This window comes from Desulfurispirillum alkaliphilum, assembly GCF_055378285.1.
Genome location: NZ_AP042405.1, coordinates 2,810,687 through 2,868,357 on the forward strand (window position 1 = coordinate 2,810,687; position 57,671 = coordinate 2,868,357).

At 56.7% G+C, this 57,671-nt stretch carries 51 protein-coding genes, 1 pseudogene and 1 CRISPR repeat array (2 of these 53 running past the window's edge); of the genes and pseudogenes, 15 read left to right on the forward strand and 37 right to left on the reverse strand.

What is annotated here, in order from left to right:
* The 7 genes and pseudogenes from ACZ46I_RS12605 to ACZ46I_RS12635 all read right to left on the reverse strand — a co-directional run.
* On the reverse strand, nt 1–1,481 hold the 5' portion of the coding sequence (locus tag ACZ46I_RS12605) for an NADH-quinone oxidoreductase subunit G (RefSeq protein ID WP_464280988.1). Its footprint begins 91 nt before the window's first position; 1,481 of the gene's 1,572 nt are visible here — the first part of the coding sequence; it begins with the start codon at nt 1,479–1,481; its stop codon lies off the left edge, out of view.
* Nucleotides 1,482–1,495: 14 nt separating this feature from the next.
* Complete coding sequence (gene nuoF, locus ACZ46I_RS12610) at nt 1,496–2,782, reverse strand: NADH-quinone oxidoreductase subunit NuoF (protein ID WP_013505512.1); 1,287 nt, start codon at nt 2,780–2,782, stop codon at nt 1,496–1,498.
* 13 nt (nt 2,783–2,795) lie between these two features.
* Nucleotides 2,796–3,281: an NADH-quinone oxidoreductase subunit NuoE gene (nuoE, locus tag ACZ46I_RS12615; RefSeq protein WP_013505513.1), complete on the reverse strand. Its 486-nt coding sequence runs from the start codon at nt 3,279–3,281 to the stop codon at nt 2,796–2,798.
* A 20-nt stretch (nt 3,282–3,301) separates the two neighbouring features.
* Nucleotides 3,302–5,043 (reverse strand): annotated as a pseudogene (locus tag ACZ46I_RS12620) (NADH-quinone oxidoreductase subunit D).
* Between the two features lie 8 nt (nt 5,044–5,051).
* Complete coding sequence (locus tag ACZ46I_RS12625) at nt 5,052–5,603, reverse strand: NADH-quinone oxidoreductase subunit B (RefSeq protein ID WP_013505516.1); 552 nt, start codon at nt 5,601–5,603, stop codon at nt 5,052–5,054.
* Complete coding sequence (locus ACZ46I_RS12630; protein WP_041725925.1) at nt 5,594–5,953, reverse strand: NADH-quinone oxidoreductase subunit A; 360 nt, start codon at nt 5,951–5,953, stop codon at nt 5,594–5,596. Before ACZ46I_RS12630 ends, ACZ46I_RS12625 begins: the two co-directional genes overlap by 10 nt.
* Before the next feature lie 162 nt (nt 5,954–6,115).
* Nucleotides 6,116–6,778, reverse strand: a complete 663-nt coding sequence (locus tag ACZ46I_RS12635; protein WP_013505518.1) for an HAD family hydrolase — start codon at nt 6,776–6,778, stop codon at nt 6,116–6,118.
* 151 nt (nt 6,779–6,929) lie between these two features.
* Between ACZ46I_RS12635 and leuS the strand changes: the two genes are divergently transcribed.
* From leuS to ACZ46I_RS12680, 9 genes are read left to right on the forward strand one after another with little or no spacing between them, the layout of a single operon-like run.
* Complete coding sequence (leuS, locus tag ACZ46I_RS12640) at nt 6,930–9,398, forward strand: leucine--tRNA ligase (protein WP_464280989.1); 2,469 nt, start codon at nt 6,930–6,932, stop codon at nt 9,396–9,398.
* Entirely contained in the window at nt 9,395–9,859 is a 465-nt protein-coding gene (locus ACZ46I_RS12645) for a hypothetical protein (protein WP_013505520.1), read from the forward strand. Before leuS ends, ACZ46I_RS12645 begins: the two co-directional genes overlap by 4 nt.
* Entirely contained in the window at nt 9,846–10,757 is a 912-nt protein-coding gene (locus ACZ46I_RS12650; protein ID WP_013505521.1) for a DNA polymerase III subunit delta, read from the forward strand. The genes ACZ46I_RS12645 and ACZ46I_RS12650 overlap by 14 nt, the downstream gene beginning before the upstream one ends.
* A gap of 47 nt (nt 10,758–10,804) precedes the next feature.
* Complete coding sequence (gene der / locus ACZ46I_RS12655) at nt 10,805–12,178, forward strand: ribosome biogenesis GTPase Der (RefSeq protein ID WP_464280990.1); 1,374 nt, start codon at nt 10,805–10,807, stop codon at nt 12,176–12,178.
* Nucleotides 12,153–14,312, forward strand: coding sequence for a LysM peptidoglycan-binding domain-containing protein (locus ACZ46I_RS12660; RefSeq protein ID WP_464280991.1), 2,160 nt, complete (start codon nt 12,153–12,155; stop codon nt 14,310–14,312). Before der ends, ACZ46I_RS12660 begins: the two co-directional genes overlap by 26 nt.
* 31 nt (nt 14,313–14,343) lie before the next feature.
* A complete protein-coding gene (locus ACZ46I_RS12665; protein ID WP_013505524.1) occupies nt 14,344–15,195 on the forward strand; it encodes a hypothetical protein in 852 nt (283 codons plus the stop codon).
* Between the two features lies 1 nt (nt 15,196).
* Nucleotides 15,197–15,862, forward strand: a complete 666-nt coding sequence (locus ACZ46I_RS12670) for a protein-L-isoaspartate(D-aspartate) O-methyltransferase (RefSeq protein ID WP_464280992.1) — start codon at nt 15,197–15,199, stop codon at nt 15,860–15,862.
* Nucleotides 15,859–16,365: a SixA phosphatase family protein gene (locus ACZ46I_RS12675; protein ID WP_464280993.1), complete on the forward strand. Its 507-nt coding sequence runs from the start codon at nt 15,859–15,861 to the stop codon at nt 16,363–16,365. The genes ACZ46I_RS12670 and ACZ46I_RS12675 overlap by 4 nt, the downstream gene beginning before the upstream one ends.
* Before the next feature lie 21 nt (nt 16,366–16,386).
* Nucleotides 16,387–17,028, forward strand: a complete 642-nt coding sequence (locus ACZ46I_RS12680; RefSeq protein ID WP_013505527.1) for a 3'-5' exonuclease — start codon at nt 16,387–16,389, stop codon at nt 17,026–17,028.
* Between the two features lie 68 nt (nt 17,029–17,096).
* On the opposite strand, the gene gltX is transcribed toward ACZ46I_RS12680, so the two are convergent.
* From gltX to rpsU, 9 genes are all read right to left on the reverse strand, one after another.
* Complete coding sequence (gltX, locus tag ACZ46I_RS12685; RefSeq protein ID WP_464280994.1) at nt 17,097–18,539, reverse strand: glutamate--tRNA ligase; 1,443 nt, start codon at nt 18,537–18,539, stop codon at nt 17,097–17,099.
* Between the two features lie 258 nt (nt 18,540–18,797).
* Nucleotides 18,798–19,412 carry an NAD(P)H:quinone oxidoreductase gene (wrbA, locus tag ACZ46I_RS12690; protein ID WP_013505529.1) on the reverse strand — a complete coding sequence of 205 codons (615 nt, stop codon included), beginning with the start codon at nt 19,410–19,412 and terminating at the stop codon, nt 18,798–18,800.
* Between the two features lie 101 nt (nt 19,413–19,513).
* On the reverse strand, nt 19,514–20,176 hold the full coding sequence (locus ACZ46I_RS12695) for an ABC transporter ATP-binding protein (RefSeq protein WP_013505530.1): 663 nt from the start codon (nt 20,174–20,176) through the stop codon (nt 19,514–19,516).
* Nucleotides 20,173–21,339 carry an ABC transporter permease gene (locus tag ACZ46I_RS12700; RefSeq protein ID WP_013505531.1) on the reverse strand — a complete coding sequence of 389 codons (1,167 nt, stop codon included), beginning with the start codon at nt 21,337–21,339 and terminating at the stop codon, nt 20,173–20,175. Before ACZ46I_RS12700 ends, ACZ46I_RS12695 begins: the two co-directional genes overlap by 4 nt.
* Complete coding sequence (locus tag ACZ46I_RS12705) at nt 21,336–21,704, reverse strand: DNA-binding protein (protein WP_013505532.1); 369 nt, start codon at nt 21,702–21,704, stop codon at nt 21,336–21,338. The genes ACZ46I_RS12700 and ACZ46I_RS12705 overlap by 4 nt, the downstream gene beginning before the upstream one ends.
* Nucleotides 21,705–22,650: 946 nt before the next feature.
* Nucleotides 22,651–23,940 carry a trypsin-like peptidase domain-containing protein gene (locus ACZ46I_RS12710; protein ID WP_464280995.1) on the reverse strand — a complete coding sequence of 430 codons (1,290 nt, stop codon included), beginning with the start codon at nt 23,938–23,940 and terminating at the stop codon, nt 22,651–22,653.
* A gap of 109 nt (nt 23,941–24,049) precedes the next feature.
* Nucleotides 24,050–24,541 carry a hypothetical protein gene (locus ACZ46I_RS12715; RefSeq protein ID WP_013505535.1) on the reverse strand — a complete coding sequence of 164 codons (492 nt, stop codon included), beginning with the start codon at nt 24,539–24,541 and terminating at the stop codon, nt 24,050–24,052.
* A 16-nt stretch (nt 24,542–24,557) separates the two neighbouring features.
* Nucleotides 24,558–25,172 (reverse strand): ribosome biogenesis GTP-binding protein YihA/YsxC, encoded by a 615-nt coding sequence (gene yihA, locus ACZ46I_RS12720; protein WP_464280996.1) that lies wholly within the window; start codon nt 25,170–25,172, stop codon nt 24,558–24,560.
* 262 nt (nt 25,173–25,434) lie between these two features.
* On the reverse strand, nt 25,435–25,647 hold the full coding sequence (gene rpsU, locus ACZ46I_RS12725) for a 30S ribosomal protein S21 (protein WP_013505537.1): 213 nt from the start codon (nt 25,645–25,647) through the stop codon (nt 25,435–25,437).
* 162 nt (nt 25,648–25,809) lie between these two features.
* Here rpsU and ACZ46I_RS12730 point away from each other — a divergent pair, with 162 nt between their 5' ends.
* The gene (locus tag ACZ46I_RS12730; RefSeq protein WP_464280997.1) at nt 25,810–28,302 is read left to right on the forward strand and encodes a heavy metal translocating P-type ATPase; all 2,493 of its coding nucleotides are present in this window, start codon (nt 25,810–25,812) and stop codon (nt 28,300–28,302) included.
* Nucleotides 28,303–28,309: 7 nt separating this feature from the next.
* On the opposite strand, the gene ACZ46I_RS12735 is transcribed toward ACZ46I_RS12730, so the two are convergent.
* Nucleotides 28,310–29,182 carry a ParA family protein gene (locus ACZ46I_RS12735; protein ID WP_013505539.1) on the reverse strand — a complete coding sequence of 291 codons (873 nt, stop codon included), beginning with the start codon at nt 29,180–29,182 and terminating at the stop codon, nt 28,310–28,312.
* A 305-nt stretch (nt 29,183–29,487) separates the two neighbouring features.
* Here ACZ46I_RS12735 and ACZ46I_RS12740 point away from each other — a divergent pair, with 305 nt between their 5' ends.
* A complete protein-coding gene (locus ACZ46I_RS12740) occupies nt 29,488–29,889 on the forward strand; it encodes a hypothetical protein (RefSeq protein ID WP_041725926.1) in 402 nt (133 codons plus the stop codon).
* A gap of 1 nt (nt 29,890) precedes the next feature.
* Nucleotides 29,891–30,151, forward strand: coding sequence for a GSU3529 family protein (locus ACZ46I_RS12745; protein ID WP_013505541.1), 261 nt, complete (start codon nt 29,891–29,893; stop codon nt 30,149–30,151).
* Nucleotides 30,152–30,335: 184 nt separating this feature from the next.
* Here the strand turns inward: ACZ46I_RS12745 and ACZ46I_RS12750 are convergent, their stop codons facing one another.
* Genes ACZ46I_RS12750 through ACZ46I_RS12760 form a run of 3 tightly spaced genes read right to left on the reverse strand, consistent with a single transcriptional unit; the run spans nt 30,336 to nt 34,098 of the window.
* Complete coding sequence (locus ACZ46I_RS12750; protein ID WP_013505542.1) at nt 30,336–31,199, reverse strand: UbiA-like polyprenyltransferase; 864 nt, start codon at nt 31,197–31,199, stop codon at nt 30,336–30,338.
* Nucleotides 31,184–33,166, reverse strand: a complete 1,983-nt coding sequence (gene ligA / locus ACZ46I_RS12755) for an NAD-dependent DNA ligase LigA (RefSeq protein WP_464280998.1) — start codon at nt 33,164–33,166, stop codon at nt 31,184–31,186. Before ligA ends, ACZ46I_RS12750 begins: the two co-directional genes overlap by 16 nt.
* Complete coding sequence (locus ACZ46I_RS12760) at nt 33,163–34,098, reverse strand: DUF2232 domain-containing protein (protein ID WP_013505544.1); 936 nt, start codon at nt 34,096–34,098, stop codon at nt 33,163–33,165. Before ACZ46I_RS12760 ends, ligA begins: the two co-directional genes overlap by 4 nt.
* 367 nt (nt 34,099–34,465) lie before the next feature.
* On the opposite strand from ACZ46I_RS12760, the gene ACZ46I_RS12765 reads away from it, so the two are divergent.
* Genes ACZ46I_RS12765 through ACZ46I_RS12775 form a run of 3 tightly spaced genes read left to right on the forward strand, consistent with a single transcriptional unit; the run spans nt 34,466 to nt 36,966 of the window.
* A complete protein-coding gene (locus ACZ46I_RS12765) occupies nt 34,466–35,800 on the forward strand; it encodes a phenylacetate--CoA ligase family protein (protein ID WP_013505545.1) in 1,335 nt (444 codons plus the stop codon).
* 3 nt (nt 35,801–35,803) lie between these two features.
* Entirely contained in the window at nt 35,804–36,208 is a 405-nt protein-coding gene (locus tag ACZ46I_RS12770; RefSeq protein ID WP_013505546.1) for an ATP-binding protein, read from the forward strand.
* Nucleotides 36,205–36,966, forward strand: a complete 762-nt coding sequence (locus ACZ46I_RS12775; protein ID WP_013505547.1) for a TlyA family RNA methyltransferase — start codon at nt 36,205–36,207, stop codon at nt 36,964–36,966. Before ACZ46I_RS12770 ends, ACZ46I_RS12775 begins: the two co-directional genes overlap by 4 nt.
* A 125-nt stretch (nt 36,967–37,091) precedes the next feature.
* On the opposite strand, the gene ACZ46I_RS12780 is transcribed toward ACZ46I_RS12775, so the two are convergent.
* The 17 genes from ACZ46I_RS12780 to casA form a co-directional block, all read right to left on the reverse strand.
* The gene (locus ACZ46I_RS12780; RefSeq protein WP_226508768.1) at nt 37,092–37,337 is read right to left on the reverse strand and encodes a hypothetical protein; all 246 of its coding nucleotides are present in this window, start codon (nt 37,335–37,337) and stop codon (nt 37,092–37,094) included.
* A gap of 269 nt (nt 37,338–37,606) precedes the next feature.
* Nucleotides 37,607–37,852: a hypothetical protein gene (locus ACZ46I_RS12785; RefSeq protein ID WP_226508767.1), complete on the reverse strand. Its 246-nt coding sequence runs from the start codon at nt 37,850–37,852 to the stop codon at nt 37,607–37,609.
* Nucleotides 37,853–38,017: 165 nt separating this feature from the next.
* Complete coding sequence (locus tag ACZ46I_RS12790) at nt 38,018–38,944, reverse strand: nucleotidyl transferase AbiEii/AbiGii toxin family protein (protein ID WP_226508766.1); 927 nt, start codon at nt 38,942–38,944, stop codon at nt 38,018–38,020.
* A complete protein-coding gene (locus ACZ46I_RS12795) occupies nt 38,941–39,537 on the reverse strand; it encodes a type IV toxin-antitoxin system AbiEi family antitoxin domain-containing protein (protein WP_226508765.1) in 597 nt (198 codons plus the stop codon). Before ACZ46I_RS12795 ends, ACZ46I_RS12790 begins: the two co-directional genes overlap by 4 nt.
* Nucleotides 39,538–39,663: 126 nt before the next feature.
* Nucleotides 39,664–39,909: a hypothetical protein gene (locus ACZ46I_RS12800; protein WP_226508764.1), complete on the reverse strand. Its 246-nt coding sequence runs from the start codon at nt 39,907–39,909 to the stop codon at nt 39,664–39,666.
* 1,010 nt (nt 39,910–40,919) lie between these two features.
* On the reverse strand, nt 40,920–41,198 hold the full coding sequence (locus tag ACZ46I_RS12805; RefSeq protein WP_226508763.1) for a hypothetical protein: 279 nt from the start codon (nt 41,196–41,198) through the stop codon (nt 40,920–40,922).
* A gap of 26 nt (nt 41,199–41,224) precedes the next feature.
* Nucleotides 41,225–41,530 (reverse strand): hypothetical protein, encoded by a 306-nt coding sequence (locus ACZ46I_RS12810; protein ID WP_226508762.1) that lies wholly within the window; start codon nt 41,528–41,530, stop codon nt 41,225–41,227.
* Between the two features lie 39 nt (nt 41,531–41,569).
* Entirely contained in the window at nt 41,570–41,851 is a 282-nt protein-coding gene (locus ACZ46I_RS12815; protein ID WP_226508761.1) for a hypothetical protein, read from the reverse strand.
* A 246-nt stretch (nt 41,852–42,097) separates the two neighbouring features.
* A CRISPR array of direct repeats spans nt 42,098–50,727; the repeat unit is 29 nt; unit sequence CGGTTCATCCCCGCGTGTGCGGGGAACAT.
* A 117-nt stretch (nt 50,728–50,844) separates the two neighbouring features.
* Nucleotides 50,845–51,231 carry a hypothetical protein gene (locus ACZ46I_RS12820; protein WP_464280999.1) on the reverse strand — a complete coding sequence of 129 codons (387 nt, stop codon included), beginning with the start codon at nt 51,229–51,231 and terminating at the stop codon, nt 50,845–50,847.
* Complete coding sequence (cas2e, locus tag ACZ46I_RS12825) at nt 51,201–51,512, reverse strand: type I-E CRISPR-associated endoribonuclease Cas2e (protein ID WP_464281000.1); 312 nt, start codon at nt 51,510–51,512, stop codon at nt 51,201–51,203. Before cas2e ends, ACZ46I_RS12820 begins: the two co-directional genes overlap by 31 nt.
* On the reverse strand, nt 51,493–52,413 hold the full coding sequence (gene cas1e, locus ACZ46I_RS12830) for a type I-E CRISPR-associated endonuclease Cas1e (RefSeq protein ID WP_464281001.1): 921 nt from the start codon (nt 52,411–52,413) through the stop codon (nt 51,493–51,495). Before cas1e ends, cas2e begins: the two co-directional genes overlap by 20 nt.
* Nucleotides 52,410–53,237, reverse strand: coding sequence for a BRO-N domain-containing protein (locus ACZ46I_RS12835; RefSeq protein ID WP_464281002.1), 828 nt, complete (start codon nt 53,235–53,237; stop codon nt 52,410–52,412). The genes cas1e and ACZ46I_RS12835 overlap by 4 nt, the downstream gene beginning before the upstream one ends.
* The gene (cas5e, locus tag ACZ46I_RS12840; protein WP_464281003.1) at nt 53,227–53,928 is read right to left on the reverse strand and encodes a type I-E CRISPR-associated protein Cas5/CasD; all 702 of its coding nucleotides are present in this window, start codon (nt 53,926–53,928) and stop codon (nt 53,227–53,229) included. The genes ACZ46I_RS12835 and cas5e overlap by 11 nt, the downstream gene beginning before the upstream one ends.
* On the reverse strand, nt 53,918–54,955 hold the full coding sequence (gene cas7e, locus ACZ46I_RS12845) for a type I-E CRISPR-associated protein Cas7/Cse4/CasC (RefSeq protein ID WP_464281004.1): 1,038 nt from the start codon (nt 54,953–54,955) through the stop codon (nt 53,918–53,920). Before cas7e ends, cas5e begins: the two co-directional genes overlap by 11 nt.
* Nucleotides 54,956–54,973: 18 nt before the next feature.
* Nucleotides 54,974–55,633, reverse strand: a complete 660-nt coding sequence (cas6e, locus tag ACZ46I_RS12850; RefSeq protein ID WP_464281005.1) for a type I-E CRISPR-associated protein Cas6/Cse3/CasE — start codon at nt 55,631–55,633, stop codon at nt 54,974–54,976.
* Nucleotides 55,630–56,127 carry a type I-E CRISPR-associated protein Cse2/CasB gene (gene casB, locus ACZ46I_RS12855; RefSeq protein ID WP_464281006.1) on the reverse strand — a complete coding sequence of 166 codons (498 nt, stop codon included), beginning with the start codon at nt 56,125–56,127 and terminating at the stop codon, nt 55,630–55,632. Before casB ends, cas6e begins: the two co-directional genes overlap by 4 nt.
* Nucleotides 56,120–57,671 carry the 3' portion of a type I-E CRISPR-associated protein Cse1/CasA gene (gene casA / locus ACZ46I_RS12860; RefSeq protein WP_464281007.1) on the reverse strand. It continues 23 nt past the right edge of the window, so the window shows 1,552 of its 1,575 coding nt (coding positions 24–1,575); its start codon lies beyond the right edge, outside the window; it ends in the stop codon at nt 56,120–56,122. Before casA ends, casB begins: the two co-directional genes overlap by 8 nt.

Consider the following 57,671-nt stretch of genomic DNA (forward strand, 5'->3'; position numbering starts at 1 on the left):
AGCTCTTCCCGTATGGCAGCCAGGTCACTGTTCCAGGCATTGCCGGAAAGCTCCCCCATCAGTACTTCAGCGGCCACGGGACCATTCTCGTTGCATACCGCCGCATCAATCTGCTGAAGGATACCGTCGCAGTTGATCAGCGTGCCGGCGTACTCCGTGAAAGAGGCGCAGGGCAGAAGCATATCGGCAATGCGGCTGCTCTCGGTAAGATGGGAGTCCACGAGAAGAACCTTTTTGCCTTCCAGCTCCTGGCGCAGCTCCTGAACCTGCTCATCGCTTCTGCCAGCCAGAATGTCGCTGCCCAGCAGGACGATGACTTCGCTTTCGCGCAGGTAGCGGGTAAAGTGCGCCTTGTCCTGGGAAATCCCCAGCAGCTCCAGGGAAGCGCGGTTGGCCGCCTTGTCGTCCTGAATCAGGATTCCATCGGCATCGCCTTCCACCACGGTCCCGGTGCTGTACCCGGAGATTTTGCCGTGATAATGGGCAGCCAGCTTTTTGGCACTGTACATCTGCTCAGTGGTCCAGCTCGGGCTGACCACAAAGAAGACGCTGCCGTCAGCTGCAGCCAGGGTACGGGCAGCAGCAGCCACAACGCTGGCAGTGCTTTCAGGGCTTCCGGCGATCTTGGCACTCTTCAGACGGTTTTCGTTTTCCCGCTGGTAGCTCAATCTCCCGGCATCACACATGAAGTGACCATTAATCTTATCGTTGGGGCGGGGACGGAAGCGGTAGACCTTGTCTTCCTTGTATTTTTCCTGATTGTGGTCAACAAAGATGCTGCATCCCTTGGAGCAGCCATGGCAGACGCTGTTGGCCGTCTGCATGAACCAGACCCGCTGCCTGAAGCGGAAGTCGGAACTGGTCATGGCGCCTACGGGGCAGATATCCACGATATTCATGGCATACCTGTTATTGATGGGCTTGTCGGGGAAAGTCGTCACCCGGGCCAGCTCGCCACGGTTGGTGATACCAAGCTCAGCGGTCTTGGTATACTGACGCAGGAAGCGTACGCAGCGGGCACACAGCACACAGCGCTCCTGGTCGTGCACCACGTTGCACCCGAAATCGAACTTCTTGCCCTTGGGAACCTTCTTGTCGTAGTCCATGCGGCTCTCGTAGGGGCCAAGCTCCATGTAGTAATCCTGCAGCTTGCACTCCCCGGCCTGATCACAGATGGGACAGTCCAGAGGGTGGTTGATCAGGGTGAACTCCAGGGTACGGCGACGCAGGTTCTTGGAGGACTCCCGCTCGAGATATACCTCCATATCTTCCTGTACCACCGTGTTACATGCTATCTGTGGCCCCCGGGCACCTTCTATCTCCACCAGGCACAGGCGGCAGTTGCCGTCAAATCCCAATGCCGGGTGATAGCAGAAGTGGGGGATATTGATTCCCACAGTTGCCAGTGCATCGATGAGGTTCTTACCCTTCTCAACCTCAACGGTCTGGCCATCCACTTTTATTTTTACCAGATTCGCCATCGAATACACCTCGCTCATTTGGGAAAGGGGCATTTGCCCAATTTGATGTGTTCTTCAAATTCCTGGCGGAACTTCAGAATGTGACTTCTGCACGGCATGGCCGCAGCACCAGAGAGAACACAGACCGTCTTGCCTTCCATGTTGTCACAGATTTCGAGGAGCAGATCCAGGTCTTCCATCTTCCCTTTGCCATCCTCAATATCGCTGACAATCTTGTAGATCCAGCCCGTTCCCTCACGGCAGGGCGTACACTGGCCGCAGGATTCGTGCTGGTAGAAGTACAGGAGGTTTTTCAGGTTGCGCACCATGCAGGTCTGATCATCGGAGACGATCATGCCACCGGAACCAAGCATGCTGCCATTTTCCACCAGTGACTCGTAGTCAAGGGTGCACTTCTCCACGTCCTCGGCATTGAGCACGGGGCAGGAGGAACCGCCGGGAATAACCGCCTTGAGCTTACGCCCTTTCCAGATACCACCGGCCATCTTGTCGATGAACTCTTTCATGGAGACACCCAGCTCCGTCTCATAGACGCCGGGTTTTTCCACATGGCCACTGATGCCGAAGAGGAAGGTTCCGGGGCTCTTCTCGGTACCGAACTGACGGTAACCGGCAGCGCCATGCTCAATGATATAGGGCACGGACGCGATGGTCTGAACGTTGTTGATGATGGTGGGAGCACCATACAGGCCCACCAGGGCAGGGAAGGGAGGCTTGACGCGGGGTTGACCCTTTTTCCCTTCGATGGACTCCAGCAGAGCCATCTCTTCGCCACAGATGTAGGCGCCGGCACCACGGTGTACGGTGACATCCACCCGGTAGCCCTTGCCACAGGCGTTTTCGCCCAGCAGGCCAGCCGCGTAGGCTTCATCGATGGCGCGCTGCAGGCCTTCAGCCTGGCGCACGTACTCACCGCGGATGTAGATGTACGCATCGTGGGACTTGATGGCGTAGCAGGTGATGATAATGCCCTCGATGAGCATATGGGGATCTTTTTCGAGAATCTGGCGGTCCTTGAAGGTTCCCGGCTCGGATTCATCGGAGTTCACCGCCAGGTAGATGGGCTTGTCCGTCTCCTTGGGCAGGAAGCTCCACTTCATGCCCGCCGGAAAGCCTGCGCCACCACGGCCGCGCAGGCCGCTCTGCTTGACCTCTTCCACAATCTGATCAGGGCTCATGGAAAAGGCTTTGTCGATCTGGGCGTAGCCGCCGTGCTGACGGGCCACATCCAGAGTGAAGGAATTGGCTATGCCGTACTTGGCACTGAGGACTTTTACTTCTTTGAGTTCTTTTGCTGTCATCTGCTCCACCTCCTCACGGCAACTGGTCGAGAATCTGATCGACCCGCTGGGGAGTCAGGTTCTCATGGTAGTCGTCATTGAGCTGCATCATGGGTCCGGAGCCGCAGGAACCAAGGCATTCCACCTGCACCAGGCTGAAACGTCCATCAGCCGTCGTATGACCAGGTGTAATTCCAATCTTGCCGACAATGTGACGCAGAATTTCCTCCTTGCCACGCAGATCACAAGAGAGGGTGCGACACAGCTGAATATGGTATTTGCCAACCGGGTGAAGATTATACATGGTGTAAAACGTCGCCACCTCATACACATCGGTGACCGGTATTTCCAGGCGCTGGGCTATGTACTCCATAGCCTCTTGTGAAACCCATCCCTCCTGGCGTTGAGCCATCCACAGGCAGGGAAGGTTGAGGGACTTTTTGATGGGGTAGCGCTTCAGGAGTTCCTGAAACTGCCGCTCCGTCTCCTCATTAAAGGCAAAGGGCTTGTCAGCCCGCATGGCTTTTCTTTCTGCTGCACTCATCGGTCCAACTCACCTGCTATGATGTTTAGGCTTCCAAGGTTGATAACTGCATCGGCCACCATGCCCCCTTCAATCATGTGGGGATAGGCCTGCATCATATAGAAGCATGGTGGACGAACTTTGATCTTGTAAGGGCGACCGCCGCCATCGGAAACAATGTAAAAGCCCAGTTCTCCGTTGGCCGCTTCCGTGGAGTCGTACATCTCGCCAACGGGAGACTTGATGCCTTCGAAAATCAGCTTGAAGTGATTCATCAGGGACTCGATGTTGTCATAGACTTCGCTTTTCTTCGGCAGGAAGAACCGCCCGTCTTCAACATTCACCGGGCCTCCCGGAATGCGTTTAACCGCCTGGCGGATGATCTTCATGCTCTCGAAGCACTCCTCGTAGCGAACCATGATGCGGTCGTAGATATCGCCATGGCTGCCCACGGGAATATCGAAGTCGAACTCGTCGTAGCCGTAGTAGGGAGCGTCCTTGCGCAGGTCATAGGCCACGCCGGTGGAGCGCAGGCACGGGCCGGTAAATCCGTAGGAGAGGGCGTCCTCAGCGGAAATGGCGCAGACACCCATGGTGCGGTCGTGCACAATGCGGTTGGTCTTCACCAGACCCATGGAGTCCAGGATACCCTGCTCGCACTTGCTCACCACATCTTCCAGGTCAGCTTCCCAGCCTTCATAGAAGTCGTGATACATGCCGCCAACCCGGGTGAAGGAGTTGGTCAGACGTGCGCCGGTCAGTTTGGCCAGAAAATCGTAGACAAATTCGCGCTGGTTGTAGAGGTACCAGTAGTTGGTCAGAGCGCCCATATCAACGAAGTTGGCCGCGTTACAGACCAGGTGGTCGATGATGCGCGAGAGCTCACTGAGGATGATGCGCATGTAACGGCAACGCTCAGTGATCTCGATGCCCATGAACCCTTCGATGGCCTTGGCCAGGCCAACGTTGTTCATGATGGCAGAGCAGTAGTTCAGACGGTCGGTATAGGGAATACCCTGGTTCCAGGTTCCCGCCTCAACGCTTTTCTCAAAGCCACGATGCAGATATCCGATCTCCGAAACACCAGCCACGATGCTCTCGCCATCCATAGCCACCAAGGTACGCAGGGTACCGTGGGAAGCTGGGTGCGATGGTCCCAGGTTCAGGTACATCAGGTCGGTTTTCAAAAACGAGTGCATATCGGCTTGTTCTATTGTTTGGCTCATCAGTGAACCCCCTTGATTTGCAGACGCTGATTCATTTCATCCATCAGGTCGTCAGGTTCCGTGCACAGATGACGGCGGGTGATGGGATAGTCTTTGCGCAGCGGATGCCCAATGAATTCCTTGTGATTGAGCAGACGCTTGAGCATGGGGTGACCGCTGAAATGCACGCCATACTGGTCGTAGGCTTCGCGCTCGGCCCAGTTGGCAGATTTCCAAAGACCGGTAACCGAGGGAACACCCTTCTGGGGGTCGGCCACATAGGTCTTCACCACCAGCAGCTTGTTGGTCTCCCAGCTGCGCAGCATATAGACAACGGCAAACCGTGCCTCTTTGCGCTGCGGGTAGAGCAGATAGTCAACCACTGTGATATCCAGCAGAAACTGAAAATTGAGTTCCGGGTCATTTTTCAAAAGGGCAAGCACATCGACAATAGCGTCAGAGTCGACCACAACGGTCTTCTGGCCGCGATATTCCGTGACCTCTTTGATATGCGAGGAAAAGCTTGACTGGAGTCTGGAAATTACCTCTTGCATGCTTCCTCCTAGTCCCTGGCCTTCACCTGGTCGTCCAGGTGATCCAGTATTCCCGTAAAGCCGTTTGGCTTCCGGTTGATGAGAACAGTCTCTTCCTTCAGCTTCTTCTGGATCAGGAAAAGAGCATCCAGGATGGCTTCAGGGCGTGGAGGGCAGCCAGAGATATACGCATCGACCGGGATAACCTGGTCAATACCCTGCAGGGTGCAGTAATTGTCATAAAATCCGCCGGAGCACGCGCAGGCGCCCATGCTGATCACCCATTTGGGGTCAGGCATCTGCTCGTAAATTCTTTTCAGGACCGGAGCCTGTTTCATACTGATGGTTCCTGCCACCAGCAGTAAATCGGCCTGGCGGGGGGAGAACCGGATAACCTCTGCTCCAAAACGGGAAAGATCGTGCTGACTGGCTGCGGCACTCATGAACTCAATGGCACAGCAGGCTGTGCCGAATGTCATCGGCCACAGGGAATACTGTCTTGCCCAGTTGACTACAGCATCCATCGTCGTGGTGATAACGCTGTCGCCAAATGTGGCTTCTACGCCTACGCCTACTCCCACTTCAACGCTCCTTTCCTGATGACATAGATCAACCCTTCAAAGAGGGTCAGCATGAAAATAAGCATGACAATAAAGCCGTACCATCCCAGTTCACGCAGGTTGACTGCCCACGGGTACATGAATACCGCCTCAATGTCGAAGATGATGAAGAGAATGGCAACCAGGTAATACTTGACGCTGAACCGCTGGGTCGCCGTCCCCACCATGGTGGAAACCCCAGCCTCATAAACGTCGTTTTTGATGTTGCCACCGCTTCTTGGCCCGATAAATTTCGTCAATAGAAATATGACGGGGAACAGAAGCGCAATGCCAATGAAAAGCACCGCTGCAAGTACCAGTTCTGCAGACATAGGCCTCCCCTTGAGGAAAGAATTGTCGGAATGCATGGCGCTACGATTGTGATCGTATACGGTATACAATTCCATAAAACAGTGTATCAAAAAAAAGAACGAAAGAAAAGCCACATGTTATTTTTTTAACAACCGATGGCAGGAACACGTCTTGCGGCTTTATCAGCCCCCTGACAGGACTTTGCGCCGGGCAAACCTACAGGCGTCAAGGGCATGGTCGAAGATGTGGGCAGCATGACAGCGCAGCTGCTCCTCCGCTTCATAACCGCTGGTAACCGCCAATGGCGTCACACAGGCTCCCAGGGCACTCTGGACGTCCATGGACGTATCACCCACCATGAAAACCCGTTCTGAAGCAACGCAACCTATGCGCTGCAGTGCCGTCAGCACCGGTTCAGGATGAGGTTTCACATTGACAACGTCCTCGTACCCCACCAGCACTTCAAAATAATCCATAATCCCCAGGTGCTCAAGGATCACCCGCGAATAGCTACCGGTCTTGGTCGTCACCACCCCAAGGCGCGCAAAACCCGCCGCCTCTTCAACGGCCTCCCGGGCAAAGGGCAGCAGACTGGTTTTCGCGGTGGCAACCGTGCGGTAGTGGGTTTTGTAAGCGGCGACATGCTCTTCCAGACGCCCCTGATGGACACCAAGCCGAGCAAACATCACCAGCAGCGGGTGGCCGATAAGGGCAGTGACTTCATCCGCCGGAGGACAAAGCGAACCACAGCAATGGAACGCTGTTTCAAACGACTCCACGATAGCTGGAGTGGAGTCAATCAGAGTGCCGTCGAGATCAAAGAGAACAATCGGGAAATCGTGCATGGGATTCTCACATCAGAAGGTCTTCAGCTTGTGTTCAGAGCAAAAATACGATAAAAGTTTCAGGTTATGGCGAAACCTGATCCGGGGAAAACATCAGGCACCTGCCCGCGGTTCGCCCAGCAGTTGAATTTCTTACGGGAGTATATGTTGTATGTCAGCACAGAAGCAATATCAATTCGGCGACATTGAACCAAAGTGGCAGGACTCATGGAACAGCGTCGGGGCCTTTCGCGCCCTTGTTGATACCTCCCGGCCCAAGTTCTACTGCCTGGAGATGCTTCCGTATCCCTCCGGCCGCATTCACATGGGCCATGTGCGCAACTACGCCATCGGCGATGCCATCGCCCGCTATAAAAAGATGCGCGGCTACAACGTCCTGCACCCCATGGGCTGGGACGCCTTCGGCCTGCCCGCTGAAAATGCCGCCATCGCCCACAACATGGACCCAGGCGAGTGGACCTGGAGCAATATCGCCTACATGAAGCAGCAACTGCAGAAGCTCGGTTTCAGTTATGACTGGGAGCGCGAGCTGGCCACCTGCTCCGAAGAGTACGCTGCCTTTGAACAGCAACTCTTCATCGAATTGTACAAAAAAGGTCTGATTTACCGGAAAAAGGCCGAAGTCAACTGGTGCGACCACTGCAAGACTGTGCTGGCCAACGAGCAGGTGGAAGAGGGGCGCTGCTGGCGCGATGGTTCAGAAGTACTGAAGAAAGAGCTGGAGCAGTGGTTCTTCCGTATTACCGCCTACGCCGATGAACTGCTTGAGGGTCTGGACACCCTCACGGATGGCTGGCCCGAGCGCGTCCTGACCATGCAGCGCAACTGGATCGGCAAGTCCATCGGAGCCGAAATCGTCTTTGAGATACCGGAAATATCCGAAAGCATAACTGTCTTCACCACCCGCCCCGACACCCTGTTCGGCGCTACCTTCATGACGCTGGCCCCAGAGCATCCCCTGGCACTGCGCCTGTGCGCCGGCAAGGAAACGGAAGCCGGCGTGAAGGCCTTTATCGAAAAAGTCCGCAGACAGGACACCATCACCCGCACCAGCGACAAGGAAAAAGAAGGTGTCTTCACTGGCGCCTCTGCCATCAACCCCGTCAACGGGCAGTCCATCCCCGTCTACCTGGGCAACTTTGTTCTCATGGGCTATGGCACGGGCGCTGTCATGGCCGTACCCGCCCACGATCAGCGCGACTTCGCCTTTGCCCGCAAGTACCAGCTCCCCATCACCGAAGTCATCCAGTCGGAACAGGGCGTTGCCGGGGAAGCCTGGACCGGCCCCGGCACCCTGATCAACTCCGGCCGGTTCAACGGCATGGACAACGAGACCGCCAAAAAGGCCATTATTGACCATCTGCAGCAGCAGGGCAAAGGCACCGCATCCATCAACTTCCGACTGCGCGACTGGGGCATCTCCCGCCAGCGCTACTGGGGCAACCCCATCCCCATGATTCACTGCAGCCAGTGCGGCGTGGTTCCCGTCCCCGCTGACCAGCTGCCAGTCAAACTTCCCAAGGGCGTTACCCTGCAGGGAAGCGAAGAGTCGCCCCTTGCCACCGTTCCGGAATTTGTCAACGTCAGCTGCCCCACCTGCGCCGGCCCGGCCAGAAGAGAGACGGACACCATGGATACCTTCGTGGAGTCCAGCTGGTACTTCCACCGCTACGCCTGCCAGGAGGACAAAACCCAGCCCATCAACCGTCAGGCCATGGACTACTGGATGGACGTGGACCAGTATATCGGTGGTGTCGAGCACGCGGTCATGCACCTGCTGTACGCCCGCTTCTTCCACAAGGCTCTGCGCGACCTCGGCTATGTCGGCAGCGACGAACCCTTCACCCGTCTGCTCACCCAGGGCATGGTGCTGCTGGGCGGCAAGAAAATGAGTAAATCCCTGGGCAACATCGTCGACCCCGACGAGATGATTCAACGCTACGGCGCTGACACCGTGCGCCTTTTCACCCTTTTTGCCTCGCCACCGGAAAAGGATCTGGAGTGGAACGAATCGGGCGTCGAAGGCGCCTTCCGTTTCCTGGGCCGCCTGTGGAGGCTGGTCCATGAAGACACAACCCGCTACGGGCGCTCCGCTGAAAGCCCGGGCGAACTCAGCGATGATGCGCGCAAACTCCAGCAGAAGCTCCACCAGACCATCAAGCGGGTTACCCAGAACATGGAAGGCCACTACCACTTCAACACCGCCATTGCCGCGACCATGGAACTGGTCAACGAAATGACCCCCTTCAGCGACACTTCCCCCAGCGGCAAATCCCTGTTTCAGGAAGCGCTGGAAGCCCTGTGCAGACTCCTCGCCCCCTTTGTACCTCACATCTGTGAAGAGCTGTGGCAGGATCTGGGACACCGCAGTCTGCTGATCAACGAGCCCTGGCCGGCATTCGACCCTGAGCTGGCCAGCGCCGACGAAATCACCCTGGTCGTGCAGGTCAACGGCAAGGTGCGCGCCAAAATCGAAGTGGACGCGGGTATCGACAAAGCGCAGATGCAGCAGCTGGCTCTGGAGCATGAGCGCATTCTGCCATACCTGGAAAACGTAGAGATAAAACAGGTTATCGTAGTTCCCGGCAAACTGGTCAACATCGTGGTTAAACCAAAATGAAAACCCTCCTGCTGCTCATGATTCTGCTCGCTTTCCTGTCAGGATCGTGCAGCCACTACTCGGTGACACCGCCATCGGCCGTCATGCAACGCTGCGCCGAAGGCATCGGTGTCCCACCAGTGCGTAACGACAGCCAGTACCACGAACAGAGCCCCCGCCTGCGCGACGCCCTGATCGGTCAGCTGAACCGCCAGCCGGGCATGCGCTACTCCAGCAATGCCCGTTGTCAGCTCCAGTGCGTCCTGCTGGGAACATCCCAGCACGTCAGTCGCCGTGACGCCTACGGCACCGCCCTTTCCGAGGATGCCCAGTTCTCCATTGAGTGCGAACTGGTTGAAGATGGCCTGGTATCGCTGTCCAGACACCAGGTCGCCTTTACCGATGACACCTTCATCCAGACCGATGCCCGCAGCCGCTACGAAAACATGGCTGAAAGCGTGATCAACCGTGTCCTCCGCTAACGGCATCCTGCTGATCAGCCCGTCACTGGAAGATGTGCAGGCGCACCTGGAAGGACGCTCCTGCGAAGTACTCGACTCCCGGGGCCACGGCATCCTCAGCGAACTGGAGTCCCTGCTGGAACCAACCTTCTTCGGCCCTGGAGCCGAAGCAGTTCTTATCCACAGCATGGAACAGATCGGCGCCCGCCAGGCACTGCAGATCGTGGAGATGGCTCCGAACTATCCGGAAACCTTCTGGGCCTTTCACATCAGCGAACTGAACCCGCCCAAACGCCAGAAAAAATTTGAAAAAGTCCTCCAGGAAAGATATCCGAAGAAAGCCCTGCGACCGCCATCCATCAGCCAGTTGCGCGACGAATGCCTGCAGAATGCCGCCCGCCTGGGCGTCACCATCAACCACACCTGCGTGGAACTGCTCATCCAGTGGCTGGGGGCAGATCGCAAGCTGCTGCAGCTGGAGCTGGAGAAGTTCGCCCATCTGGACAGGCCGGTGGAAATGGATGATATCCTGCAGTCCTACGCCCCCCAGGGCAAGCGCGATCTGTTCTCCCTGCCGCGCAGACTGCTGAATGGTGAAAAAGAAGCCGTGCTCAGGGACATCCGTTCCATGGAGCCCTTTGAAGACGTTTTCAGCGTCGCCAACGCCTTTGTACATGAACTGAGCAAGATTTACCTGGTCAAGCTCCTGGGCAGCAAGGCCCGCTTTACCAATACCGGCATCAGCGATTATTTTATCGGCCAGTACCGCAGCGCCTGCCAGCAGCTCAGCGCCGAGCATGCCGATGAACTCATGGAACTGGCTGCCACGGTCGATTACGAACTCAAGACAACATCGCTGGGCTATGAGCAGGTCTACGCCCTGATAGAACGCATAGACCTGCTGCGCAAAACCCCATAACATTTTCACCATTTGTCCTGAGGGACACAGACAAGGAAACGCCCACCATGAAGAAGAAGCCCATTGTATGTATAATCGGACGACCAAATGTCGGGAAGTCCACCCTGTTCAACCGCATCGCCAAAAAGCGCATCGCCATCGTGGAGGACATTCCCGGAGTCACCCGCGACCGCAACTACCACGATGTGGAATGGGAGGACAAGGAATTCACCATCGTCGATACCGGTGGCTTTGAATCGGAAACCGGCAAAGGCAGCCTGGAAGCTTCCATGGTGGAGCAGACAGGCATAGCGGCAGCCGAAGCTGACCGGGTCATTTTCCTGCTCGATGGACAGACTGGCCCCATCGCCGACGACTTTGTCATCATGGACATGCTGCGCCGCCATGAAAAGCCCGTCTATATCGCCGTCAACAAAATCGATGCCCCGTCCCACGAAAAGATACTGCTCGATTTCTACCAGCTGGGCGTGGACGAAGTCTTCCCCGTCTCGGCCGCCCATGGACGTGGCGTCGACGACCTGCTGGACACCGTCACCGAGGGCTTCGCCAGCACTGCCCACCAGGACTCTCCGGAAGAGATCGATGAAGACAGCATCCCCATAAAAGTCGCCATCGTCGGACGACCCAACGTCGGGAAATCCAGCCTGGTCAACAAGATCTGTGGCGAAAACCGCGTGGTGGCCTCAGAAGTGCCCGGCACCACCCGCGACACCATTCACACCCCCGTGCGCCGCGAAGGGCGGGATTTCATCCTGCTGGATACCGCCGGCATTCGCCGCAAATCCAAAGCGTACAGCGAAAACCTGGAGCGCTACAGTGTCTTTCGCAGCATCACCGCCATCGAAGAGGCCCATGTGGTCATCCTGATGCTGGACGCCACCGAAGGTATCACCGACCAGGATCTCAAGGTCGCCTCCTACGCCTGGGAAGCCGGAAAGCCCATCATTATCGCGGTCAACAAGTGGGATCTCGTCGCCAAGGAAACCATGACCTACCGTGAGTTTGAAAAGGACATTGAGCATCGCTTCAAATTTTCCACCAAGCCGATTATCCTCTTTATCTCAGCGCTCAGCGGTCAAAGAGTGGTCAAGCTCTTCGACCTGGCCCGCAGCCTCTATGAGAAAACCCGTTTCCGGGTTAACACCAACGAACTCAACGAGCTCATCCAGAGCGCCACGGCCAAACACGCACCACCCGCTGCTCATACCGGGGGCAAACGCCTGAAATTCTACTACGTGACCCAGATATCGCGGCACCCGTTTATTATTGTAATTTTCTGTAATTACCCTGACTCCGTGCACTTTAGTTACAAACGCTATTTGACAAATGTTGTCAGAGAGGCATATTCTCTTTATAATGTGCCTGTTATACTAAAATTCCGAAAGAGGGCCTCCAGTGACCGAGAACAAACTGAAAAGTAGGCTGCTGGCAGCAGGCATGCTCTCCGCTCTGTACCTGAGCGGCTGCGCCATGTCTGCCCGCAATACCGTCACCCCAGAATCTCTGCCCGCCAGCGATACCCTTTACCGGGCGTGGACAGCGGACAAGCAGCCACCAGACCTCTTCGCCAGGAACCTGCTGGGCTCATACCGCAAAGAATACAACGGTCTCTTCCGTGAGGAAGATATGGCCTCAGCCCCCATCCTTCCCGACCCGCTGCCGCTGCAGACAGACTCATTCGCCATACCGGTCACCGTGGACTACAGCCACGATGAACTGCAGTTTGGCTACACCATCCCCGTCGTCATCAACGATCGTGTCAACCAGTACATCAACTTCTACTCCGTACGATACAAGCAGGGCTTCCAGAATCAGCTGCAGCGGGCGAACTACTATCTGCCCATGATTCGCGAAATCTTCCGCGAAGAAGGCGTCCCCGAGGACCTGGCCTATGTGGCACTGGTGGAAAGCGGCTTCCGCCCCACCGCCCGCTCCCACGCAGGCGCCGTGGGTATCTGGCAGTTTATCCGCCCGACGGGGCAGCGCTACGGCCTCGAAGTGAACTGGTGGCTTGATGAGCGGCGCGATCCCATCAAAAGTACCCGTGCCGCCGCCCGCTACCTCAATGACCTGTATGGAATATTCGGCGACTGGCATCTGGCACTGGCCGGATACAACTGCGGAGAAAACCGCGTCCTTCGGGAAATGCGCAACTCTGGAGCCGACAGCTTCTGGGAGCTCAGCCGACTGCCCCGCGAAACCCGCGAGTACGTCCCCGCTATCCTGGCGGCCATTGTCCTGGCCAATAACACCGAAAAATACAGCATTGTGGTCCCCCCCAACGAGGAAATCTACAATCCCGACCTCGTCCCCATCAGCCACCCAACCAGCCTCAATGTCATCGCCAATATCACCGGCATATCCATTGACCGCATCAAAGCGCTGAATCCGGAGCTCAACGGCTACGTGACTCCCCCCAGCAGCTCCTATCGCCTCAAGCTCTTCCCCGGCTACGGAGCGCCCGTGGAAACAGCGCTGCGCGAAATTCCCAAGGGGCAGCGCGTCTCCTGGATCAAGCACCAGGTGCGCTCCGGTGAAAGCCTCTATGTCCTGAGCCGACGCTACAACATCTCCATTGAAGAGATTCGCCGCGCCAACCAGCTCTCCGGCAATCTGCTGCGCGTGAACCAGGTTCTGCTGATACCCTCCCTGCAGCACCCGCCCAGCAGCTCATCGGAGAGAATGATCGCCGGCGTTATCCAGCACCGGGTTTCCCCCGGCGAAAGTCTGTCGGTCATCAGTGAACGCTACCGCGTCTCCATGAACGAAATCCGCCGCAACAACAACATCAGCGGCGATACCATCCGGGCCGGTCAGACCCTGCTCATCCCCGTGGGCGAACCGCTGACCAGTGCCACGACCGCCAGCGCGTCATCACCGGGCGGCATGCTGCGGCACGTGGTCCGTAATGGCGAAAGCCTCTCCACCATCAGCAGCCGCTACAACGTCACCATTGCGCAACTGCGGCAAGCCAACAATATCCGAGGCGATATCATCCAGGCTGGTCAGACCCTCAATATTCCTGCCGCTCAGCGCACCATCACCCAGAGTCAGAATACCCGCATGGTACGTCACGAAGTGCGCGCCGGTGAAAGCCTCTCCGTACTCAGCGACCGCTACAATACCCCCATCGTGGAAATCCGGCGCGCCAACAACCTGCGCGGCGACCTGCTGCGGGTAGGACAGGTGCTGCAGGTACCGGTACGCCAGCAGGCCAGCACACCCGCCGGTGGGCAGCAGATCGCCGGCGGCATTCAGCATCGCGTCCGCGAAGGAGAGAGCCTTTCCGTGCTCAGTGACCGCTACAATGTCCCCATCCGGGACATCCGCCAGGCCAACGGCCTGCGCGGTGACCTGCTCCGGGCAGGCCAGGTGCTGATTATCCCCAACCGCTCATCGGCATCCAATATCGTGGACTATGAAGTGCGAAATGGCGACTCCCTCTCGGTGATCGCCCAGAACTTTGATACCACCGTCGCTCAACTGGTCCGCCTGAATAACCTTGAACACCCGGAGATGATTCGCCCGGGGCAGGTGCTGCGCATTGCCCGCTGAATCCCCCTCCGTACCATAGGCAGGCACACCCATGCGGAAGCTGAATTTTCTTGATAACTACCAGAAGGGCTACTATGACATCATTGAAGATGCCATTGAAAAGCCACCTGCCTTCTGGACGCGAGCAGGCCTGAAGTACTACCTGCTGACCCCGTACTGGCAGGAGTTTCTGGAAGCTGATTTCAGGAAAAAACTCACCATGCTTCGGGGCCTGACCCGCGAACAGAAATTCCGGCTCATGGCAGCTTCAGCCATCGTGGGCATCCTGGTCGGCATTCTCTTTGCGCCGGGCAAAAAAGTTCCTGAACTGCCCCACGATGTGACCCAGCAGATGGTCGACCGCGCCCGCATGCACGAAATCGTCCTCGGTCAGCAGGGTGTTCCCGTGGGCAGCTTTACCCTGAGGCAGATCACCAGTCCTTACCTTCCCGCGCAGCAGGATCCGCAGCAGCCCAAAGCCGGGCGCTTGCAGATCTACTACTCCTTTGAAGCGGAGCGTGCCCAGGCCGTTGTCGCTGAGATCTCCCGTACCCTCGGCTGGAACCTGCAGGTGGAAGAAGGTGTCACCGACCGCTTTGGCTTCCGCGTTATCGTCGAGGGCTACGGCACCATGCAGATGGCCGAATCCCTGCGCCGCGAACTGAAGCTCGACCATGTGGTGCGCCGTGAAGACAAGTACTACCCCGCCAGCGGAATCTTTTTCAACAAGGCCAGTGCCGAGGAGCTGGCGGAAAACATCCGCTACCACCGGGCCATGATCGTCTCCGACTTTGACAAGACCGTCGTATACTCGGTGCTCACCCCGCCCCTGGAGCAGGATCAGATTACCCCTGTCGTCGAACGCCTGCGGCTGCTGGGATATCGCCCCATCAGGATCACCTGATATGCTCGCAACCGCCCGCCACATGATGGTAGAGAAGTACCTGCGCAACCGCATAGAAGATGAACGGGTACTGAGTGTCATCGGAGAGCTTCCGCGCCATCTCTTCGTCGAGGATGCTCTGCAGGGACGCGCCTACAGTAATGACGCCCTGCCTATCGGATTCGGCCAGACCATTTCCCAGCCCTTTATTGTCGCCCTCATGACCCAGGAGCTGGAACTTTCCGGCCAGGAGACCGTCCTGGAAATCGGTACCGGCAGTGGCTACCAGGCTGCCGTGCTCTCCCACCTCGCCCGGGAAGTGCACAGTGTCGAACGCATTCCGCAGCTGGCGCAGCGCGCCGCTAAAGTCCTTCAGTCCATGCATATTGACAATGTCTGCGTGCATATCGCCGACGGCACTGCCATATCCGGTGACCAGCATCCCCTGCCGGCAAAATTCGACCGCATTATCGTCACTGCCGGCGGCAATCGTCAGCCAAGCTCACTTTTGCGCCAGCTGCATATCGGCGGCATTCTGCTTATTCCCATTGGCGACAGCCAGCAGCAAAGCCTTTTCAAATATCGCCGCATCAGCGAAGAGCGCTGGGAGCGGCAGAATCTCCACCAGTGCAGCTTTGTCAAACTGGTGGGCAAAGAGGGCTGGAGCCCTGGAGAGGATGCACCGTGAGACCATACCTGCTCTATGTCACCCGCCACGCCAAATCCAGCTGGGATGACCCCGCCAGCCGGGATTTCGACCGCACCCTGAACCAGCGTGGCCTGGCCAACGCGCCACAGACAGGGCAGCAGCTCCTGGCCCGAGGGATACACCTGGACTCCATCGTCTCCAGCCCGGCAGTGCGGGCCAAGGCCACAGCCCAGCTCATCGCCCATGCAATGGACTATTCACCGGAAAACATTCTCTTCCAGCAGCGCATTTATGAAGCCAGCAGCAGCGACCTCGCCTCGGTGGTGGCACAACTGGACCCGGCGTGGTATAGTGTGCTCCTGTGTGGCCACAATCCCGGCCTCACCGACTTTATTACCAAGTACAGTGACCTCAACCTGGACAACCTGCCCACCGCAGCAGTCGCCGCCTTGCAATTTGAGCTGCCATGGAAGGACATCCATCGGCAAAAGGGCAAATGCCTGTTTTTCTACTCTCCACGGCAAGGCTTTATCGAACCATAGGAAAAAAGTGATACGAGAGCCATGAACCTGCACGCCCCCCGTTCCCTGGAACAGGACGCCATCTGCAAAGAGCACATTAACCAGCTGCCCCTGCTGGATTTCACAGGAAATATTGAACTGATCACCACGGAAGAACAATGCCACGAAGCACTGCCCGCCCTGCAGCAGTGCCCGGTGCTGGGCTTTGATACGGAAACACGTCCCACCTTCCGCAAGGGGCAGTTCTTCCTGCCCTCGCTGATACAGCTGGCAACCCATAACCACGTCTACCTCTTCCAGATCAGCCGCTTCAACCTGCCCGCCGGGCTGCTGGAGATATTCTCCAGCCAGCACATCGTCAAGGTCGGAGCCGGCCTGAACTATGATGTCAAGCAGCTCCAGCAGATTGCCGCCTTTGATGAACAGAGTTTTGTTGACATTGCCCACCTGGCGACCCGCCTCGGCATCAAACAGACCGGCCTGCGCACCCTGTGCGCCCTGCTCTTTGGCAAACGCCTTTCCAAAAAGGCCCGTTGCTCCGACTGGAGCCGCAAACACCTCTCCGCTGAGCAGATCAAGTATGCCGCCGCTGACGCCTGGATCAGCCGTGAACTCTATATGGCCCTCAACAGCCTTCTGGAAAAGCAGAACGCCTCTGCTGAACCCATGGTTTCAGGGAAGTAGAACCCCACAAAAGAACAGCCCGCGCCGCAAAAGCGGCGCGGGCTGTGGATTTCATGATTCCATTCCCCTCAATTCATCTGCTCCAGTGCCCAGCGCAGACGCCGGCAGACCACGGACTGGCCCAGCACCGGTACCAGCAGATCAAGCTCCGGACCACGGCACTTGCCGGTCAAAGCCACCCGCAGGGTCATAAAGAGATTCTTCCCCTTCACACCCACGACCTTGCCCGCTTCCTTGACCATATCCTTATACACTTCCCCATCAAGAGCCTGGGAGAGAGCTTCCACTCGCTTCAGCACCTCCTCGACCAGGGGACGGCTGGTTTCCAGCTGCAAAAACGCGCGGCCATCTTCCTCCAGGAGTGGATCGCGGTCGAGGAAGATGGGGTAATAGGTGCTCACATCTGCCAGCACCGTACAGTTGCCCCGGATAATATCAATCTCAAGCTGCAGCTGATTCTCGTCCTTGGCACCATCTATGAGACCTGTCTGCATCAGGTACGGTTTCATCAGCGCCGTGATGCGCGGCAGGTCAGCTTCGCGGATGTAGTGGGCGTTCATCCAGTCCAGCTTGGCGTTGTCGAAGACAGCGGCGGCGCGGTTGATGCGCTCCAGGCTGAACAGCTCGATGATGCGCTCCACGCTGAACAACTCCTCTTCGCTGCCACTGCTCCAGCCCAGCAGGCTCAGGTAGTTGACCATAGCTTCAGGCAGGTAGCCCTTTTCCTGGTACTGGCCCACGCTGGTGGCACCGTGGCGCTTGCTGAGCTTGGAGCGATCCTCGCCCAGAATCAGGCTGACATGGGCGTAGCGGGGGGGCTCCACGCCCAGGGCTTCGCAGATCATCATCTGGCGCAGGGTATTGCTGAGGTGCTCCTCAGCGCGGATGACGTGGGTGATCTCCATGAGGACATCGTCAATGCTGACACAGAAATTATAGACGGGCATGCCGTCGGAACGCATGATGATGAAGTCGCCGATCATGCCATCCTTGAAGGTGACGTCGCCGCGGATGATGTCGTTGAGGACATAGTCCCGCAGGGGTGCGCGAAAGCGCACGGTGGGCCTGCGCCCCTCTTTTTCAAAGGCGGCAGCCTGCTCCGGGCTGAGATTTCGGCAGCGGCCATTGTAGTGGGGGGTGATCTTCAGGCGGGTGGCTTCCTCACGGGCGGCTTCCAGCTCTGCATCAGTGCAGTAGCAGTGGTAAGCCTTGTCAGCCTCCAGCAGTTTGCGGGCGTATTCCAGGTAGATTCCGGTGCGTTCGGACTGGCGATAGGGGCCGTAATCGCCACCCACATCGGGGCCTTCATCCCACTGAACACCGAGCCAGCGCAGATCTTCCAGCACCATGGCTTCACTTTCACGGGTGCTGCGGGCCTGATCCGTGTCCTCCACCCGCAGGATGAGCCTGCCCCCCTGGGCTTTGGCATAAAAGTAATTGAACAGCGCAGTTCGCGCGCCACCCACGTGCAGGTGACCAGTGGGGCTTGGGGCAAATCGGACTCGTACCATCTTTATCTCCAGGGAGTATAATTTAACAGGCTGCTGAAAAACCCTCATCTGCGGCGTTGCTCGCTGTCGCTCGTCATTGCAACGTAGGGGGAGTGCGCTTCACTCCTCGCTCTGGGAGCGCCTTGCACCTGAGTATTTTTCAATTGCCTGCGAAGTTTAAGGGTTTTTCAGCAGCCTGCCAACAAAGCGAAAGGATGCCACAGCGGTGGCATCCCTTCAACAAAATTATCGGTCAGAAACCTGAGCGAAACGGCTTCTTCAGCAGCAGGTCAGCTTGCGGGCAATTCCTGCCACATACTCGCCCTGGAAGCGGGCGCCATCCAGTTCGTTCTGGCTGGGCTGCCGTGAGCCATCGCCAGCGGCAATGGTGGAAGCGCCGTAGGGTGAGCAGCCGGTGATTTCGTCCACCCGGGTCTGCCCCTGGAAGGCGTAGGGCAGTCCGGCCACCACCATACCGTGGTGCAGCAGGGTGATGTGGAAACTCAGCAGGGTGGATTCCTGACCGCCGTGCTGGGTGGCGGTGCTGGTGAAGACGCTGCCCACCTTGCCCACCAGGGAACCCGATGCCCACAGCTGGCCGGTGGCATCCAGGAACTGACGCATCTGGCCACACATATTGCCAAAGCGGGTGGGAGTGCCGAAAATAATGGCATCGGCCCACTCCAGGTCCTCAACGGTCGCGGTGGGAATGTGGGCAAAGCTCTTGCGGGCTTCCACGGCGCCCATCTTTTCCAGCACTTCAACGGGAAGGGTTTCGGGAACCTGCAGAAGCTTCACCTCTGCCCCCTCAACCTTTTTCGCACCCTCGGCAATTGCCTGGGCCATCTGATACACGTGACCATACATGGAGTAAAAGACAATGGCTATCTTCATGGCACACCTCGTTCACTGTTCACGGTTTTCAAAACATGCGGCACTGGCATCAAGAATATCCGATTCGACGCTTTCGGCAAAGGGCTATTTCTCCACGCAGCTCACTGCCTGCTGCAGATCTTTCCATCACGCAGGCGGATCACCCGTTGCGCCCGCTGCGCCAGCTCGTCGTTATGGGTGATCATGACCACGGTGATGCCCCGCTCGTGCAGAGAGCGCAGCAGTCCGAAAATCTTTTCGCTGTTCTCGCTGTCCAGATTGCCCGTGGGCTCATCGGCCAGGATGATTTCGGGGTTGTTCACCAGGGCACGCGCCACCGCCACCCGCTGCATTTCGCCACCACTGAGCTGTGAAGGGCTGTGGTTGATGCGATCTCCAAGGCCCACGGTTGCCGCCAGTTCTCGGATGACGGCGGGGTCGGCCTTCTTGCGTGAGAACAGCAGGGGCAAGGCGATGTTATCGAAGACGCTGAGGCCGGGAATCAGGTAAAACTGCTGAAAGATAAAGCCGATTTTCTCGCGGCGCAGGGCCACCAGCTGAGATTCACCCATGGTGTCCACCCGTGCGCCGTCAAAGTGCATCTGACCTTTGGTGGGCAGATCCAGGCAGCCGAGAATGTGCAGCAGGGTGGTCTTGCCGGCGCCGGAGGGGCCGACAACGGCAATCAGCTCACCAGCAGCGATTTCCAGATCGATTCCTGCCAGGGCGTGCACGTTTTCCACGCCACGCCGATACGATTTTTCTATTCCTTTGAGTTGTATCATCCTTTGATCGCCTCGATTGGGTTGATTTTCGATGCCTTCCAGGCCGGATAGAGGCCGGAGAGCAGGCCGACAACAAAGATAAAGGCAACGCTGCCAAGGGCTACCGACAGCTCAAAGCGCACCAGGTCTCCACTGGGCACGTAGGGCATCACACTGCGCACAAAGCTTTCAATGCCACGGGAACCCAGCACGGCGATGATAATACCCACCACCCCGCCAGCCAGGGAGAGAATGGTGGTCTCCTTGAGAATCATGCGGAAGACATCAAAGCGTGAAGCACCAATGGCCCGCATCATGCCAAGCTCCTGGGTGCGCTCGAAAACCGCCATGAGGATGGAGTTCATGACACCGACGGCACTGATCATCACGGCGATCAGGGCGATGGAGATACTCAGGGACTTGGCGGAAGCCGCCAGGTTGGAAATGCTGTTCATCACCTGCCCCATGGTCACGATCTGAATGCCGGGAACGGCTTTTTCCAGCGCCTCGGTAACCAGGCCCAGCCGTTCAGGATTGTCCACCTTTACACCAATGGCTGTGGCACCACCGGGGCTCTCCATCAGACGCTGAGCCGTGGCGATGGGGAAGTAGACAAAAGCGTCATCGGCAGAAGTGGTGTTGCCGATGACACCGGCAACATGGAAGAGCTCGTCCATCTGGGGGTAGCGGAAACTGTCGCCGGCCTTGAGACCCGTGTGCTGCGCCACCTCGTATCCCAGCAGAATTTCATGTGCACTGCGTGGAATGGAGCCTGTGATATCCCAGTCGGGCTTGATCTCCTCCAGCACCTTCATATCGACACCATAGATCAGGTCAATGCGCTTCTGGGCGGGGTTGGGCAGCTGGGCCACCAGAATGGGGGTTGCCAGCGCCACACCTTCGGTGGCGAGAACATGTTCCATGACACCATCGTCAATGTAGCGGGGAATCACGTTGCCATGGAGCACCAGGGAAGCCACCTCATGGGCACAGCCCGAGGGAACCACCATGAAGTGCAGCCCCGTCTGATCCAGCTGCTGGGCAAGACTCTGTTCAAAGCCGCGATTAAAGGAAAAGACCGCAAAGAGCACACCGACGGAAGCCGCGATGCCCAGCATGGTCAAAGCACTGCGCGTGCGGTGACGCAGGAGGTTCTGAAAAGCCAGATGCAGGGAACTTGTCATTTGAGTACCACCCCACTGGCAACCAGTAAGAGGTTGTTATTATAGGTCGTCAGCGTGCCCGTCGCGCGGGCATCGTGTCCAAGACGCGCAGGCAGAGAGAAGCTGTGACGGGAGAGGTCCACAAAGATCTGCCCGGTATCGTCCTTCAGCATGAACCAGCAGCCATTGGAAGTACACTGGGTCTGTATAAAACCTTCCATGGTCACCTCGGTTTCCAGGAGATCCTTGTTAAAGAAGGCATCCTGAACCGTAATCACCGGAGCGGCGGGATTCACCCCTGATCCGTACACCTCTTCCTTGGTGCCACAGGCAACCAGCAGAAGGGAAATGGCAACCAGTGCCAGCAAGAGAGAAATTCGGTACATAGAAACTCCTCAAAATCAATTTACATACTCAGGAAAGGCAAGTGCCGCCTTTCACGTGCAATATTCAAGCCAGTATAACAGCAAACTTAACTTTAGCACCCCCGAAACGGCAGGTTGTCGGTGCCGACCCTGATGCCATGCTGGAATGGCTGAAATGGTTGCATCTTTTGACATTCCGTTTCCATTTTTCCTTGCCACTTTTGGGTCGCCAAAAGTGGCGCAAAAGCGCCCCCCAGTGCTGCCCTTATCAGCCGTCCGCTTGCCTGGAACTGGGGACCGCAAACAACCGCCCTCCATGGCTTTTGGTTTGCGGTTGCCGCCCTCGTGGCGTCAACCCTGCGGGTCCATAGCGTTCCAGTCGGCGCGTTCTGGCTGGGCCAGCACACGGGGGAGAGGCAGAAGCAGGCCGTCCCCCCCTGAGCCCGTCCGGTGAGTGCGAAGCCTGGCTGGCAAGACCCGAACGGGACACTCACAGGAAGTGAGTGGTCCGGCAGCACTGCAGGGATGCAGGGGTCAGGCAACGCAAAGAGGCCCAGGTGCAAGGCGCGGGCGAAGCGAAGGAGTGAGGCGTACTTCCCTGTACGTCGCAGTGACGAGCGATGCCCTGCAACGCAGCAGATGGGCCTCTTTGAGCAGCCTGCTGCCGGATCTCCAGAACAGGCGAGCAAACGAGCCGGAAAAACGGGCGTTCGGGGGGCGCGTTTTTCCGTCCTTTTTGCGCGGTCAAAAAGGACAATACCCGGAAAACGAAAAGTGGGATACAAATGAATCAAGCATGCAAAATCAATACGGTTTCCGCGCGGTAAATGCCAGAGAAATAATACCATAACCCAGGGCGACAAGGTGCGAAACTTCAGATCAACGCAACTCTTTCGCATACGGCTCTCACCCCGCAGCGCGGTGCGCAGCCCCTGCCCACCTGCGCAGGAATTGCGCAGGTGGGCATTCAAAACTGAATACGCGTCGTCTGTCGCCCGCGCGCCACTTCCATCACGCCCCCCTCTTTGGCACGAACCAGCACAATGGCTTCAGCCAGCAGCTGGGGAGAGTTGATGGGAATATCGTCTATGGTGAGAACGCGATCGCCGGGACGAAAGCCTGCCCGCTGCGCCCAGCTTCCACTGTGGACCCGCGCCACCTCCATACCACGCTGACCTGAGGTGGCCTTCAGCTCAACGCCCAGCCAGCGGGCCAGCACCAGAATGCCGTAGGTGTCAGGTGCCCTGCGGGCCTGCACCCTGGTATGAAAGACGCGGTTTTCCCGCCACACTGTCAGGTCGATCACATCATCGGCCGTGTAGTCGTGAATACCCATCACATAATCAGCGGCCCCGGTCACCGGCATGTTCCCCACCGCCAGAATCACATCCTGGGGCTGCAATGCCTCGCCGCGAAACAGGGAGGGATTCGCCACTTCGGTAACGGCCACGCCACGATTCCTGGGCAGCTGTGAACCTATGGCGGAACGCAGCTGCGAAGAGAGCTCCTGCACCTCCACCCCGATCCAGGCGCGATCAAGGGTGCCATGGCGCAGAATGTACTCGTAAATGCGCATGGCCCTGTTCACCGGTATACTGAAACCAATACCCTGGGCGCGCCGGTACATGGCCGTGTTGATGCCGATGACATCTCCATGGATATTCAGCAGCGGCCCGCCACTGTTACCGGGGTTAATCATGGTGTCCGTCTGGATGAGGTTGTGGAACACCACTCCATCTCCACGAATGGAGCGGCCAACCGCAGAGATGATTCCCGTGGTAACCGTATTGGAAAAACCAAAGGGGTTGCCAATGGCGATTACCGGTTCACCGATAAACAGCTCATCGGAGTTACCCACCCTGGCGCAGCCCAGATCGCGGGGCGGATTTTCCACCGCCAGTACCGCGATATCGCTGCGGGAGTCGCTTCCCAGAATACGCGCCTTGAATTCACGGTGATCGCCAGTAAAAATCGTGATGTCCGTAGCCCCCGCCACCACATGGGCATTGGTGAGAATATGCCCATCGCAGCTGATAAGTACCCCCGAACCCAGGGAACGGGTGGTGTAGGAGCGACGAAAGCCCTGAAAGAAATCGCGAAAGAACTCATCGAAAAACGGATCGTTCATCACAAAGGGCGTTGCCGCAGTCTCCTTCACCGAGAGGGTGGAAATATTCACCACAGCCGCGCTGACCTGTTCCACCGCGCGCACCACCGGCGTGCGCCGCAGATCATCGGCAGCCAGGGGAAATGGCACCGCCAGAAAGAGCGGCACCCAAAGGAGCAGCGCAAGCTGACGCCAGCCTCTGGGGCACCAATAAAAAAAGGCAGTAGAAACTACTGCCTGAATATTTCTCAAAGGGAAATCAGTCTTTTTTGTTCTCATCGGCAGTCACCGGCGTCTCAATACGCCCTGAAATAGCGACATCATCGGCGTGGTACTCCTCAGGGCTGTCGCCAGGCTGCTCCGCCTGCTCCTCCTGAGCAGGATTGCTTTCGCGGGGAGGCTCATCGGGAGTGAACTCACTGAGGTCACTGGCCAGGTTCAGCTCTTCCAGCAGCGCCTGATGCACGGAGATTTCGGCGTCGATCTTTTCGATCTCCTCAATCAGGGAAAGGAAGTTTTCATCAAACTGCAGATTACCACTCTTCAACAGATCGTAGGTCAGAGTGCCAAGCTCCTCAAGCTTGTTGGACTTCTTGCGCTGCGCGTTGATGATATCGAGCTTGATCTTGCCCATCTTGGTCAGCTTGACAGCTTCGACCTTGCTCTTGTTAATGCCCTTGATAATACTCTCGTACACTTTGTCCAGCGATGAACGGGAACCGTCCCTGGCCTTGGCGTCTTTGCCTTCCATATCCTGAACCTCCACGTTATTCGGGTTTGCTGTTGGAGACCACTATTCCGCGGCGGGTAATCTCCTGCCAGAACTCCTCTATACCATACTTTGCCGTTGAAGAAAACGGCAAGACACCCGCCTCTTTGCCATAGACTTTTTTCAGCCCGGCCACCTGCTTCTGCAGCTGATTCTTTGTCAGCTTGTCCGCTTTGGTAGCCACAATGAACACGGGAACCTCCAGCTCCTGCAGCAGGCTGAACATGCGCAGATCGTTTTTCTGCGCCTCGTGACGAGCGTCCACAATCATGATAGCCAGAGCGATATTTTCGCGCTTCTCCAGGTATTCGTACAAGCTGCGGTTCCATTCATCGCGCATGCCCGTAGGCACACGGGCAAACCCGTAACCGGGAAGATCCACACAGTAGAGATCGCCATTGACATCAAAGTAGTTGATCAGGCGCGTACGCCCCGGTGTCTTGCTGGTGATGGCAATATTTCTGCGACCGGTCACCGCATTGATCAGGCTCGATTTTCCCACATTACTGCGCCCCAGGAAGACGATTTCCGGGCGATCTGGCACCGGGCACTTGGCCAGGGATGGCGCCGAGGTGATGAACTGCACCTGGTGGGGCGTATAGGACTGGGGCATGGCAGCTCCTCTCACGGAAAGTTAACGGATGGGGAGGGATTCAGCAGCCAGCTAACAGCCACTGAAATACCTCAAACCAGGCAGGCAATTGAAAAACCCTCAGGTGTCAGGCGCTCGCGGAGCGAGGAATGAAGCGTACTCCCCGTACGTTGCAATGACGAGCGACAGCGGGCAACGCCGCAGATGAGGGTTTTTCAATGGCCTGCTAAGGAAAAGGGGAACCTTTCGGTTCCCCTTCATGTCAAATGAATACAATGGGTGATCAGCCTTGGAGCCGACGCATTTTGTTCAGAAGCTTCAGCTGCTTGCGCTTGGCTTTGAGTTTTTTGCGCCTGCGGGCTTCCGTGGGTTTTTCGTAGAAGGTGTACTTCTTCATTTCGCGAATCAGGCCTTCGCGTTCAACTTTCCGTTTGAACGCCTTCAGCGCGTCATTGACCTCTTCTCCATCAACCCGGACGTAAGCATTAATCGGCACGGTACAATCACCCCATTTCTCTTAAGAATTTTTCGAAACTGCATATATACAGAAAACACAAGGACCTGTCAATGAATTTCACTGTGGGGTTTTCCTGTGAGCCGAAAAGCAGTATGCTGCAAATTAGATTACTCTATTTTACTCTCTGAATTGGAGGTCCACATGGATTCCCAGCAGCTTACCATAGGTATCCGCGGCATGACCTGCGCCGGCTGTGCCGGTCGGGCGGAAAAAGCCCTGCAGGCCGTATCCGGTGTCACCAGCGCCATCGTCAATCTGGCCACCGAACAGGCCAGCGTCACCTTTGACAGCAGCGCCACCACGACCAGCGCCATCGTTAACGCCCTTGAACAGACCAACTACAAACCCATTACCGAACAGCTGAGCTTCGCGGTCCAGGGAATGAGCTGCGCCACCTGCGCCGGGAAAGTGGAAAGGGCGCTCATGGGGCTCAGCGGCGTTGCCGACGCCAGCGTCAACCTGGCAACGTCCCAGGCCACCGTCACCTATGTGCCCGCCAGCGTCACCCCTGACCAGCTGCGCGAATCCGTGCGCAAGGCGGGCTATCAGGTGGAACAGGCCCAGACAGCCGACGCCACACCCCAGATTGACCGCATTCAGCAGCAACGCCATGAAGAATCCGGTGAACTGCGCCGCAGCCTGCTGCTGGCAGCGATCCTCACCATACCCATCTTCGTGCTGGATATGTTCCCCATGTGGATACCAGCCCTGGAGCAGTGGCTCTTCCAGCAGATATCCCCGCGCACTCTTCACTTCCTCTTCTTCGTCCTGGCCTCCATTGTCCAGTTCGGCCCCGGCTGGCGCTTCTACCAGAAGGGCTGGCCCGCCCTGCGCAGCGCCGCCCCCGATATGAACTCCCTGGTCATGCTGGGCACCAGCGCCGCCTATGGCTACTCCGTCATCGCCACCTTCCTGCCCGGCATTCTGCCCGCTGGCACCGTACACGTGTACTACGAAGCATCCACCGTCATCATCACCCTCATTCTGCTGGGTCGCTACCTGGAGGCTCGCGCCAAAGGAAAAACCAGCCAGGCCATCCAAAAACTCATCGGCCTGCAGCCCCGCACAGCCCGCGTGGAACGTGATGGCCGCGAACTGGATCTGGACACGGCCCAGGTAGTACGCGACGACATCGTCATCGTGCGCCCCGGCGAGCGCATCCCCGTTGATGGCATGGTAGTGGATGGCAGCTCCTATGTGGATGAGTCCATGATCAGCGGAGAGCCGCTGCCCGTTCACAAGGAAACCGGCAGCGAAGTCATCGGCGGCACCGTCAACACCACTGGCAGCTTCCGCATCAAGGCCACCAAGGTCGGCGCGGATACCGTGCTGGCCCAGATTGTGCGCATGGTGGAGCAGGCCCAGGGCTCCAAACTGCCCATCCAGGCCCTGGTAGACCGGGTCGTCCTCTACTTTGTGCCCACCGTGCTGGCCGCCGCCGCCTTCACCTTCTTCATCTGGCTGCTGATCGGCCCGGCCCCGGCCCTCACCTTCGCCCTGGTGAACATGGTCGCCGTACTCATCATCGCCTGCCCCTGCGCCATGGGCCTGGCTACCCCCACATCCATCATGGTGGGCACTGGCAAAGCCGCTGAAACCGGCATCCTCTTCCGTAACGGCATCGCCCTGCAGCACCTGCGTGAAGCCACGGTGATCGCCCTGGATAAAACCGGCACCATCACCCAGGGCCAGCCGCAGCTGACCGATATCCACATCGCCGAGAGCTTCGAGAAAACCGACGTCCTGCGCCTGGTAGCCTCGGCGGAAAGCAAGAGTGAGCACCCCATCGCCCAGGCCATCTGTCAGTACGCGCAGCAGCAGGGAGCAGCCCTGACGGATACCGCCAGTTTCCGCGCCCTGCCAGGGCTTGGCGTGGAGGCCACCATTGACGGCCAGCTGGTTCAGGTGGGTGCCGACCGCTATATGCAGCAGCTGGGGCTCGACCTGTCCCCATTCGCCGCCATCGTGACCCAGCTGTCCGATGCCGGCAAGACTCCGCTCTACGCCGCCATTGACGGCACCCTGGCCGCCACCATCAGCGTCTCGGACCCCGTCAAATCCTCCAGTGCCACAGCCATTCAGGCCCTCCACGCCATGGGCCTGCGGACTGTTATGATAACCGGCGACAACCAGCGCACCGCCCAGGCCATCGCCAGGACCTTGGGTATTGACGACGTGCTGGCGGAAATCATGCCCGACGGCAAAGCGGACGCCGTCCGCCAGCTACAGGACAGCGGCAGCAAGGTCGCCTTTGTGGGCGACGGCATCAACGACGCTCCTGCCCTGGCCCAGTCCGACGTTGGCCTGGCCATCGGCACCGGCACCGACATCGCCATTGAATCCGCCGATGTGGTCCTCATGTCCGGCGACCTGCGCAATGTGGCCAACGCCATCGCCCTCTCGCGGGCAACCCTGCGCAATATCAAGCAGAACCTCTTCTGGGCCTTTGCCTACAACACCAGCCTCATTCCCGTCGCCGCCGGCATTCTCTATCCTGTGGCGGGCATCCTGCTCTCACCCATGCTGGCAGCCCTGGCCATGGGACTCTCCAGCGTGTGCGTCCTCAGCAATGCCCTGCGCCTGCGTCACTTCCGTCCACCAGTGCGAATGCAGGCCACACCCTCGAACCCGTGACACCCGCTCACGGGTTTCGCCCCAGCCGCTCCAGAATCTCCAGGCACAGCTTTTCATAGAGCTGTGCTATCTGGGGCGAGTACTTCTGGCGAAAATCGAGATGGGCCATCTCCGGTTCAGCCGATTCGGCTATCTTGGTCGCGTTGGGAATCACCGTGAAAAACGGCTCCGGCAGAACATCCAGGGGAGCCTGCCGCTGAGCGGCATGGATGACGATCTTCTTGTGCAGCGATACCTGCACCCGGTACATGGACCACAGCGTCCCCAGGGGCTGAATCCGATGGCGCGCCTGACGAATGCGATCCATCAGCGCAAAGGCGCCCCGTACCGCCAGGCGATCCGGCACACAGGGAATCACATAGCTGTCGGCCACGGACATCAGGGTGCGCACCTGCAGTGCCATACTGGGTGGGCAGTCAATCAGGGTATAGTCGAAACTCTCATCCAGCCATTTGCGCAAATAGGCCTTGCGCTTTGCGAGCTGTCCATGGAATGCCGCCGTGTCGTGGTACCCTTTTTTGGCCTTGGCCATATTGGTACTGAAATCCTCAATACGGCTTGAGCACGGCAACACCATCAGCGTTGGCGGCTCGCCTTCCACCATGGGAGCGCTTACGGCCGGTTGCAAAAAGGCGTTGAACTGGCGGGCGGAAAACTCGTCATCCAGCATGGCGGCCAGCAGATCGTGCAACGTCGTGCGACGCTTCTCGCTGCGCATCTGCCCTTCCTCCCCCAGCAGCAGCTCACCCGCCATGCACTGATGGTCCGCGTCTATCAGCAGCGTGCGCTTGCCCATACTGGCCAGACACTCGGCAACCGCCACCGCGTTGGTTGTTTTGGCAACTCCTCCCTTGAGATTGATAAACAGAATCACCGCCATGTCATTTCCTCCTGCGCGTATCTGCCACACCATACCACACAAAGCACCGAGGTTTCTCCGTGTACCCTGAAAGAAAATCCCCTCTCCACAAGCCGACAGAATCACTTGTGAATAAATCATTTAATGTGAATCTTCAAATGCCCGCCATTTGTCGCAAAAAAATCTCAAACCAGTGTGGTGACTTTTGTCACAGAAAAATGCTAAGAATAGAAGTGTCAGAAAAATGACAGAAGCTACCGCATTGTAGAGAGCAGAGAGTCAGAACTATGAGTCAGCCTTCTTCGCGCCCGGTTTTGCAATCGATCATGAAACAGATTCATCATTCCTACCTGAACGGCCCTGCGGAACGCCCGGAAATCGGCGAACTGTTGAGCCGGTATCAGGATATCTCCCAGCACCAGCGCATTCTCCTGCTGGCAGGCTACCTGGAAATCCTCAATATTATTCACCAGGAGCAACTGGGCGTCCCCGTCCAAACTCTTCAAAAAATACTCACCTCCATGCAACAACACCTGGGCCCCTGGGAAAGCACCCTGGGCGAGCTGCTCGGCAACGGCATGCTGCAGCACGCTATCCAGCAGGCCGATGAAAATGCCCCGGCCCTTGAGGTGCTCAGCGTCACGGAGCAAGGGTACGCGCTCATAGAAAACATCGTGGTGGAAGCCAATTTCAGCACCAATAACATACAGAAGGTTGAGGAGCAGTAGCATGGATTTTTTTCGTGACCTGGAGAAGCAGACCCGTATCGCTCAGAAAGAGCGCGATTTCCCCGATTTCCTGACATGTCACATAGAAACCATTCTGCAAAAACCTGAAGAGTACGCCCACAAGGAAGATGAAATCATCCTGCTGACCGAGCAGATCGCCCTCTATGAAACCTATGCCCAGACCGGATACCTGGGACGCGGCATGACTGCCGGAAACATCAAGGAAACCCTGAAGACCATCTTCGAAGTAAACAAGCTCTGAGGGGCGAGCTCCCAGGTGCACGCAACGGCGGGAAACCCCAAAGGCGTTTTCCTCGCCAGGAAGCGCAGAACGCGGAGCCGGGAAAGCAACCTGCAGAACAACACACGACAAAAAAGCGCCCAGCCACTCAGAAAGAGCAGCTGGGCGCTTTGCGTTCACGGGCACCGCGTACGGAAAAAACCGCCTACCAGAAGAAGATCGCGTCCAGGCAGGTTGCCACAAAAATGACGATGGAAATGTAGCTGTTGACGGTGAAGAAGGCGCGGTCAATATCGGCGGGATCTTTGGCCCGCCAGGCCAGCAGGTGTTCGTACACCAGCATAACGCCCACCACGCCCACGCCGGCCAGGTATATCCCTCCCAGGTACTCCAGCAGCATGGAGCTCAGGAGCAGCAGGGCAAAGGCCACCCCGTGGAAGAGTGCCGCCACCTGCAGCGCCCGGCGCTGGCCAAGCCAGGCGGGAATGCTGAACAGCTTCTGGGAGCGGTCGAATTCGATATCCTGGGTGGCATAGATAATGTCAAAGGCTGCCGACCACAGCAGCACAAACCCGCCCAACAAAAGGCTGTACAGGGTAATCTCTCCGGCAACAGCGATGGTGGCCCCGATGGGTGCCATGGCCAGAGTCAGGCCCAGCACGATGTGGGCCGCAACGCTGAAGCGCTTCATAAAAGGGTAGAGCACCAGAAAACCCACCGCCACAAAGCTCAGCTTGAAAGCCAGGGGGTTGAGCGCCCAGGCCGCCACTTCAAAGAGCACAAAGGAGGCTGCCACCAGCAGCCAGGCCTCTCGGCGGGAGACCACGCCGGCGGGGATGTGGCGTTCTGCGGTACGGGGATTACGCCGATCGATTTCCGCGTCGAGAATGCGATTGAGGGTCATGCCCATGGTTCGGGCCCCCACCATGGCCATCACGATCCAGAAGATGGTCCAGAAACCGGGCAGGCCACGGGCCGCTGTCAGCATGCCGATCAGGGCAAAGGGCAGGGCGAAGAGGGTGTGGGAAAACTTGATCATTTCCAGCAGGATGGTTATTCGGCTGAGCATAGGCGTACAAACTCCTCTTCATCGATAATGGCAACACCCAGTTTGCGGGCCTTGTCCAGTTTGCTGCCGGCATCTTCGCCGCACACCAGGTAATCAAGACTGCCCGATACGCCCGAGAGCACGCGGGCACCGCCCAGCTGGGCCATTTCTTCGTATTCCTTACGGGGCCGCGACAGCTTGCCGGTAAACACCACCGACCTGCCGCTCAGGCCGGAAGCCACCTGAGCGCGCGGCGCGGAGCTTTCCATGTTCAGTCCGCTGCGTTTCAGGGCGTCAACCAGCGCCACGCTGGCGGGCTCGCGCAGAAAGCTATAGATGGAGCGGGCCACAATTTCGCCCACCTCCTCCACCGCCGTCAGCTCCTCAATGCTCGCCTGCATCAGACGCTCCATGGAGCCAAAGTGACGGGCCAGCAGCTGGGCGGTCTTTTTGCCCACGTGGCGAATACCCAGGGCAAAGAGAACCCGCTCCAGGGGATGGGCCTTGGAAGCTTCGACGGATGCCTGCAGATTCAGGGCGCTCTTGACCCCGAAGCCATCCAGGCTGGCGACGCGCTCATAGACCAGATGGTAGATGTCGGGAATATCCGTAAGGATACCCTCGTCGAGGAAGCGCTGCACGACCTTTTCCCCCATGCCGGCAATATCCATGGCATCGCGGGAGACAAAGTGCAGAAGAGCGCCCAGGCGCTGGGCCGGACACAGGGGGTTCTGACAGTACAGGTGCACACCATTGTCGCTCCAGTGCAGGGGGCTGCCGCACTCCGGACAGTTTTCCGGGGGAGCCACCTCCGACGCGTCCGCCGAACGCAGGGCCGTAATGGGCTTGACCACCTTGGGGATCACATCGCCGCCCTTCTCGATGAGCACCTGGTCGCCAATGCGGATATCCTTGCGGCGCAGCTCTTCGAAATTGTGCAACGTGGCGCGGGAGATGGTGCTGCCCGCCAGCAATACCGGTTCAAGCTCGGCCACCGGAGTAATCACTCCGGTACGCCCCACCTGAAAGGTGATATCCCGCAGGCGGGTGCTGACCTGCTGGGCCTCGTACTTGTAAGCGATGGCATAGCGGGGAATTTTGGCCGTTGTGCCCAGTTCCTCGTGCAGGTGCAGCTGATCCACCTTGATGACCGCGCCATCAATATCAAAGGGCAGCAGTTCACGCTGCTGACGAATATGCTGCACCGCGTCCCACACCTCGGCATCGCTGGCGCACTGGCGAACCAGGTCACTGACGGGAAATCCCCAGTCCCTGAGTGTCTGCAAACATTGAAAATGGGAGTCGTGAGGGAACCCCTGCAGGGAGTAGCAGAATATCTGCAGCCCACGGCGGCTGCTCTGGGCGGGGTCAAGCAGTTTCAGAGAACCAGCGGCCAGGTTGCGTGGATTGGCATAGAGACTTTCCCCCTGCTCCAGACGCTGCTGATTGATGCGCTCAAAGGCCTGACGGGGGATATACACTTCACCGCGAATCTCCATGGCACCCGCAGCCGGAATCTCCAGCGGCAGGCTGCGGATGGTGCGGATATTATGGCTGATCTCCTCACCCTGCAGCCCGTCGCCACGGGTAGCCGCCACGCTGAATGCGCCGTCACGGTAGTGCAGGCTGACCGCCACCCCGTCAATTTTGGGCTCCACGGTAAAGCGCACATGGTCGCCGCTGTCGCGACGCACCTTGCGCAGAAAGTCTTCCAGCTCCGCCTGCTCATAGGTATTGCCCAGGGAGAGCATGGGCACCGAGTGCACAAAGGCGCGACTGCCCCCTTCCAGACGCTCGCCAATGCGACGGGTGGGGGAATCGGCGTGGACATACTGGGGGAAACGGGCCTCCAGGGCACGCAACTCGCGATAGAGCCCGTCGTACTCGCCATCGCCCATAATGGGGTCGGCAAGGGTGTAGTACGCTTCATCGGCCTTCTGCAGCAAAGCCGTCAACTGGTCGATGCGCTCCCGTTCCGCAGCACTCATCGGGAGGGGCGTCCCTGCATCATCTTCTCGCGCAGGCCAAGCAAGGTCTCCAGAATCCCAAGGAAGGCGATCATCAGCGCCAGCCCCGGCTGAAGAATAATAATCCCGTACACCAGTACCTGGAAAAACAGCGGCGTTTTGCGATGACGAAAGAAGAAGGACATGGTCAGAAAGCCCTGCAGGGCATAGAGAATGGTCAGGAAGAACAGCAGGCTGGCCGCCCCCATGAAGACGATGTGATGCTGGGCCGCCATACCCGTCAGCCCCGCCAGCAGGAGGATCAGGAAGTAGGGCGGAATCTTGGCGCTGAAGTAGGAACCCAGCACACCGATGTGCTTGCCATCGGCGCCGCGTCGCATAATCAATCCCAGGGAGCAGATCAGGGAGAAGAACACCCCGGTCATGAAAAAGCCAAAGGCGATATTATAGGCCACATGCATGATCAGTTCCACATTCTGCGCCAGCCCCGAACCGGAAGCCCCCTGCTCAATGGCAGCCCGCGTCGCCTCCAGCAGCTGCCACAGGGGATCCTCCCCCCGCACCGCCACAAAGGGAATGTAGAGCACAAACAGCGTGATACCGGTAATCAGCGTCGAGTACACCGTGCTCGCCATGGGGTGACAGGCCAGACGCAGAAAGAGAATCAGGATCAGCGACGGGATAAAGGTTTCCATGGAATACATGATTGCCAGAGGCGGGTGAAAAGCCACCAGAAAGAGCGCCGAGAGAGCGCCCACCACAAAACCACCACGCCAGCCATGGTGAAAAATCGTATGCAGTATCGGAAAGGGCATGAAAAGGCCGGCAAAGATTCCCAGCAGGGGAATCGTCGAAGTAATGGAGAGCAGGACAATACTGATGGCACTGTTACGTAACACCAGCGCGCGTTCAGACATGGGGTGGGATGAGTTATCAGCCGGTGGTGTGTTCAAGTGCTCGGTACTCCTGAAAAAAACTGCGGACCAGACTCTTCACGAGATGCCCGATGGCCCGTCAAACACCCAGCTCATATACCTGATACAGGGTAATTTTGCAACAAAGGCATCATGTTTGGTTGCCATTGAAGCAATATTCATAGTATTCTCAGAAAATTCGGAGGGTATGCGGCAAAATACCGGCAACCCTGCTGAGAAAAACCGGACAGCTTGAAATACTTCAAATTCAGACAGGCAATGGAAAAACCCACAGGTGCAGGGCGCCAGCGGAGCGAGAAATGAAGCGCACTCCCCGTGAATCACGACAGCGGGCAACGCCGCAGACGGGGGTTTCCAGCAGCCTGCTATAAGGATTAACACCGTTATGCCATCAACCAACCTTACCCTGATGTGGGAACCCCAACTCGAATCCATGGAACGCTCTGAACTGGAATCACTCCAGCTGCAGCGCCTGAGCGAAACCGTCCAACGAGCGTACCACCAGGTCCCCCACTACCGTAACCTCTTTGAAGAAAACGCCATAGCCCCGGATTCCATCCAGTCCATCCAGGATATACGCAAGCTCCCCTTCACCGTGAAAGACCACTTCCGCCAGAACTACCCCTACGGCATGTTTGCCGTACCCATGCGCGATATCGTGCGTATACACTCCTCCAGCGGCACCACCGGCAAACCCACCGTAGTGGGCTACACCCGCCGCGACCTGGACACCTGGAGTACATTAATCGCCCGGCTGCTCAGCGCCAGCAACGTCACCGCCGACGACGTCATCCAGATCGCCTTCGGCTACGGCCTCTTCACCGGCGGCTTCGGCCTGCACTATGGCGCCGAGAAAGTGGGAGCATCGGTCATCCCCATCTCCAGCGGCAACACCCAGAAGCAGCTTATGATCATGAAAGACTACCTCACCACCGCCCTCATCTGCACCCCCAGCTACGCCATGTTCCTGGCCGAAGCCATGGAGCAGGCCGGCATCCGCCGCGAAGACCTGCGCCTGCGCACCGGCCTCTTCGGCGGTGAACCCTGGACCGACCAGATGCGACGCCAGATCGAAGAGCGCTTTAACATTCACGCCACCGACAACTACGGCCTCAGCGAAGTCATGGGCCCCGGCGTCGCCTGCGAATGCCTGGAAAAAAAGGGCATGCACATCAACGAAGACCACTTCTACCCCGAAATCATCGACCCCGTCAGCGGCGAAGTGCTGCCCCTGGGAGAAATGGGAGAACTGGTGCTCACCACCCTGACCCGCGAAGCCCTGCCCGTCATCCGCTACCGCACCCGCGACATGACCCGCCTCATCCCTGAGCCCTGCGCCTGCGGACGCAGCTTCCTGCGCATGGAAAAACCCTCCGGCCGCAGCGACGACATGCTCATCATCCGCGGCGTCAACGTCTTCCCCACCCAGATCGAAGAAGTGCTGTGCAGCATTGAAGGCTGCGAGCCCCACTACAAGCTTGTCGTCGATCGACAGGGCTCCCTGGACGTGCTGGAAGTGCTGGTGGAAGTCAACGAACACCTCTTCTTCGATGAAATGAAAAAGCAGAACGCCCTCGTCAAGAGAATACAACAGGAAATCCGCAGCATGGTCGGCGTCAGCGCCACCGTCAGACTCGTGGAAAAAAAGACCCTGGAACGATTTGAAGGAAAAAGCAAACGGGTAGTCGACAAACGGATCCAACACCCAGCGCAGGGGTAGCCTATGACCACAACCATGGTGTTCGCGTCAGACCTTGACGAAGTCGCCACATACGCCAAACACATCGTCGAACGCATTCCCGACGGCTACTTCACCCCGAAGAAACTCTACCGGGTGCGGCTCGCCGTTGACGAAGCCATGACCAACGCCATCATGCACGGCAACAAAAGCGACACCACCAAGAGCGTCCAGGTCAACCTCCACTGCAACTCCCACGGCATCAACATCAGCATCACCGACGAAGGCGACGGCTTCGACCAGCGCGCCGTCCCCCAGCCCACCGCAGACGAAAACCTGCTGCGCACCGGTGGACGCGGCATCTATATCGTCGCCCACTACGCCGACAGCCTCACCTATAACGACAAAGGCAATCAGGTCACCCTGGCATTCGCCCGCGACATCCCATGAATCAAAAAACACCCAGAACCCGCCTGGATAAACTCCTGGTGGACCGCGAACTCGTCAAAAGCCGCGAACGCGCCAAAGCCCTCATCATGGCCGGAGCCGTCATCGTCAATGATCACCGCATCGACAAACCCGGCACCACCGTGCCCGACGACGCCACCATCCGCCTCAAAGTCAAGGATATCCCCTACGTCAGCCGTGGCGGCCTGAAACTGGAACAGGCCCTGCGCAGCTTCGCCATCGACCCCACCAGCCACACCTGCCTCGACATCGGCTCCTCCACCGGCGGATTCACCGACTGCCTCCTCCAGCACGGAGCCAGCCACGTCCACGCCGTGGACGTGGGCACCAACCAGCTCGACTGGAAACTGCGCACCCACCCCCAGGTCACCATCAGCGAACAAACCGACATCCGCGACTACCAGCCACCCATCGGAACCCGCTTTGACCTCATCGTCACCGACGTCTCCTTTATCTCCCTCACCAAAATCATTGAACCCATCACCCGGCTCGCCAGCCCCGGCACCCGCTTCATCGGGCTCGTCAAACCCCAGTTTGAACTCAGCCGGGAAAAAATCGCCCGTGGCGGCATCGTCAAGGAAGAAACCCACCGCCTGGAAGCCCTGGAGAAAGTCCTTCACGCCCTGCGGGAAAACGGACACTGGGAAATACAGCACCATGAACCCAGCCAGACCCCCGGCACCGACGGCAACATCGAATACCTGCTCCTGGCCAGGAAAATCAGCCCTGAAAACCGCTGAGGGCTGGTGTGTGAACGTGCTTTTTGCGCCCATCTGCGAAAATCCGTGGAGAAGATATCCGCTGATTTACGCAGATAAAACCAAATACAGAAAACAGCCTGATGGCACGGTCGTGTGGGTATTCCTTACTTCAGGTCGTTGTGGCCAAGGTGGCCTGTTGGCCACTTGAGTTCGTCGGGTATCAGGGGCCAGTATTCGGCGGCTTCCTCTTCCTGCCCGCGCATGGTGAGCAGCGACCAGACAAACACAGCGTTTTCCTGCTGGTTGCTGTCAAGTTGCTGACGGGTTCGCTTTGGAGTGTCGCTGTCATAAATCTGCAGGCCAATGCCGATGCGCTCCTGCTTGCTGGGGTTCAGATCAAAGACGTTCATGTGCTCACCTGTTGTATTGCTGCATTCCACATGGCTGGATCGGTGTTTATCGCGTCAAGCGCCCCCTGTATACTCGGATATTCTGCAATCAAGAAAGATACCACTCCCTTCACCTTGACGGGCATGCCTGTTGTGGCTATATTCTTTAATGAGTTGCTATGGACCGGATGCGCCCCTTGCTCCATTCTACTCGACCACTCTGCGCATGGGGTGAGTACGCACACAAATTCCGCCCGCTATTCGGGCGGAATTTTATTTTTGTACATTCCTCACTTCAGGTCGTTGTGGCCAAGGTGGCCTGTTGGCCACTTGAGTTCATCGGGTATCAGGGGCCAGTATTCGGCGGCTTCCTGTTTCTGCCCGCGCATGTCGAGCAGCGACCAGACAAACACAGCGTTGCTCTGCTCGTCAGCGTCCAGCTGTTCACGGGTGTACTTCGGCGCTTCGTGGTTGTATATCTGCAGGCCAATGCCGATGCGCTCCTGCTTGCTGGGGTTCAGATCAAAGACGTTCATGTGTTCACCTGTTGAAGGACTGTTTTCCATGTCACCGTGTCGGCGTTGATCGCGTTCAGCGCCCCTTGTATGCTCGGATATTCTGTAATCAACTGCGGAGGACGTTACCCTCATGTTGTATTATTTGCCCTACGAAAATCACCCAGTATTGTCAGGCGCTGAACACTATGACTCACCACTCCACCCATGGTCAGGCAACCACGTACATTCAAAGGGATCATTTAACAGCAGGCCTTTTACAACTGGTACGAGAAAATCAGATATATCCGTGATAATCGTAGTCAAATCGTAAATCGGAATGCTGGGCTTCGATTTTTTCACGAAAGCTGTCCACTGAATTCTCTTTTGGGCGTCGTCATAAAAAGCTGGTGTGAATGCAAAAGGTATTGATTCTGGCAGCGCCGTGCGTCGCCGCTCAAAGGTGTTTTGCAAAGCCTTCTGCAAAATACTTCCTTCAAACGAGAAGAGCCTGGAAACAAGCCAGATATCATAAAAATCTTTCAGACGACTGTTTGCCAAACCAAGTCTGACCATTGCCTCCGTCTTTTCAGCCACAAGTGTATAGCGTGGATACGCTCTCAGGAGCGGTGGAGGATAATCAAGAAGTACCGGATACTCGACGTTTTCAGGCGCAGGCGTTACAATATCACCAAATCCAATATCAAACTGAAGAGGAATGCGGGCCCGATCAAGCAGACCAACTAAAGTGATCCGCACCCCATCATACTCCTGACCTTCACAGATCGCCTCAGTCTTCAGCGAGTCACAGAGATAAATCATGCCATCATCCGGAGACTCAATACAGCAGACATCTAGAAATATCTCTGCGAGCTGATCCGCATCCGGATTGCCAAACCCGAGAAAATCCACATCCCGGGAGACACGATGATTCTGCCCTGCCCAAACCAGAAACAGGCTGGCTCCCTTTAAGATCAACCGGTCAGCATGTGGAGAAATGCTGATCCGATAAAGGAAACGCTCCATCCCGTAACGCGAAAGCAGAAAATTAAAATCCTCTTTGTTTGCTTTGGCACGGTTCAGTAGCCGCTGAGAAATTGAATGCGCAATGTTCCCCTTTTTATCCTGGCTCATACAACGGCCTCCAGGTATGGACGCATAACTTTTGATACCCTGTTAACCTCAGCGGCCTCCATTAGCTCATCCATCGTGACTTTGCGTGATCGCCAGGCTTCTCGAAGCCCCTCTATGGCAATATCAAGACCCACTTTGCTGCGGAATTTAAAGCAATCCGCCACCGTTTTTGCTGGGCTGTAGACCTTTACCAGCACGCCATTGACGACATGTTCCTGAATGCCGAATGAATAGGCAGGCTCCGAAACATACGTCAGGTTAAGAGGTGGATATTGCATATCCGGTTTCCACGACCCACGGGGAATCGTCAACCATATCTCAGGGGAAAGCTGGGAGGTAATCCCATGAAAATTGAGTGCGGAAACAAGGCAGACAACAGCGCGAGGCATCCTTGTTGCAACTTCAGCCAAAGTTGAGCCTTCAGAAACGGGAGCATCAGGCAAGGCATAGACCCCTACAGCAATCCTCTCCAGATACCCCTCCCGGTGCATCCAGAACAGGTAATTCCGGGAAATACCCATAGCCTCAACATCTTCAGCCCTGATAATTCCTTTTTTGCTGACAAGTTCCAGTATCTGATGCCGTCTGCTCATACAAACCTCAAGGTGCAAATTCTCTTCAAATATACATATGTGAATAGAATTTGCAATAGCATTACCCCCGCTTGGATGACCGCAACTCCCCGCTGCAACTGCCAGCAAACGACCGCGGAGTACTCCTCACTTCAGGTCGTTGTGGCCAAGGTGGCCCGTTGGCCACTTGAGCTCGTCGGGTATCAGGGGCCAGTATTGGGCGGCTTCCTCTTCCTGCTCGCGCATGGTGAGCAGGGACCAGACATACACAGCGTTTTCTTCAGGATTGGCATCAAGTTCTTCGCGGGAGAACATGGGGGACTCCCGGTCGTATATCTGCAGGCCAATGCCGATGCGCTCCTGCTTGCTGGGGTTCAGGTCAAAGACGTTCATGTGCCCACCTGTTGAATGGCTGTTTTCCATATCACCGTGTTGGCGTTGATCGCGTCAAAGCTTCGCATCTGCTCGGATACTCTGTAATCAAGAAAAATACCACTCCCTTCACCTTGACGGACATACCCGTTATGGCTATATATTTTTTTTCTGAGCGGGTGTGACACGGTGATATTCCCCCGGCCGTAACACATGCCGTTGGGCATGGAGTGCTATGTAGGGTTGCCACTACCTTGTGGACAGGGGGGCCCTACCTCCCGCTCTCTTTTCCTGCTTTCTTACGCCATTATCTCATTTCATCTGAAATCAATCATTGAAAGCCAATTACAAATCCACAGACTCCTTGACTGCACCACGTCATACAGCGACTTTTCAAAACCACATCAAGAGGGGTACAACTTGCACCCCTTTTGGTCGTGTCGTACCAGAGCATTTTGTCTACGGGGCTGGGAGTAGCAGCAGTGCGCGTGGCAGGAGATGGAAAAACTATGCTCTTACATTTTGCCGCAGTAACATAGCCGATGTTCGACAGACGACGCGTAATGGTCAGGTAGTGAAAAGTAAATGGTAGCTCCGGGAGGGGCTCCCGTTCCACCCTCACGCGATCCGGCCCTTGCGGGGCGTCCTACGGCAGGGAGATTCACCGTGTTTCCGAAGCTACCAATAAGGAGAATAGAGTCATTGCTCGCGACCGTCAAGGTTGAAAGCGTATTAACTATTTACAGGGGAGTCTCACACACAGAGACCTGTCCTGAAAGAAAGGCATTCAAACGAAAAGGCATATCTCTCGCCCGTTCGCTGCGCTCACTCAAGACGCCAGGAGCGCCAAGAAAATCGATTTGTCACCCATCTTCTTCGCGTTCTTTGCGGCTGCGAGAGGAATCCCTTTCTTGCATTCAAAAAAAAGCGTATTGATTTCTCTGGCATCCCGTTGTCGCAACAGGGGTATTCATCCCCGCTTGTGCAGGGAGGGAAATATCGATATGGTTACGGTTGGGAATTTGGCAGGCTTATGGCCCCTGATGTGGAAAAGCTATACGGATATCTTGCCACGCTGTCGCAATTACCAGGGGGATTCCCAAGGCAATGATTATGGCGCCCCAGAGCAGGCCAGCAACGGGAAGCAGGAGGATGGCCCCGACGGGGATACCCAGGGCGATTTGCCAGGTGCTGAGGTCCTCAACAGGAAAGCCGATAAGAATGATGGCTGATAGCAGGTTTGCCAGCAGGTAGAGTTTGGTGCCGCTGAATTTGGCGGCACGGGTAAAAGCAGTTTCGAGTATGTCCATTTCCAATAACCTCCCGGTTTCGGTTTCTATTGGCGCGGTGCTGGCGGGTTCGTTTCGTCAGGTGCTAAAACGCCCTCGCTCTCCAGCACATCATTGCTGGCACCAAGCGCACCGTTTGGCCACTTGAGCTCATCGGGTATCACCTCCCAGTAGCGGGTGGCCTCTTCATGCTCTCCGCGCAGTTGCAAAAGCTTCCATATAGTCACCGTGTCGGTGATGCCAAAGTCGTCATACTCCTCCCTGGCAAAGGAGGGAGTGCTGCCGTCGTCCAGGAGTAAGCCAAGGGCCTCAAGCTCTCCTTTTGCTGGGTTGAAGTCATGTACGTTGATCACTCAACTGGCCTCCTCAGCTTGGCATTGAGTATGTTGTCATCATCGTCCAGGTGGACGAGAGAGCCGCTTGTATGCTCCAAGTATCAGCTTTGCTGGCTTTTCGGCAAGGATTTTCGCCACGTGAGTTATCGCATTTTCCGGATAATTATTGAGAACCCACGTGGCCAGACTTCCAACTGGAGCAGGAGCATCAAGCGCTTCAAAAATGCGAGCAAGGTTTTTGGCGGGCTGGCGGTAGCCGTATCCGTTTACGATTATATTTTGCTGGATTTCCGCCAGGTCAATACTATCCACTTCCATCTTGACGCTTACGCCTGCCATGACTATATTCCTTTCAGGCGAGTGATGTTAGAAACTTTCGGCGCGCTAACACGGGTATCCTTGATCTACTCAGGGCCACCTGGATGGAGGGACGGTCGGCCTCCCACTCGCCTAATCGTCAATCTCACCCCAGATAATCGTATAGCGTTGTCAATCATGAAATACCTGAGCATCCACCTTAAACACCGAGCGAGTGCTGTTAGGGTGGTTTTTCTATTTTAGCCGCAAAATTATCATGCAAGGCTGCGGTTCATCCCCGCGTGTGCGGGGAACATGCCATATCCAGAAAAGCAAGCGTACTGAAAGACGGTTCATCCCCGCGTGTGCGGGGAACATATGTAGACGGTATTCGCCGGGTGAATTTATCGCGGTTCATCCCCGCGTGTGCGGGGAACATGATCGATAATGTACTCTATACGTTCTATAATTCGGTTCATCCCCGCGTGTGCGGGGAACATCACTATCAAGGACGACCTGGCCCACAACCGAACGGTTCATCCCCGCGTGTGCGGGGAACATAATCGCGCAAATGCCCAAACTGCACCAACGGACGGTTCATCCCCGCGTGTGCGGGGAACATAATCGCGCAAATGCCCAAACTGCACCAACGGACGGTTCATCCCCGCGTGTGCGGGGAACATTGCATAGTTCCACGCTGCGCTCACTCAAGACGCGGTTCATCCCCGCGTGTGCGGGGAACATCCCTGATGACATGCATCGCTTATGGGGAGGCTCGGTTCATCCCCGCGTGTGCGGGGAACATTCGGCTGCGTTGCTGGATGTGGTGCGGGGGTACGGTTCATCCCCGCGTGTGCGGGGAACATGCCGCCCACCAGGAGCTGGTGCAGTGGCTTGGCGGTTCATCCCCGCGTGTGCGGGGAACATACATATGCAGTTATCTTTCGAGGCAGGGACAGCGGTTCATCCCCGCGTGTGCGGGGAACATCTCAGAGCGATAAATGGCAGTGACAAACCAGTCGGTTCATCCCCGCGTGTGCGGGGAACATTGGAATATACTGTATTACAGGGTTTTCACCCTCGGTTCATCCCCGCGTGTGCGGGGAACATTTCCAGAAGGAGTGCGTAAGTTTTTCCGCCACCGGTTCATCCCCGCGTGTGCGGGGAACATCCCGCCGCGTTGTGCCCGATACCCATAACGGCCGGTTCATCCCCGCGTGTGCGGGGAACATATGTATTGCACTGTCCAGGGAATGGTAGAGCGCGGTTCATCCCCGCGTGTGCGGGGAACATGCTGGAACACACTAACGATAACATGATTATTTCGGTTCATCCCCGCGTGTGCGGGGAACATTCTGGTGCTCAATATAACCAAAGACGGCCGTACGGTTCATCCCCGCGTGTGCGGGGAACATCAAGCGCCGTAGCTTTACGCTACTAGCGTTTGCGGTTCATCCCCGCGTGTGCGGGGAACATTACAAATCTACCGCAGTGATTACATTGTATACCGGTTCATCCCCGCGTGTGCGGGGAACATTTGTCCGCCTCGTGAACCAAGCTGAATATATTCGGTTCATCCCCGCGTGTGCGGGGAACATGCGGCGACGTGGTAGAAATCGACGATAGTTTTCGGTTCATCCCCGCGTGTGCGGGGAACATATATTTGTTATTACAGGAGGATGGTATTATGCCGGTTCATCCCCGCGTGTGCGGGGAACATCCGCCCAGCAGACAGTTGAGCGCAAGTCCGGCCGGTTCATCCCCGCGTGTGCGGGGAACATTCTATAGAAGTATCTGTAACAAAGTCCCAGTCCGGTTCATCCCCGCGTGTGCGGGGAACATATCCTGCCCTGCTGCCAGTGACTCTTTAAACCCGGTTCATCCCCGCGTGTGCGGGGAACATAATGATGCGGGCATCGTCAAAGCTCCACCAGTCGGTTCATCCCCGCGTGTGCGGGGAACATATGCAGATATTGCAGGCTATCAGCAACGGTTCCGGTTCATCCCCGCGTGTGCGGGGAACATGTATAAAACCGTTTTGGTGTCAAGCATTATCCCGGTTCATCCCCGCGTGTGCGGGGAACATGCTCCGGGCTGGCTGGCGATGTGGTGCAGCAGCGGTTCATCCCCGCGTGTGCGGGGAACATGCAGGAAATAAAAAGGAGATCGCTATGCAATGCGGTTCATCCCCGCGTGTGCGGGGAACATATACGGGTAATAGAGCCGATATGGGAGACCCGCGGTTCATCCCCGCGTGTGCGGGGAACATCCAAGCCTCAGAGTGTCCGCCACCCCCTCCGGCGGTTCATCCCCGCGTGTGCGGGGAACATCTCGATATCGGCTATCTGTCCGAAGTTGACCCCGGTTCATCCCCGCGTGTGCGGGGAACATACCAAAAGGCGACACCCGTGCCCGCCTTGTCACGGTTCATCCCCGCGTGTGCGGGGAACATCTCTGGGGTGATGAATGACCCCGACAGAAGTTCGGTTCATCCCCGCGTGTGCGGGGAACATCCAGTGGCGTTGGCGTGGGTATCAACAGTATCCGGTTCATCCCCGCGTGTGCGGGGAACATTTTAACTGTTCATCTATTCTGATTGGAATAGACGGTTCATCCCCGCGTGTGCGGGGAACATACCGAGCATAGATGCAAGGTTCGCCCGGCCCTCGGTTCATCCCCGCGTGTGCGGGGAACATGCGGGAGGTTTGAGCCCTGGGACTTTGAATATCGGTTCATCCCCGCGTGTGCGGGGAACATGAAATGGCAATGGAAGAAAATCGTGCTATACTCGGTTCATCCCCGCGTGTGCGGGGAACATCGAATAATGATGAGCGACGAGTATAGACTGCTCGGTTCATCCCCGCGTGTGCGGGGAACATACCAGGTTATTGTGGCGCTCCTGCGCTACGGCCGGTTCATCCCCGCGTGTGCGGGGAACATCCCTGCAGGCATCCCTCAATGAAACCCAACAGCGGTTCATCCCCGCGTGTGCGGGGAACATAGCTGTGCCGCATTTGCCGATGTACCGCCCTACGGTTCATCCCCGCGTGTGCGGGGAACATAGATGGGCGGCGAATGGCAGGAGCAAAGCCGCCGGTTCATCCCCGCGTGTGCGGGGAACATGTTGGGGCAGACGCCCAGGGCGTCAATGACGGCGGTTCATCCCCGCGTGTGCGGGGAACATGTTTTGTAGTGCGCTCCCCTGTGCAAGAATTTCGGTTCATCCCCGCGTGTGCGGGGAACATAGCGCAGCATCCTGCGCTACTACCACATGGGCCGGTTCATCCCCGCGTGTGCGGGGAACATATCAGCGCCCCCTCGGTTTTTCCCAGGCCGGGCGGTTCATCCCCGCGTGTGCGGGGAACATGGTTATGATTTCAAAGTGGGCATTCTCTGGCACGGTTCATCCCCGCGTGTGCGGGGAACATTATTTGCGCCATGATCTCCGCTCTTTTTGTCTCGGTTCATCCCCGCGTGTGCGGGGAACATCTGCCGGGGCAGGCGTTATAGGGGACGGGTTGCGGTTCATCCCCGCGTGTGCGGGGAACATGCACAGTTTTGGCAAGGGATCAACGTTGGCCACGGTTCATCCCCGCGTGTGCGGGGAACATGTCCATCCTGCCATTTTGATTTTGTGTGATCCCGGTTCATCCCCGCGTGTGCGGGGAACATACCAGCACCACCAGCGCCATCAATAGCACCGCCGGTTCATCCCCGCGTGTGCGGGGAACATACCAGGGCGCCAGCGAGGAATGTTGGCACAATCGGTTCATCCCCGCGTGTGCGGGGAACATTGAGATGGGCGGCACTGACCGCCCTTTTCCAACGGTTCATCCCCGCGTGTGCGGGGAACATCATACGGCGCTGAACAAATCACGGTTGTTGTGCGGTTCATCCCCGCGTGTGCGGGGAACATCCAGTGGCCGCCACGGATCGGGATGCGCTCCCCGGTTCATCCCCGCGTGTGCGGGGAACATTCCTGCATAGCCGCCAGGTCAATCTCATCCGTCGGTTCATCCCCGCGTGTGCGGGGAACATAACAGGTTGCCCACCAGCAGCGCCCGGTATCCCGGTTCATCCCCGCGTGTGCGGGGAACATCCGATAATTCCATGGATGGGCGGAAAGAGCCGCGGTTCATCCCCGCGTGTGCGGGGAACATACCTGATACCAGGGGTCATGGAAGAAGACCCGCGGTTCATCCCCGCGTGTGCGGGGAACATGTTCCGCCCAGGTGTTGGATCGGCCCATAAATCGGTTCATCCCCGCGTGTGCGGGGAACATGACAGGCTCAAGTTCCTGGCCGCCGTGGACGACGGTTCATCCCCGCGTGTGCGGGGAACATGTGTAAAAAACTCATGCATCACCTCCAGCGGCCGGTTCATCCCCGCGTGTGCGGGGAACATTCGCAATATCGCAGTGGTGCGCGTTGAAATCACGGTTCATCCCCGCGTGTGCGGGGAACATGGGTGCAAATCCGCATCCGCACAAGCGCAGGACGGTTCATCCCCGCGTGTGCGGGGAACATAAACCGTCGCGCCTGCTCTTGTCGTATATCCTCGGTTCATCCCCGCGTGTGCGGGGAACATTTTGCTCCGCTCCTGCAGGAGGTTGCCGACCACGGTTCATCCCCGCGTGTGCGGGGAACATGCGCACACGCGAGGGGCCATAACATGGGAAGTCGGTTCATCCCCGCGTGTGCGGGGAACATTCATCACGCCATGCAATACCGTTCAAAGCGTCCGGTTCATCCCCGCGTGTGCGGGGAACATTGTACGCCAACCCTGCTGCCCCTCAGAAGTTTCGGTTCATCCCCGCGTGTGCGGGGAACATTGCCCCCCGAGTGATTACGTCGCCGTCGCTATCGGTTCATCCCCGCGTGTGCGGGGAACATAACGCCACAGGGAAAACCACCCTGTTTGACGCCGGTTCATCCCCGCGTGTGCGGGGAACATTTTATCGATCCCAGTTCCAGTGGTTATCGAGGCGGTTCATCCCCGCGTGTGCGGGGAACATTTGACAAGGTGTTCGGCACAAGCCTCTGCAGACGGTTCATCCCCGCGTGTGCGGGGAACATCCCTTAACAAAAAGAAGCACCTATACGAGTGCCGGTTCATCCCCGCGTGTGCGGGGAACATTTCTGGGGAAAATTCAGGGCCAGGTACGGGGGCGGTTCATCCCCGCGTGTGCGGGGAACATGTTTCCGAACGTGTCTATTTTGGCAATGTCAACGGTTCATCCCCGCGTGTGCGGGGAACATTGACGGTCTTTTTGCTGCCGTATTTACTGCGCCGGTTCATCCCCGCGTGTGCGGGGAACATCGATCAAAGCGATCCATTGCTGAGGAGATAATCGGTTCATCCCCGCGTGTGCGGGGAACATGTCTTTCCGCTGCTGTCGGGTCTGTTTTGTCGCGGTTCATCCCCGCGTGTGCGGGGAACATTGGAGGGCGCGTTGACTGATTCTGGGCAATTCCGGTTCATCCCCGCGTGTGCGGGGAACATATTCCGATCTTCCTGCGTGTCAACTCCTGCAACGGTTCATCCCCGCGTGTGCGGGGAACATTTGTTTCCGCTCCAATTCGTCTATTTTGTCCGCGGTTCATCCCCGCGTGTGCGGGGAACATGATGATGATAAGTGTCGTCCCAACGGGCCATGCGGTTCATCCCCGCGTGTGCGGGGAACATTTACGCTTGGCTGAATTTGATCAGTTTAATTGCGGTTCATCCCCGCGTGTGCGGGGAACATGTTGATTTGAACACGTTCGAGCGCCGCGACTACGGTTCATCCCCGCGTGTGCGGGGAACATTACACCGTCCCCCATTGGCGCTCTGAGAGCCACGGTTCATCCCCGCGTGTGCGGGGAACATGCAGGTGTAAAAAATTGAGACAGATAAATTGCCGGTTCATCCCCGCGTGTGCGGGGAACATAGCGCACCATGGTGGGCAGATCGCCCCGTGAGCGGTTCATCCCCGCGTGTGCGGGGAACATTAAAGGTCGGCACTAATTCCCATTTCTTACACCGGTTCATCCCCGCGTGTGCGGGGAACATGGTATCATTTCATTTAACTCAAATAGCGTATACGGTTCATCCCCGCGTGTGCGGGGAACATCACTACAGAGCAGCTACACCAATTTATCGAATCGGTTCATCCCCGCGTGTGCGGGGAACATGGAATTGTCCGCTCTATTGACTACCACAACGTCGGTTCATCCCCGCGTGTGCGGGGAACATCTCAGGTGAAACAGGCAGACGGAAATTCTCTGCGGTTCATCCCCGCGTGTGCGGGGAACATCAGACTCTGCCGATTTGTTTGTGGTTTGGTAGCGGTTCATCCCCGCGTGTGCGGGGAACATCAAACTGGCGGCCGGTTAATCTAACACTGCTGCGGTTCATCCCCGCGTGTGCGGGGAACATTTGACGAACTTGCGGTTCCCCGCCACATCGCCCGGTTCATCCCCGCGTGTGCGGGGAACATTGGGTCACGTTCGTAGAGAAGTATGGCATGCCCGGTTCATCCCCGCGTGTGCGGGGAACATATCCAGCTCGCCGGATTTAGCCAAGACATAAGCGGTTCATCCCCGCGTGTGCGGGGAACATGACGTGAACAAAGGGGTTCTGTTCCATAAAGACGGTTCATCCCCGCGTGTGCGGGGAACATTTCATCTGCTTGCACATAGAAAGCAAATACGCCGGTTCATCCCCGCGTGTGCGGGGAACATACACTGATAAGAAGCCTGATGCTGAATTTGCGCGGTTCATCCCCGCGTGTGCGGGGAACATTTTGTCGCCAGGGATATATTCAACGGTGTGGGCGGTTCATCCCCGCGTGTGCGGGGAACATCCCATCTGGATAGCGGATTCCTGGTCACATCCCGGTTCATCCCCGCGTGTGCGGGGAACATGTAAAAAACATAACAACATCCATGACATGCTCCGGTTCATCCCCGCGTGTGCGGGGAACATGGCATAAGTGCTGTGGCTTCCAGCAGGTTCATCGGTTCATCCCCGCGTGTGCGGGGAACATGGCGAGTGGCCAGCTCCCAGGGAGAGGCCGCCCGGTTCATCCCCGCGTGTGCGGGGAACATTATGACGATGGTGTGGGCGTGCAAACCATCGGCGGTTCATCCCCGCGTGTGCGGGGAACATCCGACTGGATCGAGGAGAACCTGACCCCGCTGCGGTTCATCCCCGCGTGTGCGGGGAACATTGCGGGAAAGCGCTGTAGTAACGCCTGCTCGCCGGTTCATCCCCGCGTGTGCGGGGAACATATTCTCTGGCCTCCGGACGGGCTACCCTGGGCCGGTTCATCCCCGCGTGTGCGGGGAACATATCCAGAGTCATTCTGCCGTCGGCCAGAACACCGGTTCATCCCCGCGTGTGCGGGGAACATGATTCTGTTCCGATTCGAGGTGCCCAGTCTGCCGGTTCATCCCCGCGTGTGCGGGGAACATCCCCAGATGCGTTTCCAGCGCGACTCGACTCCCGGTTCATCCCCGCGTGTGCGGGGAACATGTTGTGTGTGAGTGTCGGTATGTATATATTCCCGGTTCATCCCCGCGTGTGCGGGGAACATAGGAGCAACACGGCGGCCACGGTGGGCGACACCGGTTCATCCCCGCGTGTGCGGGGAACATGGTGGCTGTTTTAGTTTTTGAATTTGTAAACACGGTTCATCCCCGCGTGTGCGGGGAACATGGTTGATGTCGGTCGACATTAGAATGGAGGGCCGGTTCATCCCCGCGTGTGCGGGGAACATTGCGCTGTATTTGGTCTGGATGATCTCAGCGTCGGTTCATCCCCGCGTGTGCGGGGAACATACCCTTTTTTCGCAGACGCACAGGGACAGGCGCGGTTCATCCCCGCGTGTGCGGGGAACATGTGCGGCCCGGTGTAGCGCCTGGCGTCCTTCACGGTTCATCCCCGCGTGTGCGGGGAACATCTGGTGCGCCAAATGGTGCTGGTGAATATGCACGGTTCATCCCCGCGTGTGCGGGGAACATCGGGCTAGTGTCGTATGCGCGGGCCACTTTGTCGGTTCATCCCCGCGTGTGCGGGGAACATCAGCGGCCGCATTATCGAGAAAATTTATGAGACGGTTCATCCCCGCGTGTGCGGGGAACATACTACTTCAACCAACGCAACCCGACCGAGAAACGGTTCATCCCCGCGTGTGCGGGGAACATGCGAGCGGTGTTGCCGATTTTCTGCAATGCAGCGGTTCATCCCCGCGTGTGCGGGGAACATTCTGCCATCTTCTGCATGGCGTGTTCCTCGCCCGGTTCATCCCCGCGTGTGCGGGGAACATACATCCACATGCTTACCAAGCAACTCAAGGTTCGGTTCATCCCCGCGTGTGCGGGGAACATCACAGGCGAAAGCGACATCCGGCACATGAAAACGGTTCATCCCCGCGTGTGCGGGGAACATACCAGTACCAAGCTCAGAGCTGAAACCCAGGTCGGTTCATCCCCGCGTGTGCGGGGAACATCCGGAATGTGATGTTCAGCTCTAGGGCAAGTCCGGTTCATCCCCGCGTGTGCGGGGAACATCCGGCTACGAGTGGGCTGATTCCTCAACCGGCTGGTTCATCCCCGCGTGTGCGGGGAACATACTGTCCTGTACGCCGAAAACGCTGGCATACCCGGTTCATCCCCGCGTGTGCGGGGAACATCAGCCCGTGCGGAGGGTCTAAGAGGAGTACTACGGTTCATCCCCGCGTGTGCGGGGAACATACTCATGATTTCATCGCCGATGCGCACCGTGCCGGTTCATCCCCGCGTGTGCGGGGAACATTGCTGCTCGTTCACATATTCCAGCACAGCCGCCGGTTCATCCCCGCGTGTGCGGGGAACATGACTGTGAATCGCCCCTCAGATGGCCATATATCGGTTCATCCCCGCGTGTGCGGGGAACATACTTCCTCTATCTCTCCAGAAACAAATGGTTCCCGGAGCGATAAATTTCCTACCACGATTGCCTGGTCAAGAGAACGAGGTTCTTGACCTCATAATAACGCACTTGGGGTAAAAACGTTACTTTGGAATTCTTCTGCACCACCAATAGCTTTCTGGCAGGTTTGTTGACCGGGAACTCTGATACTCGGTGGTGAGCGAGCGAAATATTGCATCCGCTTTTTCTATTCGGTTCATATAGGGCGCACGTTGTTCAGTGTTCGCCAGCACGAGGGTGCTTTCCAGTGCTGATCGGATGGATAGGTCGTGGTCAAACTCTTCCAGGCTGATACTGTTTTCCTGCATCCAGGCGGTACAGTCTTCCCATGGTTTCACATAGGGTTCCAATGCCTTGAGGGGTTCTCCGACGGCATGTCCGGTCAGAAGGTGATGCCGTGTCAACGGGTCTGGTTCGCCGTGCTGAGCTATGTACTGTTTCAGGCGTTGCTTGTGTCTGTAGGGTGGCATTTTTCCTCCAGAAAAAACGAAACGAGCTTTACTCCTTCCATTTCCACTGGCGTGCGGCGATTGGCTCCAAAGGTTATAAAGTCGAATCCAGATTCGGTGTTGGTACTCCAGGCTATGATGGCATTTCCGTCTTCGATTCCCTTTTCCACATTTTCCCAGAGCATTTCCCGTACCCGCCGCGACACTTTCCCCACATAGACTCCTGCGCGTATTTCCAGCAGCCACAAAGCCAATCTCCCACGCAAGCGAGGGGGTGCATTTTCAACCACGATGACCAGCATCACCTATTCCTTCCTTATTGGGTATGGCCACGTCCACGGCTTCTTCGTGGATTTCCGGCACTTTGTGACCTCCGGCTGCCAATACTTGTTCGATACTGGGAATAATGCGTTGCAACAAACGGGTTTGTCGAAACATATCACGGCAGGCGATGCGGGTATCCCGTTCGGGGTTGTGGGGTCTTTTGGCGGCTACGCGAAATGCGGCGGGAACAACGGTGTCGAACTTGAAGATGTCAGCAATGTCATAGACAAAGGATTGGGGTTTGCCGGTATGAATGAACCCCACTGCTGGTGCATAGCCTGCAGCCAGGATCGCGGCTTCGGTAATTCCATAGAGGCACGCCGTCGCGGAGGAAAGACAGCGGTTGGCAATATCACCGCTGCCCCATGTGCGGTGGTCGTAGTTGCGGTTGCGCCATGGCACACCGTACTGCTTGGCCAGCAGTTCGTACATCTTACGGACCCGTGCACCTTCAATGCCGCGCAGTTGCTGGATGCTGCGCTTGGCTGGCGGCTCTTCGCGAAAGCGCAATTCATACATCTTGCGCACAACTTTCAAGCGGGCATTATCATCAAGGGCAAGTTTGGCCTGGTACAGCAAGCGGTCTGCGCGAGCACCTCCGGGCTGGCCGGAGGCATAAAGGCGCACTCCTCCTTCGCCTACCCATATAAGCAGGCATCCCACCCGTGCGGCAAGGGTAACGGCGGCGTGGGAAACCCTGGTTCCCGGCTCCAGCATCAGGCAGGAGACCGACCCCACGGGGATGTGGGTTCGAACACCATTTTTATCCACCAGAACAAAAGCTCCGTCTATGACATCCAGCTGGCCATATTCAAGAAAAAGGACCGACAGGCGGTCCTTTATGGGAATGGGTTTCAGGGGCGGGAGGTAATCACTCATGACTTGCCTTTCAGCTTCTTTATGGCCTCCGGTTCATCTAGATAGTTTTCCCGAGTGGAAACGGGAACATGTGTCTCCTTTTCCAACTTCTTGCGAGCATCTCCGGCAATCCTGCCACCACGGCGTGCGGCTGTGCGATTCTCCGTAAACCCCTGGGCATCGGCCTTGCGGGTAATTTCCGTTGTGGCCGCTTCTCCAAGCATGGAAAAGATCAGCTCCAGGTCGGTCATGTGGTCGCGCAGGTTTTCCCGATCAAGGCCCTTGTACTGCTTGTACTCGCTGGGAGTCATTCCGAATGCAGCCTTACTGATTTCCGCAGTCAGAATGGCGTACTCGGGTGATTCGCCAACATCACGATTTTTCCATTCCTCGGTCAGTTCCGCCCGAACAGCAATGCCGCGCATGCGCTTTTCAATCCAGGCATCGGAGTACCCTTTGGCTTTGTACAACTCGCGCGTACGGGCTGTTGCCAGCTCCGGGTCTTCTATCTCCTGCACTCGCTCATAGCCAACTTTAGCAAGCCAGCGCTTGAATGGCTCCGCTTTGGGGGAGGGTATAGACTGGATAATGCGGAAGATGCCTTCGGTGTTGGCGCAGTTTATACGCTGTTTTCCGCCTTCTGTTTCAAGCAAAAGGGGGGTGGCAATCTGCCCCCACCCTTTCGCTAACTCCCTATCTCTTCTCCGCATATCCTTTACGTAACCAGCTGCGTCTAGTGAATCAGTGAGTGCAAAAACAACATCTGTTATAGCAAACCACCACTCGCCATTATGCAGTGTGCGACGAATGTGCTTGTCTTTAAAGACGACAACTTTATCTGTCATAAGTCACCGAATCGGCATCTCCGATTTGGTGTATACAAACCCTGCGAGGTGAAAACTGCCGATTTTCACTGGCAAAGCTGACAGGAAGATCGGGCAGACTATCCTTCCCTTTACTGAAGTCCTCCACGTCTTCTTGGCGAGTGAACGCCGAGAGGGGAGCTTCACCAATCAGTAGTTGCAATGCGGCACTTTTCGTTTCGCACAAACCGGCATAGACAGGTGCACTGGGAATGCATGACTTTCGGCCAAGATATGTCCCCCAGACTGGATCTTGCAGAGCTTCTGCAACCTCTGCAAGGTATTCACTTGCCCCTTCAATAATTACGCCAAATGCGGCGTCTGTAAGGTACTGACGGTGTGTTAATACGCAGTCACTGTTAATAGCTCCGCTCGCCCGGCGAGTATTCTGGACAGTGTGGTAATCCTCCAGACGACGAACGGGAAGAAACCTTTCCTTGAATTGCTTCCGGGGGATCGCGATGACAGTCATTTTAGTTACCTGAAACGCCTCCAAAAACGGTGCTTCCTCGCTACTGCCACGGGAGATACCACATGCCGCAGCGCATATTCCGGCAATAGCGCTTTTGGTGGGCATCAATCCAGTTCTGCGGCGATTATACTGGCTGTCCAGACCCCATGATTGCATGGGGCCTTCGAGGCGCATAGCCAGAAAGCTGATGTCAGTGGACATGGCTCGTTACCTTATCGATGAAGTCATGCAGCTTTACTTCAGGTATGGCGACCTCTGCAACAGCCTCCAGTCCCCAGGTATCCTTAAGTTTTGAATATTCATCCTGCAAAAGCTCAACCGACTTTGCTGCGTAGCCTTGTGACGTCCTGACAGGCGATTCAAAGGCATTAATCAACTGAATAGGATGCCCCTTCTCACGTACGACTCCCAATACATAGCAGGGAAGGGTGTTCCCGTTCATCGTGTTTTTTCTTGCGCCAGGGACGGCTTTAATGGTTGCCTCAATAAATGTAGCTACCACTTTCTTCCGCTCGTCAGCGCTTAATATCCCAAGGTGATCAGCGTCGGCAAGCATATCCAGGTTCAATGCCGCAAAACGATAGTATGTTGCGGAATTGAATTCCAGTGTACTGGTCATGCCTGCTCCTGACTCCTCTGCTGGCTGCAGGTCATCCACGGCGGAGAAGAAATCAATCTCATTGTCAACCTTGTGAGTTGAGAGGGCATGGGAAAACATACTTGCGGCTTCAACTGTAAGTGAGTGATCGCTAGCAACCATGCGGCCAAAAAGAGAGATATCTGCGGCATCACTCAAATGTTCTGGTTTGATCCCTTTGATTGCCTTTTTGGCATCCTTTTCTTCTGCAAATTTCCTTGCAATAGTCTCCAGTTCCAGAGGCGAAAGGAAATATAATGTCGTCGACTTTACTTTGTCTTTGCTTTTGGCATCCACCTTCACGAGGGCATCGACAATGCTCTTCGCTCCATCACTTGCTTCGTCAGCAGAAAATCCAGCATCCTCCATGGCCTTTACGAGTGGGGCATGCATTAAGCGAGTGCGTTCACCTTGAAAAAGGTCTGGGGCTATTTCTTTGGCCATTTCGCGAATTGCACGCTTCCAGGACTGACTGGAAACCCTGGCGCGTTGGGCACCGCCAAATACCGCTGTCTTCGGGGAATTCAGGTCATCGCGATTCAGGCAGGAAACTGGGACCGATTGAATAATGTGTAATTCCAAATGCTTCATAATACTCTCCTTCGTAAATCAGTTCACAGGTTTCAGAAGCAGCAGACCAAAGCCGAACCCTTTTGCGCTGCCAATGCCTGCAGAGTAGGTTTGCTGAAATAATTCCCGGTTTGTCACTTCAAGTATTCCGCGAAACTGCACTCCACCATGATAGGCACTATGACCTTTCTTCCTGAAGTGACTTTCTGCCATTGGGCTGATATCCAGTGGCGCATTATCAAGTAGACGAAATCCGCCAGGAATTTCCTTTCCTGTTTTGGGGTTTCGGCAACGTGCATCACCCTTTCTGGAAAGCCAGGATCGCAATTCCTCTGTGTCCACGATGGGGATACGTTTTCCTCGAATACGATTCCCCTCAGCATCACGCTGAACCACGCTTTTCACGGGGTTTGCCCTAACATCAAAATAATAGCGATGGTGATGTAAAAACCCGGGAGCGATCTCTTTCAGGAAAAAATTTTCTTGCGGACACCACTCGGGAAGCTGTGGTTTTCTGGCAGAAAGCAGCCAGACTCTGAATTTTCCTTCCAGTGCATCCAGGCGAGTGAGAAAATCACGAGCTGCATTCTCATCACCTGGAAAACACTGCCACACTCCTTTATGCCAGGAGTAGCTGTCATAAAAACGATACCTGCGAGCTGTTCCGGCATCTATTTCCATTTGAGTGAGCCATTTCATGCGCCCTCCTCCAATGGTTCTGTTCCGGGTGCCCAGAATTCTCGTGCCCATTCATTCTGTACCCGTTGGCGCTTATGGGGCCATTCGCGCAGGTCATACAAAAGTCGCTCATAATTGATGGCCACTCCCTGAGATTTTGCCAGCATCAGTATGCGCAAAACCCGGCTATTCAGCTCTTCACCGCTCTCTGCAGTGATAAGCAGCTGAAATCGGCGCTCGGTAGGTGTCAATTTGCTGTCTTCCCCCCGCCGTTCATCCCGCGAGCGCTCTATGGACCGACATGCTGTGCCAAGATTGCCAGTAGAGGTTTCTTCGGGATGCATGGCATATAAACCGGCAATAAACGCTGCAACTTCGTCATCGACGGCAATTCCCAGTCGATTCAGTGCAGGCCAGGCTCGGTGTCGCTTATTCGGCGTCAGGATACAGCGCAAATTCGCCATGATTCCCCGGTCATCCTTACGCTTCCGAAGCCGTTCCAGTAAACTACTCATCGCTCACTCCTTCCTCTTCCTGGTTATCTGTTTGCGCACTTGCCTTGTGGCTAGTAAGTTTTTGCCAGCCTTTGGAAAAGGCACGAATCTGTCTCGGTGTTTCCTGCCCGCAAGCAGTGCGGTATGCATCACAAGCTGCATAGAACAGCATTTTTCTCCATTTCTCCCTCGTCTCATCAACGTGGTCGCCTCCGATAGATTGAACGTGCTCCATAAGGTAGCCAAGATTCTTTTCTATTGCTGTCCAATAGTGCGTTGTCGCTTTCGAGTGTAGTTTTGATTTGAGCTCACCCGAACTTGCTCCGGCATTTTTTATACGCCCTTCCCAGCCACCATCATATTCCATTCTATACGTCTCTACTGCCCAGCCAAGACGCGATGCAAGCTGCTCTGCCGACTTTACTTCCTTCTCATACGTACTCACTCCCACTGCAGTAGAGAGTCTGCCGGGAACATGAAAGACGGATTCAACAGTATCAACGACTGTTGCCTGATTACGAGCCAATGCCGAAACCGTAACATCACATTCATCTCCTGCGCTTAGGTTAAGCAATGTAAGGGGGCCACCGGCCTCACCTGCTTTGCGCTTCACCATAAGAGCACCAAGCTCTCGCCACAGCTGTCGCGAAGGACGAAAAGACAACAAGGCTCGTTCTTCTTTTTTGTTTTTCATCTTCACAATCTCTGCTGCAGAGGGTTCCGCAGAAAACCCTTCCGCGTAATTTGGATAGGCCAAGCCTTCACCAAACAAAAGATGATTACCGCCAGGGTGGAGAAGGAGAAAACGCGAAAGAGGCATCAAACGACCGGTAAAGCTCTTTGTTGCATTATCAATCGCCTGTTCACTATCCCATGAATCTGGCATGCTTTCCCATACAGGGCGGCCAATCTTATGCCCATAACATTTTCCAATATCATCGTGAGTTATCAGGTTAAGGTAAACTGTTTCAACAAGGTTTTTTCCCCGTAAAAACGCATGTATCATGGATGCAGGCACACATGGCGCATCACGGGCTGTTTTTGCTGTTTGTTTTCCATCCCAGTAAATTTGCGAGCTGAGTCCTCCCGTTGAGAAACATAAAAAAGTAATCATTGACAGTATTGTGCTTTCAATCGGAAAAACACGGCTTTCGCGCATCCCACCATGATCATTTAACGTACTGTTGTTTCCAGTTGCACATGTAAAATTCAGCTTTGATACCGAAGTCCACCCAGTCAAGTCATCAGTGGGTGTATTTTGGTCGGGAAACCGTGAAATATTCGGCATTTGCAGCCACGGCTTTTCTGGATGAAACAGGTCAAAAGAATCCTGCCATTGCTTGAGATATGCACCCGTTGCGGCAGCAACCTTATGCGGCACCTGCTCCCACTCATCAAGATCTTTGGGGCCGTTCAACGCAGCATGGGCAACACACAAAAGTAAGCGCATCAGTGCAACACGCTCATGGGGGCGTACGGCAAAATCAGCATACTGTTCCCCCTTGGCAAAAACATCATGGATGCTGGCAAAATTACGCTCTCCGCTGTGGTTGATTACCGGTATC

Excerpts from the sequence above, each read along its gene's own strand:
- nuoF (WP_013505512.1), bottom strand. The coding sequence starts at position 2,782 with ATGACAGCAAAAGAACTCAAAGAAGTAAAAGTCCTCAGTGCCAAGTAC.
- nuoE (WP_013505513.1), bottom strand. The coding sequence starts at position 3,281 with ATGCGGGCTGACAAGCCCTTTGCCTTTAATGAGGAGACGGAGCGGCAG.
- ACZ46I_RS12630 (WP_041725925.1), bottom strand. The coding sequence starts at position 5,953 with ATGTCTGCAGAACTGGTACTTGCAGCGGTGCTTTTCATTGGCATTGCG.
- ACZ46I_RS12635 (WP_013505518.1), bottom strand. The coding sequence starts at position 6,778 with ATGCACGATTTCCCGATTGTTCTCTTTGATCTCGACGGCACTCTGATT.
- leuS (WP_464280989.1), top strand. The coding sequence starts at position 6,930 with ATGTCAGCACAGAAGCAATATCAATTCGGCGACATTGAACCAAAGTGG.
- ACZ46I_RS12645 (WP_013505520.1), top strand. The coding sequence starts at position 9,395 with ATGAAAACCCTCCTGCTGCTCATGATTCTGCTCGCTTTCCTGTCAGGA.
- der (WP_464280990.1), top strand. The coding sequence starts at position 10,805 with ATGAAGAAGAAGCCCATTGTATGTATAATCGGACGACCAAATGTCGGG.
- ACZ46I_RS12665 (WP_013505524.1), top strand. The coding sequence starts at position 14,344 with ATGCGGAAGCTGAATTTTCTTGATAACTACCAGAAGGGCTACTATGAC.
- ACZ46I_RS12670 (WP_464280992.1), top strand. The coding sequence starts at position 15,197 with ATGCTCGCAACCGCCCGCCACATGATGGTAGAGAAGTACCTGCGCAAC.
- ACZ46I_RS12680 (WP_013505527.1), top strand. The coding sequence starts at position 16,387 with ATGAACCTGCACGCCCCCCGTTCCCTGGAACAGGACGCCATCTGCAAA.
- gltX (WP_464280994.1), bottom strand. The coding sequence starts at position 18,539 with ATGGTACGAGTCCGATTTGCCCCAAGCCCCACTGGTCACCTGCACGTG.
- wrbA (WP_013505529.1), bottom strand. The coding sequence starts at position 19,412 with ATGAAGATAGCCATTGTCTTTTACTCCATGTATGGTCACGTGTATCAG.
- ACZ46I_RS12695 (WP_013505530.1), bottom strand. The coding sequence starts at position 20,176 with ATGATACAACTCAAAGGAATAGAAAAATCGTATCGGCGTGGCGTGGAA.
- ACZ46I_RS12700 (WP_013505531.1), bottom strand. The coding sequence starts at position 21,339 with ATGACAAGTTCCCTGCATCTGGCTTTTCAGAACCTCCTGCGTCACCGC.
- ACZ46I_RS12705 (WP_013505532.1), bottom strand. The coding sequence starts at position 21,704 with ATGTACCGAATTTCTCTCTTGCTGGCACTGGTTGCCATTTCCCTTCTG.
- ACZ46I_RS12715 (WP_013505535.1), bottom strand. The coding sequence starts at position 24,541 with ATGGAAGGCAAAGACGCCAAGGCCAGGGACGGTTCCCGTTCATCGCTG.
- yihA (WP_464280996.1), bottom strand. The coding sequence starts at position 25,172 with ATGCCCCAGTCCTATACGCCCCACCAGGTGCAGTTCATCACCTCGGCG.
- ACZ46I_RS12730 (WP_464280997.1), top strand. The coding sequence starts at position 25,810 with ATGGATTCCCAGCAGCTTACCATAGGTATCCGCGGCATGACCTGCGCC.
- ACZ46I_RS12735 (WP_013505539.1), bottom strand. The coding sequence starts at position 29,182 with ATGGCGGTGATTCTGTTTATCAATCTCAAGGGAGGAGTTGCCAAAACA.
- ACZ46I_RS12740 (WP_041725926.1), top strand. The coding sequence starts at position 29,488 with ATGAAACAGATTCATCATTCCTACCTGAACGGCCCTGCGGAACGCCCG.
- ACZ46I_RS12745 (WP_013505541.1), top strand. The coding sequence starts at position 29,891 with ATGGATTTTTTTCGTGACCTGGAGAAGCAGACCCGTATCGCTCAGAAA.
- ACZ46I_RS12750 (WP_013505542.1), bottom strand. The coding sequence starts at position 31,199 with ATGCTCAGCCGAATAACCATCCTGCTGGAAATGATCAAGTTTTCCCAC.
- ligA (WP_464280998.1), bottom strand. The coding sequence starts at position 33,166 with ATGAGTGCTGCGGAACGGGAGCGCATCGACCAGTTGACGGCTTTGCTG.
- ACZ46I_RS12765 (WP_013505545.1), top strand. The coding sequence starts at position 34,466 with ATGCCATCAACCAACCTTACCCTGATGTGGGAACCCCAACTCGAATCC.
- ACZ46I_RS12770 (WP_013505546.1), top strand. The coding sequence starts at position 35,804 with ATGACCACAACCATGGTGTTCGCGTCAGACCTTGACGAAGTCGCCACA.
- ACZ46I_RS12775 (WP_013505547.1), top strand. The coding sequence starts at position 36,205 with ATGAATCAAAAAACACCCAGAACCCGCCTGGATAAACTCCTGGTGGAC.
- ACZ46I_RS12780 (WP_226508768.1), bottom strand. The coding sequence starts at position 37,337 with ATGAACGTCTTTGATCTGAACCCCAGCAAGCAGGAGCGCATCGGCATT.
- ACZ46I_RS12785 (WP_226508767.1), bottom strand. The coding sequence starts at position 37,852 with ATGAACGTCTTTGATCTGAACCCCAGCAAGCAGGAGCGCATCGGCATT.
- ACZ46I_RS12790 (WP_226508766.1), bottom strand. The coding sequence starts at position 38,944 with ATGAGCCAGGATAAAAAGGGGAACATTGCGCATTCAATTTCTCAGCGG.
- ACZ46I_RS12795 (WP_226508765.1), bottom strand. The coding sequence starts at position 39,537 with ATGAGCAGACGGCATCAGATACTGGAACTTGTCAGCAAAAAAGGAATT.
- ACZ46I_RS12800 (WP_226508764.1), bottom strand. The coding sequence starts at position 39,909 with ATGAACGTCTTTGACCTGAACCCCAGCAAGCAGGAGCGCATCGGCATT.
- ACZ46I_RS12805 (WP_226508763.1), bottom strand. The coding sequence starts at position 41,198 with ATGGACATACTCGAAACTGCTTTTACCCGTGCCGCCAAATTCAGCGGC.
- ACZ46I_RS12815 (WP_226508761.1), bottom strand. The coding sequence starts at position 41,851 with ATGGCAGGCGTAAGCGTCAAGATGGAAGTGGATAGTATTGACCTGGCG.
- ACZ46I_RS12820 (WP_464280999.1), bottom strand. The coding sequence starts at position 51,231 with ATGCCACCCTACAGACACAAGCAACGCCTGAAACAGTACATAGCTCAG.
- cas2e (WP_464281000.1), bottom strand. The coding sequence starts at position 51,512 with ATGCTGGTCATCGTGGTTGAAAATGCACCCCCTCGCTTGCGTGGGAGA.
- cas1e (WP_464281001.1), bottom strand. The coding sequence starts at position 52,413 with ATGAGTGATTACCTCCCGCCCCTGAAACCCATTCCCATAAAGGACCGC.
- ACZ46I_RS12835 (WP_464281002.1), bottom strand. The coding sequence starts at position 53,237 with ATGACAGATAAAGTTGTCGTCTTTAAAGACAAGCACATTCGTCGCACA.
- cas5e (WP_464281003.1), bottom strand. The coding sequence starts at position 53,928 with ATGTCCACTGACATCAGCTTTCTGGCTATGCGCCTCGAAGGCCCCATG.
- cas7e (WP_464281004.1), bottom strand. The coding sequence starts at position 54,955 with ATGAAGCATTTGGAATTACACATTATTCAATCGGTCCCAGTTTCCTGC.
- cas6e (WP_464281005.1), bottom strand. The coding sequence starts at position 55,633 with ATGAAATGGCTCACTCAAATGGAAATAGATGCCGGAACAGCTCGCAGG.
- casB (WP_464281006.1), bottom strand. The coding sequence starts at position 56,127 with ATGAGTAGTTTACTGGAACGGCTTCGGAAGCGTAAGGATGACCGGGGA.